Annotated in this window: 56 protein-coding genes (1 of these 56 running past the window's edge); 47 read left to right on the top strand and 9 right to left on the bottom strand. The window is 71.5% G+C overall.

The annotated features are described in order from the left end of the window. Positions 1-110 precede the first annotated feature (110 nt). Positions 111-1,301 carry a hypothetical protein gene (locus tag IPJ95_03030; protein MBK7922589.1) on the top strand — a complete coding sequence of 397 codons (1,191 nt, stop codon included), beginning with the start codon at positions 111-113 and terminating at the stop codon, positions 1,299-1,301. Positions 1,302-1,365: 64 nt separating this feature from the next. Here the strand turns inward: IPJ95_03030 and IPJ95_03025 are convergent, their stop codons facing one another. Then, a complete protein-coding gene (locus IPJ95_03025; protein MBK7922588.1) occupies positions 1,366-2,241 on the bottom strand; it encodes a sulfurtransferase in 876 nt (291 codons plus the stop codon). Between the two features lie 161 nt (positions 2,242-2,402). Here IPJ95_03025 and IPJ95_03020 point away from each other — a divergent pair, with 161 nt between their 5' ends. The 8 genes from IPJ95_03020 (at position 2,403) to IPJ95_02985 (ending at position 8,074) form a co-directional block, all read left to right on the top strand. Next, the gene (locus tag IPJ95_03020; GenBank protein MBK7922587.1) at positions 2,403-2,882 is read left to right on the top strand and encodes a DUF3365 domain-containing protein; all 480 of its coding nucleotides are present in this window, start codon (positions 2,403-2,405) and stop codon (positions 2,880-2,882) included. Positions 2,883-2,939: 57 nt separating this feature from the next. Then, the gene (locus IPJ95_03015) at positions 2,940-3,389 is read left to right on the top strand and encodes a thiol reductase thioredoxin (GenBank protein ID MBK7922586.1); all 450 of its coding nucleotides are present in this window, start codon (positions 2,940-2,942) and stop codon (positions 3,387-3,389) included. Next, on the top strand, positions 3,386-4,057 hold the full coding sequence (locus IPJ95_03010) for a hypothetical protein (GenBank protein ID MBK7922585.1): 672 nt from the start codon (positions 3,386-3,388) through the stop codon (positions 4,055-4,057). Before IPJ95_03015 ends, IPJ95_03010 begins: the two co-directional genes overlap by 4 nt. Before the next feature lie 99 nt (positions 4,058-4,156). Beyond that, entirely contained in the window at positions 4,157-4,630 is a 474-nt protein-coding gene (locus IPJ95_03005; protein MBK7922584.1) for a MarR family transcriptional regulator, read from the top strand. A 48-nt stretch (positions 4,631-4,678) separates the two neighbouring features. Beyond that, complete coding sequence (locus IPJ95_03000; protein MBK7922583.1) at positions 4,679-5,611, top strand: VOC family protein; 933 nt, start codon at positions 4,679-4,681, stop codon at positions 5,609-5,611. After that, on the top strand, positions 5,608-6,219 hold the full coding sequence (locus IPJ95_02995) for an alpha/beta hydrolase (protein MBK7922582.1): 612 nt from the start codon (positions 5,608-5,610) through the stop codon (positions 6,217-6,219). The genes IPJ95_03000 and IPJ95_02995 overlap by 4 nt, the downstream gene beginning before the upstream one ends. 374 nt (positions 6,220-6,593) lie before the next feature. Beyond that, complete coding sequence (locus tag IPJ95_02990) at positions 6,594-7,673, top strand: cupredoxin family copper-binding protein (GenBank protein MBK7922581.1); 1,080 nt, start codon at positions 6,594-6,596, stop codon at positions 7,671-7,673. Positions 7,674-7,684: 11 nt separating this feature from the next. Next, positions 7,685-8,074 (top strand): cupredoxin family copper-binding protein, encoded by a 390-nt coding sequence (locus tag IPJ95_02985; GenBank protein ID MBK7922580.1) that lies wholly within the window; start codon positions 7,685-7,687, stop codon positions 8,072-8,074. A 16-nt stretch (positions 8,075-8,090) separates the two neighbouring features. Here the strand turns inward: IPJ95_02985 and IPJ95_02980 are convergent, their stop codons facing one another. The 4 genes from IPJ95_02980 to IPJ95_02965 all read right to left on the bottom strand — a co-directional run bounded on the left by IPJ95_02980 (position 8,091) and on the right by IPJ95_02965 (position 10,280). Beyond that, positions 8,091-8,390, bottom strand: coding sequence for a hypothetical protein (locus IPJ95_02980; GenBank protein MBK7922579.1), 300 nt, complete (start codon positions 8,388-8,390; stop codon positions 8,091-8,093). Positions 8,391-8,529: 139 nt separating this feature from the next. Beyond that, complete coding sequence (locus IPJ95_02975; protein ID MBK7922578.1) at positions 8,530-8,931, bottom strand: hypothetical protein; 402 nt, start codon at positions 8,929-8,931, stop codon at positions 8,530-8,532. Next, entirely contained in the window at positions 8,928-9,302 is a 375-nt protein-coding gene (locus tag IPJ95_02970; GenBank protein ID MBK7922577.1) for a DUF983 domain-containing protein, read from the bottom strand. Before IPJ95_02970 ends, IPJ95_02975 begins: the two co-directional genes overlap by 4 nt. Beyond that, the gene (locus IPJ95_02965) at positions 9,303-10,280 is read right to left on the bottom strand and encodes a TIGR02453 family protein (GenBank protein MBK7922576.1); all 978 of its coding nucleotides are present in this window, start codon (positions 10,278-10,280) and stop codon (positions 9,303-9,305) included. Positions 10,281-10,332: 52 nt separating this feature from the next. Here IPJ95_02965 and IPJ95_02960 point away from each other — a divergent pair, with 52 nt between their 5' ends. From IPJ95_02960 to hslU, 20 genes are all read left to right on the top strand, one after another. Then, the gene (locus tag IPJ95_02960) at positions 10,333-11,991 is read left to right on the top strand and encodes a PAS domain S-box protein (protein MBK7922575.1); all 1,659 of its coding nucleotides are present in this window, start codon (positions 10,333-10,335) and stop codon (positions 11,989-11,991) included. Continuing rightward, a complete protein-coding gene (locus tag IPJ95_02955) occupies positions 11,988-13,367 on the top strand; it encodes a sigma-54-dependent Fis family transcriptional regulator (GenBank protein ID MBK7922574.1) in 1,380 nt (459 codons plus the stop codon). Before IPJ95_02960 ends, IPJ95_02955 begins: the two co-directional genes overlap by 4 nt. 188 nt (positions 13,368-13,555) lie before the next feature. Beyond that, positions 13,556-13,981, top strand: coding sequence for a prepilin-type N-terminal cleavage/methylation domain-containing protein (locus tag IPJ95_02950; protein MBK7922573.1), 426 nt, complete (start codon positions 13,556-13,558; stop codon positions 13,979-13,981). Between the two features lie 142 nt (positions 13,982-14,123). After that, complete coding sequence (locus IPJ95_02945) at positions 14,124-14,495, top strand: hypothetical protein (protein MBK7922572.1); 372 nt, start codon at positions 14,124-14,126, stop codon at positions 14,493-14,495. Further along, the gene (locus IPJ95_02940) at positions 14,486-15,292 is read left to right on the top strand and encodes a prepilin-type N-terminal cleavage/methylation domain-containing protein (protein ID MBK7922571.1); all 807 of its coding nucleotides are present in this window, start codon (positions 14,486-14,488) and stop codon (positions 15,290-15,292) included. Before IPJ95_02945 ends, IPJ95_02940 begins: the two co-directional genes overlap by 10 nt. Continuing rightward, positions 15,289-16,377, top strand: a complete 1,089-nt coding sequence (locus tag IPJ95_02935; GenBank protein MBK7922570.1) for a hypothetical protein — start codon at positions 15,289-15,291, stop codon at positions 16,375-16,377. The genes IPJ95_02940 and IPJ95_02935 overlap by 4 nt, the downstream gene beginning before the upstream one ends. A 226-nt stretch (positions 16,378-16,603) precedes the next feature. After that, positions 16,604-17,029, top strand: a complete 426-nt coding sequence (locus IPJ95_02930) for a prepilin-type N-terminal cleavage/methylation domain-containing protein (GenBank protein MBK7922569.1) — start codon at positions 16,604-16,606, stop codon at positions 17,027-17,029. A 382-nt stretch (positions 17,030-17,411) separates the two neighbouring features. Next, positions 17,412-18,455 carry a type IV pilus assembly protein PilM gene (gene pilM / locus IPJ95_02925; GenBank protein MBK7922568.1) on the top strand — a complete coding sequence of 348 codons (1,044 nt, stop codon included), beginning with the start codon at positions 17,412-17,414 and terminating at the stop codon, positions 18,453-18,455. 25 nt (positions 18,456-18,480) lie between these two features. Beyond that, positions 18,481-19,161, top strand: coding sequence for a PilN domain-containing protein (locus tag IPJ95_02920; GenBank protein MBK7922567.1), 681 nt, complete (start codon positions 18,481-18,483; stop codon positions 19,159-19,161). A gap of 3 nt (positions 19,162-19,164) precedes the next feature. Beyond that, complete coding sequence (gene pilO, locus IPJ95_02915) at positions 19,165-19,797, top strand: type 4a pilus biogenesis protein PilO (GenBank protein MBK7922566.1); 633 nt, start codon at positions 19,165-19,167, stop codon at positions 19,795-19,797. Beyond that, the gene (locus tag IPJ95_02910; protein ID MBK7922565.1) at positions 19,787-20,797 is read left to right on the top strand and encodes a hypothetical protein; all 1,011 of its coding nucleotides are present in this window, start codon (positions 19,787-19,789) and stop codon (positions 20,795-20,797) included. The genes pilO and IPJ95_02910 overlap by 11 nt, the downstream gene beginning before the upstream one ends. Next, positions 20,794-22,560, top strand: a complete 1,767-nt coding sequence (locus IPJ95_02905) for an AMIN domain-containing protein (GenBank protein ID MBK7922564.1) — start codon at positions 20,794-20,796, stop codon at positions 22,558-22,560. Before IPJ95_02910 ends, IPJ95_02905 begins: the two co-directional genes overlap by 4 nt. Positions 22,561-22,699: 139 nt before the next feature. Continuing rightward, positions 22,700-23,941, top strand: a complete 1,242-nt coding sequence (gene aroC, locus IPJ95_02900) for a chorismate synthase (protein ID MBK7922563.1) — start codon at positions 22,700-22,702, stop codon at positions 23,939-23,941. Beyond that, positions 23,938-24,456, top strand: coding sequence for a shikimate kinase (locus IPJ95_02895; protein MBK7922562.1), 519 nt, complete (start codon positions 23,938-23,940; stop codon positions 24,454-24,456). The genes aroC and IPJ95_02895 overlap by 4 nt, the downstream gene beginning before the upstream one ends. Before the next feature lie 123 nt (positions 24,457-24,579). Then, positions 24,580-27,036, top strand: coding sequence for a type I DNA topoisomerase (gene topA, locus IPJ95_02890; GenBank protein MBK7922561.1), 2,457 nt, complete (start codon positions 24,580-24,582; stop codon positions 27,034-27,036). Continuing rightward, positions 27,033-28,412: a methylenetetrahydrofolate--tRNA-(uracil(54)-C(5))-methyltransferase (FADH(2)-oxidizing) TrmFO gene (gene trmFO, locus IPJ95_02885; GenBank protein ID MBK7922560.1), complete on the top strand. Its 1,380-nt coding sequence runs from the start codon at positions 27,033-27,035 to the stop codon at positions 28,410-28,412. The genes topA and trmFO overlap by 4 nt, the downstream gene beginning before the upstream one ends. Then, positions 28,409-29,347, top strand: coding sequence for a tyrosine recombinase XerC (gene xerC / locus IPJ95_02880; protein ID MBK7922559.1), 939 nt, complete (start codon positions 28,409-28,411; stop codon positions 29,345-29,347). Before trmFO ends, xerC begins: the two co-directional genes overlap by 4 nt. A gap of 48 nt (positions 29,348-29,395) precedes the next feature. Beyond that, positions 29,396-29,929 (top strand): ATP-dependent protease subunit HslV, encoded by a 534-nt coding sequence (hslV, locus tag IPJ95_02875; GenBank protein MBK7922558.1) that lies wholly within the window; start codon positions 29,396-29,398, stop codon positions 29,927-29,929. Between the two features lie 17 nt (positions 29,930-29,946). Beyond that, a complete protein-coding gene (locus IPJ95_02870) occupies positions 29,947-30,534 on the top strand; it encodes a hypothetical protein (GenBank protein MBK7922557.1) in 588 nt (195 codons plus the stop codon). A 9-nt stretch (positions 30,535-30,543) separates the two neighbouring features. Then, positions 30,544-32,022, top strand: a complete 1,479-nt coding sequence (gene hslU / locus IPJ95_02865; protein MBK7922556.1) for an ATP-dependent protease ATPase subunit HslU — start codon at positions 30,544-30,546, stop codon at positions 32,020-32,022. 109 nt (positions 32,023-32,131) lie between these two features. On the opposite strand, the gene ggt is transcribed toward hslU, so the two are convergent. Then, on the bottom strand, positions 32,132-33,778 hold the full coding sequence (gene ggt / locus IPJ95_02860) for a gamma-glutamyltransferase (GenBank protein MBK7922555.1): 1,647 nt from the start codon (positions 33,776-33,778) through the stop codon (positions 32,132-32,134). Between the two features lie 85 nt (positions 33,779-33,863). Here ggt and IPJ95_02855 point away from each other — a divergent pair, with 85 nt between their 5' ends. Both IPJ95_02855 and IPJ95_02850 read left to right on the top strand, forming a co-directional pair. Beyond that, positions 33,864-35,354 carry a D-aminoacylase gene (locus IPJ95_02855; protein ID MBK7922554.1) on the top strand — a complete coding sequence of 497 codons (1,491 nt, stop codon included), beginning with the start codon at positions 33,864-33,866 and terminating at the stop codon, positions 35,352-35,354. Then, positions 35,351-36,379 carry a potassium channel protein gene (locus IPJ95_02850; GenBank protein ID MBK7922553.1) on the top strand — a complete coding sequence of 343 codons (1,029 nt, stop codon included), beginning with the start codon at positions 35,351-35,353 and terminating at the stop codon, positions 36,377-36,379. The genes IPJ95_02855 and IPJ95_02850 overlap by 4 nt, the downstream gene beginning before the upstream one ends. A 7-nt stretch (positions 36,380-36,386) precedes the next feature. Here the strand turns inward: IPJ95_02850 and IPJ95_02845 are convergent, their stop codons facing one another. Further along, complete coding sequence (locus IPJ95_02845; GenBank protein MBK7922552.1) at positions 36,387-36,794, bottom strand: YbaN family protein; 408 nt, start codon at positions 36,792-36,794, stop codon at positions 36,387-36,389. 139 nt (positions 36,795-36,933) lie between these two features. Here IPJ95_02845 and argF point away from each other — a divergent pair, with 139 nt between their 5' ends. From argF to IPJ95_02810, 7 genes are all read left to right on the top strand, one after another. Next, on the top strand, positions 36,934-37,845 hold the full coding sequence (gene argF / locus IPJ95_02840; GenBank protein MBK7922551.1) for an ornithine carbamoyltransferase: 912 nt from the start codon (positions 36,934-36,936) through the stop codon (positions 37,843-37,845). Next, positions 37,842-38,942: a glycine cleavage system aminomethyltransferase GcvT gene (gene gcvT, locus IPJ95_02835; protein ID MBK7922550.1), complete on the top strand. Its 1,101-nt coding sequence runs from the start codon at positions 37,842-37,844 to the stop codon at positions 38,940-38,942. The genes argF and gcvT overlap by 4 nt, the downstream gene beginning before the upstream one ends. Positions 38,943-38,964: 22 nt before the next feature. Then, positions 38,965-39,450 carry a MogA/MoaB family molybdenum cofactor biosynthesis protein gene (locus IPJ95_02830; GenBank protein ID MBK7922549.1) on the top strand — a complete coding sequence of 162 codons (486 nt, stop codon included), beginning with the start codon at positions 38,965-38,967 and terminating at the stop codon, positions 39,448-39,450. A gap of 3 nt (positions 39,451-39,453) precedes the next feature. Then, positions 39,454-40,971: a sigma-54-dependent Fis family transcriptional regulator gene (locus tag IPJ95_02825; GenBank protein ID MBK7922548.1), complete on the top strand. Its 1,518-nt coding sequence runs from the start codon at positions 39,454-39,456 to the stop codon at positions 40,969-40,971. 123 nt (positions 40,972-41,094) lie between these two features. Beyond that, entirely contained in the window at positions 41,095-42,774 is a 1,680-nt protein-coding gene (locus IPJ95_02820; protein ID MBK7922547.1) for a diguanylate cyclase, read from the top strand. Positions 42,775-42,803: 29 nt separating this feature from the next. Then, positions 42,804-43,553, top strand: coding sequence for a hypothetical protein (locus tag IPJ95_02815; GenBank protein MBK7922546.1), 750 nt, complete (start codon positions 42,804-42,806; stop codon positions 43,551-43,553). A 1,033-nt stretch (positions 43,554-44,586) separates the two neighbouring features. Next, positions 44,587-45,258: an HD-GYP domain-containing protein gene (locus tag IPJ95_02810; protein MBK7922545.1), complete on the top strand. Its 672-nt coding sequence runs from the start codon at positions 44,587-44,589 to the stop codon at positions 45,256-45,258. On the opposite strand, the gene IPJ95_02805 is transcribed toward IPJ95_02810, so the two are convergent. After that, complete coding sequence (locus IPJ95_02805; GenBank protein ID MBK7922544.1) at positions 45,255-48,575, bottom strand: AAA family ATPase; 3,321 nt, start codon at positions 48,573-48,575, stop codon at positions 45,255-45,257. The genes IPJ95_02810 and IPJ95_02805 overlap by 4 nt on opposite strands. A gap of 148 nt (positions 48,576-48,723) precedes the next feature. On the opposite strand from IPJ95_02805, the gene IPJ95_02800 reads away from it, so the two are divergent. Together IPJ95_02800 and IPJ95_02795 are read left to right on the top strand one after the other, a co-directional pair. Beyond that, on the top strand, positions 48,724-49,587 hold the full coding sequence (locus IPJ95_02800) for a hypothetical protein (protein MBK7922543.1): 864 nt from the start codon (positions 48,724-48,726) through the stop codon (positions 49,585-49,587). 138 nt (positions 49,588-49,725) lie between these two features. Next, positions 49,726-50,712 (top strand): hypothetical protein, encoded by a 987-nt coding sequence (locus tag IPJ95_02795; GenBank protein ID MBK7922542.1) that lies wholly within the window; start codon positions 49,726-49,728, stop codon positions 50,710-50,712. 78 nt (positions 50,713-50,790) lie between these two features. Here the strand turns inward: IPJ95_02795 and IPJ95_02790 are convergent, their stop codons facing one another. Next, positions 50,791-51,798, bottom strand: coding sequence for a MoxR family ATPase (locus IPJ95_02790; GenBank protein MBK7922541.1), 1,008 nt, complete (start codon positions 51,796-51,798; stop codon positions 50,791-50,793). Between the two features lie 209 nt (positions 51,799-52,007). Here IPJ95_02790 and IPJ95_02785 point away from each other — a divergent pair, with 209 nt between their 5' ends. From IPJ95_02785 to IPJ95_02755, 7 genes are all read left to right on the top strand, one after another. Then, entirely contained in the window at positions 52,008-52,274 is a 267-nt protein-coding gene (locus tag IPJ95_02785; protein MBK7922540.1) for an AtpZ/AtpI family protein, read from the top strand. After that, positions 52,271-52,615, top strand: a complete 345-nt coding sequence (locus IPJ95_02780; protein MBK7922539.1) for a hypothetical protein — start codon at positions 52,271-52,273, stop codon at positions 52,613-52,615. Before IPJ95_02785 ends, IPJ95_02780 begins: the two co-directional genes overlap by 4 nt. Then, a complete protein-coding gene (gene atpB, locus IPJ95_02775) occupies positions 52,612-53,463 on the top strand; it encodes a F0F1 ATP synthase subunit A (GenBank protein ID MBK7922538.1) in 852 nt (283 codons plus the stop codon). Before IPJ95_02780 ends, atpB begins: the two co-directional genes overlap by 4 nt. Before the next feature lie 241 nt (positions 53,464-53,704). Next, positions 53,705-53,971 carry an ATP synthase F0 subunit C gene (gene atpE, locus IPJ95_02770; GenBank protein MBK7922537.1) on the top strand — a complete coding sequence of 89 codons (267 nt, stop codon included), beginning with the start codon at positions 53,705-53,707 and terminating at the stop codon, positions 53,969-53,971. Positions 53,972-53,989: 18 nt separating this feature from the next. Continuing rightward, positions 53,990-54,535 carry a F0F1 ATP synthase subunit B gene (gene atpF / locus IPJ95_02765; protein ID MBK7922536.1) on the top strand — a complete coding sequence of 182 codons (546 nt, stop codon included), beginning with the start codon at positions 53,990-53,992 and terminating at the stop codon, positions 54,533-54,535. Next, positions 54,532-55,068: an ATP synthase F1 subunit delta gene (atpH, locus tag IPJ95_02760; protein ID MBK7922535.1), complete on the top strand. Its 537-nt coding sequence runs from the start codon at positions 54,532-54,534 to the stop codon at positions 55,066-55,068. Before atpF ends, atpH begins: the two co-directional genes overlap by 4 nt. Before the next feature lie 125 nt (positions 55,069-55,193). Further along, positions 55,194-56,230, top strand: the 5' portion of a protein-coding gene (locus tag IPJ95_02755) for a serine hydrolase (protein MBK7922534.1). The gene runs 484 nt beyond the window's last position; the window shows 1,037 of its 1,521 coding nt (coding positions 1-1,037); the start codon lies at positions 55,194-55,196; the stop codon falls past the right edge of the window.

The raw sequence follows: 56,230 nt of genomic DNA, 5'->3' as shown, positions 1-56,230 counted from the left end.
GTGGGCCGGTCCGTCCGCCAAGGGGCCGACCGGGGACTCAGCGGGGGTTCATGACCGTTTCATCCGACCGGATTAGACTTGCGGCACCACTCTCCGTCCGAGGAATCACCATGCCCGTGCGTCGTTGGGGGATCACCCTGACCGCCGTCCTGGCGTTCGCCACCCTGCTCCCGGGGCCCGCGTCCGCCATTCCCGCGTTTGCGCGACGGTACAAGGTCAGCTGCCAGACCTGCCATGACCCGTTTCCCAAGCTGAACGACTTCGGCGCCCAGTTTGCCGCCAATGGCTACCGCATGAGCCCCACCGAGGAGCCCATGGACACCATCGGGACCGGCGATGAGCTGCTGGCCCTCATGAAGGACGTCCCGCTGGCGGTCCGCCTCGAGATGTATGCCCAGGCCTACGCCAACGGCGACGTCGCGACCGACTTCCAGTACCCCTACGGGGTCAAGGTGCTCTCGGGAGGGGCGATCTCGAAGAAGATCTCCTACTACTTCTACACCTTCCTGGTGGAGCGGGGTGACATCGGCGGCGTCGAGGACGCCTTCCTGCACATCAACGACATCGGTGGCGTGCCGTTCGACCTGGCCGTGGGCCAGTTCCAGGTGTCCGATCCGCTGTTCAAGCGGGAACTGCGCCTCGAGTTCGAGGACTACGCCGTGTACCGCGCCCGCGTCGGCGACGTCCCCATCGACCTGACCTACGACCGCGGGCTCATGGGCCTGGCCGACCTCGCCGGCTTCACCGTCACCGCCGAGGTGCTCAACGGCAGCGGCATCGGCGGCGCCCAGGCCAACCGGCGCTACGACACCGACGCGAGCAAGAACTTCTTCCTGCACGTCACCCGCGACCTCGCCGCGCCGCTCCGCCTGGGCATCTTCGGGTACTACGGCCGCTCCACCGCCAACGGCACCACCAACAAGACCCGGATGGTCGGCGTGGATGGCACCGTGTCGCTCGGTCCCGTGGAGCTCAACGGGCAGTTTGTCCACCGCCGCGACGACGAGCCCACCTACACCGCGGGGGAGCCCGAAGTACGGGTGAACGGCGGCTTCGGTGAGCTGATCGTGCGGCCGGCCAACAGCCGGTTCTACGGCTTCGCGCTGTACAATCTCGTCACGGCCAACCGGCCGCTGATGGACGTGCGGCTCGGTGGCCCCGGTCCCGGCAAGCGCTATGAGAGCATCTCCGGCGGGATCGGCCACCTGGTCCAGCGGAACCTGCGGGTGAGCGGGGAGATGACCTACGACATGGAGCAGGAGCTGGCCCGCGTGACGGTCGGGATCGTCGCCGCCTTCTGAAGCCCTGCGGGAATCGTGGCACGGCGGGGCGAGGCGCGAGCCTCGCCCCGTCGCGTCTCCACCCTCAGCGTTCCACCGGCAGTTCGGCCACCCGACTCCATTCGAGGAACGAGCCGTCGTACATCCGCGGCCGGTAGCCGAGGGTCCGGGCCACGTAATAGAGGTGGCTCGCCTGCACCCCCGTCCGGCAGTACGTGATCACCTCGCGCCCCGGCGCGAGCCCGACGCGTCCGAGCAGCTTGGCCAGCACCGCCGGGTCCTTGAGGGACGGCGGATCCGCCCCGGCAAGCGCCCAGCGCCAGAAGAAGCTGCGGGCTCCCGGGATATGCCCGGCCCGCGGCACACCCTCTCCCCCCGTGCTCCCGCTCCATTCGGCCGGCGGGCGCGCGTCGAGCACCACGAGGGCGGAGTCACCCAGCCGCCGCGCCAGCTCGGGCGCCTCGATCAGCACCTCGGGCCGGGCCCGCGATGCCAGGTGGCCCGTGCGCCCGGGCGGGAGGTCGCGGGTCACCGGCTGGCCGGCCGCCTTCCAGGCGGCGAGGCCGCCGTCGAGCAGGCTCGCCTGGTCGCCCAGGCCGAGGTAGTCCAGGGTGAAGAAGAGCCGCGCCGCCGCGAGGGGCTCCCCATAGATCACGATCGGGGTCCCATCGCTGATGCCCACGGATGCCAGCACCGAGTCGAGGACCGCCACCTCCGGCAGCTCGTTGGGAACACCGGCGCGCTCCACCACGATGGCCCGGAGCGGCACGAACCGGGCGCCCGGGATGTGGCCGTCCTGGTAGGGTGCCGGGTCACGGTCCACCTGCACGATCACCAGCGCGGGGTCGGAGAGTCGGCCCGCCAGCGCGGCCACGGAGGTGACCAGGTCGGGCCGGGGGGCGGGCGCCTGGGCGGGAAGCCCGGTGGCGGCGCAGGCGAGCAACAACAGTGCACGGGACATGACTGGCCTCGGGTGGTTGACGAAGGCAATATATAACTATATAGTCATTGATACAACTTCCTGTCGAGGCTCCTGTGCGTCGCCACGCCTGCCTGATCCTGCTTCCCCTCCTGGCCGCCGTCCCTGTGGCGGCCCAGGCCCCACGTCCGCCCGCGGCCCCGATGGCCGAGGCGGTGCGCTTCATCGAGGAACTCGATGCCATGCGCTCGGGGCTCGCCGCCGGGATCGGCGCCGGGACGGTCCCGGACAGCGCGACCTTTGCCCAGGTGTGCCGGCCGGTCGGCGCCCGCGCGCGAACGGAGGGGGCCGCCCGCGGGTGGCAGGTGGCGCAGCTGGCCGGCCGCAACCGGAACCCCGCGAACGCCCTGGACGAGGAGGGGAAGTTCGCCACCCGCGTCTTCGAACGGCACCCCGGCGTGCTGAGCCTCTGGCTGGCATCGACCCGTGAGGGCCAGCCCGGGATCCGTTACTTCCGCCGGATCGTGGTGGAGCAGCCCTGCCTGGCCTGCCATGGTGATGCCGCCGCCCGACCCGCCTTCATCCAGCAGCGTTACCCGCAGGACCGGGCCTACGGCTTCGCGGTCGGGGACCTTCGCGGCGTGTACGCCGTGTTCATCCCCGACAGCGCGCCCGCTCGCTGATCTCACGCCACACGGGCATATTCCCGCCGCACCGCGGGACACCCAAGGAGCCCTTCCATGGACAGCACCCTCACCCCGGCCCAGGCAGCCACGATCACCTGCCCCGCCTGCCACCGCCGCAACCGGGTGGATCTCGCCCGCGTGGCCATGGCGCCGCAGTGTGGCGTGTGCCGCAGTCCCCTGCAGCTCGACCGCCCCGTGCGCGCCACCGAGGATGACCTCGAAGACACCCTCGCGAGCGCCACCGTCCCGGTTCTCGTCGACTTCTACGCCGACTGGTGCGGCCCCTGCCGGGCCAGCGCACCGGCCGTCGAGGCCCTCGCGGCGGCGCAGGCGGGCCGCACGCTGGTCGTGAAGGTGGACACCGACCGGAATCCCCGGGGCCGCCACCCGATACGGGGTCCGCGGCATCCCGACGTTCATCGCCTTCCGGGATGGAGCGAGGTGCGGCGCCACGTGGGCCAGGCCGGCGTGACGGAGCTGGGGCGGCTCCTCGGCGCGGGATGAAGCCGCACCACCTGACCGTCGGCCGGACGGCGCGGTACTTCCTGCTCGGTGACGCCCAGCGGCCCGCCGGGGAGCTGGTCCTCGGCCTCCATGGCCACGCCCAGCTCGCGGCGCGGTTCCTCCGCCTGCTCGCGCCGCTCGAGGATGGCCACACGCTCATCGCGGCGCCCGAGGCGCTGTCCCGGTTCTATCTGGAGACCCGGCTCAATGGCCAGCACGGCCCCGCGATCGGCGCCACCTGGCTCACCCGGGAGCACCGCGAGGCCGACCTCCAGGATCACTTCGCCTACCTCGATGGCCTGTTGCGGCGCCTGCTCGAAGGGCAACCGGTCCGGCCGCGCCTCACGCTGCTCGGCTTCAGCCAGGGCGCCGTGCTTGCCAGCCGCTGGATCGCCGCCGGAGGGCGCCGGGTGGACCGGGTGATCCTCTGGGGGGTCCCCCTGGCGCACGACCTCCCCCTCGACGCGTTCACCGCGGGGCTCGGCGGTGCCCCGGTGCAGCTCATCGCCGGGGACGCGGACCACTACGCGCCCGAAGGGACCCTCGAGGAGGATGCCGCCCGGCTGGCCGCGGCCGGGGCCTCGGTCACCGCCCGGCGCTTCGCCGGCGGGCACGTGCTCCCCGCGGCGGAACTGCTGGCCGCCATGGGACGGGCGCCCGCCCCATAGCCCCGGGGGAGTTGACGCCATTCAGATCGGCATTATATTCGACATCGTATTATATGATCATTCGCGAACGTCTGCTGGTCCACCCCCTGGAGTCTTCCCATGCCGCCGCGCGTCACCCTGCAGCGCCTCCATGCCCGCGACCCCGCCACCATGCTGGCGCTGCTCACGTTCATCAAGCTGCGGCGCGCGGGGAACACCATCAACGCCATCCTCGCGGCGCCGCTGGTCAAGGAGCACAACCTCACCGAGTCGCAGTTCGGGGTGCTCGAGGCGCTGTGGCACGTGGGCCCCATGGCCCAGGCCCGCTTGTGCGAGAAGCTGCTGGTGAGCGGCAGCAACCTTACCACCGTGATCGACAACCTCGAGAAGCGCGGGCTGGTGGTGCGCGGCCCCAATCCCGATGACCGCCGGGCCTACCTGGTCCGGCTCGCCCCGAAGGGCGAGGCGCTCATCGCCAAGGCCTTCCCCCCGCACGCCGCCCGCGTCACCCGGCTGCTCGGCGTGCTCACCCAGTCCGAGCAGCGGCAGCTCGGCACGCTCTGCCGGAAGCTGGGCCTCTCCCACAAGGAGTAGGGCCGTCACGTGGTCAGGTCGTTGGATGTCGCAGTACTGGAGGCAGGTATGAAGAAGGGCAGTCAGGGGTTGCACCACATCACCGCCATCGCGGGCGATCCACGGCGCAACCTCGCGTTCTACGCCGGCACCCTCGGGCTCCGGTTCGTCAAGCGGACCGTGAACTTCGATGATCCCGGCACCTATCACTTCTACTTCGGGGACCGCCTGGGACATCCCGGCACCCTGCTCACGTTCTTCCCCTGGGCCGGGGCGCGCCCCGGCCGCCCCGGCGCCGGGCAGGCCGTGATGGCGAGCTACGCGATTCCCCATGGCGCGACGGACTACTGGGCGGAGCGGCTGGCCGCCCTGGGCGTCGCCGGGCTGCACCGGCGCGAGCGCTTCGGTGCACCGGAGCTGCGGTTCACCGACCCGGATGGCATGGGCCTGGCCCTCGTCGAGCGGGACGCGCCGCGCGGCGAGCCCTGGCCGGGGAGCCCCGTCCCCGGGGCCACGCAGATCACCGGGCTGGCGGGGACCACCCTCCGGCTCCGGGGGGCTGACGCGACGGCCCTGCTGCTGACCGAGCTCCTCGGGTTCCGTGCGCTGGGGGAGGACGCAGGGGTGCTCCGTCTGGAGAGCCCCGATGGCTCCACCGCTGACCTGCTGCGCGATCCCGATGCCGGTGGCGGCACCATGGGCGCCGGGACCATCCACCATGTGGCCTGGCGTGCCGCCGACGAGGCCGACCAGGCGCGCCTGCGCGCCGAGATCCTGGGCCGCGCCCTGGGGGTCACCCCGGTCGTCGACCGGCAGTACTTCCGCTCGATCTACTTCCGCGAGCCCGGCGGCGTGCTCTTCGAGGTGGCCACCGACGGCCCCGGGTTCCTGGTGGACGAGGCGGAGGCCACCCTCGGCGCCACCCTGCGGCTCCCGCCGGAGTACGAGTCGCAGCGCGAGGCGATCGCCGCGGCCCTCCCCGCGCTGGAGGTGCCGGCGTGACCACCCACGACTTCCAGCACCGCTACCTGCCGGGCCGCAGCGGCCGCACGTTGCTCCTGCTGCATGGCACCGGCGGCGACGAGGACAGCCTGCTCCCGCTGGGGCGTGCCCTCGACCCCGAGGCGGGGCTGCTCGCGCCGCGGGGCCGGGTGCTCGAGGGGCGGATGCCGCGCTTCTTCCGGCGGCTGGCCGAGGGGGTCTTCGACCTCGAGGACCTGCACCGGCGCACCACCGAGCTCGCCGGGTTCATCCGCGCGGCGGCGCGGGAGTACGGCTTCGCGCCGGAGCGCCTGACGGCCGTGGGCTTCTCCAACGGCGCGAACATCGCCGCGAGTCTGCTGCTGGCGGACCCGGCGGTGCTCCCCGCCGCCGTGCTGCTCCGGGCGATGGTGCCCTTCGAACCCGCGGCGGTGCCGCAACTCGAGGGGCACCGGATCTGGATCGGTGCCGGCCGCGCCGACCCGATCGTGCCACCGGAGCACGGCGAACGGCTCGCCGCGCTGTTTCGCCGGGGTGGGGCGGACGTCACGCTCGACTGGCGGGACGCGGGCCACAACCTGGTGCCGGAGGAAATTGCCGCGGCGGCGCAGTGGTTGGGGCCGGCCTAGCCGTACCGAAACGCTGCGGCCCGCGCGACCCGCTGCAGACCCGCCCGCCCGGACCTGGTAGCATCGGTCTGGGCGGGCGGCCTCGTTCCGCGCCCTCAACACACGGTAAGCCAAGGAGTTGTGGAGACCGACAGGGGTGGGGATCGGGGCATGTCGCGCCGGATGTCACTGGAACGGTCGTTGCCCGCCATGTGTCTGCGAGCGTGCCCCCGGCTTCTCCAAGCGCATTGGGGGTGGTGCGATTCCCATTTGCCCGTATGTTGACCGCCGGTCGCGGTCCAGGCCACCCGTGGGGAGGCACCACGCGCTTCCCTCCCTGACTATCCCACCCGCCGTCCGCGGGAGCCAACGTTCTGACTACCCAAGGAGCATCCATGCGATGGCGCGTGTTCGGCTGCCTGCTGGCGCTCGGCCTGGCCGGCCCGCTCGCGGGGCAGGGTGGGCTCGATCGCACGCCCAACCTCTCGGGCGACTGGGTGGTGCCCCCGGGCACGGTGCAGTTCAACTTCCTGCACCGCTTTGTCCGCGGTCCGGGGCCGGTGCGGAAGGTCAGCAACGTCCCGACCTTCCTGCTGGCCACCTCGGTGGCGCGCGGGACGCTGGTGGGCGTCAGCTACTCCACCAACAGCGCCCTCGCAGCGTCGTACCCGAATGAGTGGGAGTTCTTCCTGCGGGCCCAGCCGCTCACCCAGGCGCGCGGGTTCCCGGTGGACGTGGGCGCCCAGGTGGGCTGGAACGTTGCCGCCGATGGCGCGGACGGCGAGCTCAGCCTGGCCCGGCGGGCCGGTCCGTTCCGGCTGCTCGCGGTGGGGCGGGTGCTCGCCGATCCGGACGCGAGCGGCGCGCAGTTCGCCTACGGGGGCGGGGCCGCGCTGCGCCTGACGAGGCACCTGGCGCTGGTGGGGGACCTCGCCACGCTCGCCGACCGGGACGCGGCCCGGGGCGAGAAGGCGGCGTGGAGCGCGGGCTTCACCGTGGCCATCCCGAACACGCCGCACACCCTCTCGCTCCACGCCACCAACACCAGCACCGGCACCCTGCAGGGAGCCTCCCGCGGCGCCGCACGGGTGCGCTACGGCTTCGAGTTCACCATTCCCATCACCCTGGCGCGCTACTTCCGGCGCGCGCCGGTCCCGCCGGCCCCCGCGCCGGTGGCGGCGGGGGCAGAGCCCGCGGGCGAGGTGCCTTCGGGGCCCGTGACCGGCGCCCTCCTCCGGACCACCATGACCGGGCTCCGCTTTGCCGAGGGCCTGCTCGAGATTGCCCGCGGCACCACGGTGGAGTGGCGGAACGACGATGCGGTGATCCACACCGTCACCGCCGACGCTGGCGGCTTCGACTCGGCATCCCTCGCGAGCGGCCAGGCCTGGCGCTTCACGTTCACCCGTCCCGGCACCTACGCCTACCACTGCACGACCCATCCCTTCATGCAGGGGAAGGTCGTGGTGAAGTGAGGAGACACGCGATGCTCTGGAGACTCGGCGGCGGGCTGGTCGGGCTGGGCGCGGTGGCGCTCTCGCTGGCCTGCTACAGCGAACGCGGGGCCACGGGCCCCTCCGGCGGCGCCTGCCGGGTGGCGCTCGACCCCGGCCAGTTCGGCTCGGTGCTCGTGGCCATCGAGGGATTCGCCTTCCGGCAGACGCCGGTGCACGTGGGCGCCGGCGGGAAGATCACCTGGGTCAATTGCGAAACGGACGGCACGCCCCACACCGCCACCGCGGACGGCGGCGCCTGGGACTCGGGCCAGCTCGACCCGGAAGGCACCTATACCGCGACCTTCGCGGCCGCGGGGACCTATGACTACCACTGCGACCTGCATCCCGGCATGACCGCCCAGGTGATCGTCGACCCCTAGGCGGGGGCGCGGGCGCCTAGCGCCGCGGGCCCAGCGTCTCGACCGTGTCCTGCAGCATCTGGTCGGCGGTCTTGAGCACCCGGAGCTGGGCCGAGAACGCCCGCTGGGCGATCATCATGCTGGTCATGGCGGCGCTGAGGTCCAGGGCGGCACCGGAGGTGGCCGCGGGCACCGGCGCGTCGGGAGCCGGCTCCCCTTCGGGGGTCAGCTCGCCCAGGCCGGCGGTGGCGATGGTCTGCGCCGCGCGGTCCACCTGGCGGCTGTACATCTTCAGCGCGTTGAGCGCCGACGAGATGGCGGTACCAGAGACGGACATGGGGGATCTCCGTGCTGCTGGCGGGCGGCGGGTCTGGGGGCCATCCGTGGGCCCGGGGCCGCTAGTACAGGGTATCGGTTGAGCCCCTCCAGAACTTGAGCCACCATTACCCTACCGCCTTACCGCCTTACCGCTACCGCTACCCCTCCCACCCGGTGTCCTTCTTGAACTGCTCCAGGCGCCGCCGGTCGCGCTTGGTGGGGCGCTCGTTCGTTTCCGGCACGAACAGCACGTGGGCCGCCTTGAGCTGGAAGGCCACCCGCTCCCGGGCCGCGATGCTCTCCGGGGTCTCCTCGTACAGCAGCACCGCCTCCTTGGCGGGGCCCCGCCGCTCCGACACCCCCTTCACCACCAGCACATGCTCGTACGGCGCCAGCCGGAGCTCGACGCGGTCCCCCGGCTGCACCAGCTTGGCGCGCTTCACCCGCTCGCCATTGACGTGCACCTTGCCGCCATCGATGGCTTCGGCGGCGAGCGCGCGGGTCTTGTAGAACCGCGCCGCCCACAGCCACTTGTCCAGCCGCACCCGCGGGTCGGTCATGGCGCGTCTCCGGTGTCGGTCGGCGGCCGGAAGGCAAGGTCAAAGGCCAGGAAGACCGTCTTGCTGAACGGATAACAGAGGAAGGGCATGGCGAGCATGAGCGCCCCGCCGCCCCAGGTGAGCGCGTCCCAGGGGGGCGCGGGCCAGGTGGCCCACACGGCGGCCAGGAACAGCGCCGCCCAGATGAGCTCGGCGGCCATGATGTTGAACATGTAGGCCCCCACCACGTAGCCCTGCTCCCCCCGCTCGGTGCGCAGCCCGCAGCGGGGGCAGCGCTCCACCATGCGGAGCCAGCCGCGGAACAGCGGATGCCCGCCGCACGCGGGGCAGCGGAGCCGGAGCGCCCGCCCGAACCCGGCCAGCAGCGTCACTCAGTACCGCCGGGTGCGGGAGGCGTAGCCCAGTGCCCCGTTGAGCCAGCGGATGAAGGGCGTCAGGGCGGCGAAGTCACGGGCCAGCGTGCCGGGCAGGCGGGGGGAGCGGGCCGTCGACTCGGTGAGCGCCCGTCCCACCGTGAACGACTGGTGCCGCAGCCAGCGCGCCGCCGGATGGTCGGGCTTCACGCCGCGTGGCAGGCGGGTGAGCATCGCCTCGGTGTCGAGCACGCCGAACCGGCGGCGGAAGGCGGGCGCGAGGACGATTGCCTCGAAGCCCTCCTGGTCATCGCTGAGCGCCTCGCGCAGCCGCGCGAGCGCGGGGCGGGGCGGCATCCAGATGCCGGCCCCCAGGAAGAACTCCCCCGGGGCAAAGTGAAAGTAGAAGCCCGCCCCGCCCCCCTGCGCTTCGCTGCCCACGCCCTTGCCGGCATCGGCGTGGTAGAACCAGCAGGCGGCGTGGGTCTTGTACGGCGACTTGTCCCGGGAAAACCGGACGTCGCGGTGGATCCGGAACACCGACCGCTTCGGGTCGCCGGTGATCTCGGGGGCCACCTGCGCCAGGTGCACGTCCACCTCCTCGACCAGGGCCCGCATCGGGTCGCGGACCTCGGTCTCGTAGACGGCGCGATGCGCCTCGAACCAGGGCCGCGTGTTGTGCCGCGCGAGCTGCCGCAGAAAGGTGAGGGCGGCGGGCCGGAAGCCGGTGAACCGGGCGGTGAGGGCGGGGGCGGGTCGCATGAGCAGCGCTTCCTTCTCCGGGCGGGAGAGTTGCTTGAGCGCCCACTCGCGGCGGAGCGCCGCGGGGCGGTCGCGGGCCGCCTCCTGGTACACCAGGCGCACCGGGCGCCGCGCGCGGGTGTAGGCCGCGCCCCGCCCGGCGTTGTGCGCCGCGAGCCGCCGCGCGGGGTCGCGGGCGATCCCGGTGTAGAGCGAGCGGTCCGCGCAGCGCACCAGGTAGACGGTCCACGTCATGCGGCAAGGTAGCAGGTGCCGCGGGGCTGCTGCTACCTTTCCCCGCTACCCCATGACCCCACCCTCGCTCCTCACCGCGCAGCGCGCCCTGCCCAACCCGCGCACCCTCCTCTGGTGGGTGCTGGGCGGGCGGCTGGTGGCCGTCAGCGTCCTGCTGGTCCTGGCGCTGGGCAGCTGGGCAGAGCAGCCCGGCATGACCGGGCTCGCCGCCGGCACCGCCGCCTACGCCGTGGTGCTCGCCCTCTACGCCACCTGGGTGCTGCGGCGTCCCGCCGCCGCCGCGGGCGACGTCTTCCATGGCCTGCAGGCCTCCGCCGACGTCGTGGTCATCACCGCGCTGGTGCACGGCGCCGGGCCCGCGAGCGGCGTCCCCTCGCTCTATATCCTGGTGCTCGCGGTCTACGCGCTGCTCATGTCGTTCAGCGGCGGGCTGGTGGTGGCCTTCGCAATCGTCCTGGGCTACTTCGTGGCCAGCATGCTCCCCGAGCCGGGCCGCCCCGGGTTCGCGTTCTGGGCCCAGGTGGGCGTCTTCGTCACCGCCTACGTGCTGGTGGGCGCCCTCGCCGGCCGGCTGCGCGCCGCCGGGGAGGAGCGGGAGTCGCTGGCGAGCGAGCTCCGCCGGGTGCGGCTCGAGGCCGACGACATCCTGCGCAACATCCGCTCCGGTGTCATGACCGTCGACGACGCCGGCCGCCTCGCGTTCATCAACCCGATGGCCGAGCGGCTGCTGCAGATCGACGGCGAGAGCGTGATCGGCCTGCCGGTGCTCGACAAGCTCAAGCTCCGCTCCCCCGAGCTCTGGGCCGCGATCGTCGCCGCCATCCGGCACGGGCGCAAGGTGAGCCGGGGCGAGGGCACGGTGCTGCACGAGGACGGCCGGATCTTCCCGATCGGCCTCTCCACCACCACCTTCGAGCGCGACAGCGACGGCCGCCCCTCCGTCACCGCCATCTTCACCGACATCTCCGACCTCAAGAAGCTCAACGAGCTCAACCTCCGCGCCGAGCGGCTGGAGGCGGTCGCGGCACTCTCCGCCTCGCTGGCGCACGAGATCCGCAACCCGCTCGCCTCGATCCGCTCCAGCGTGGAGCAGCTGGCCCGGTCCGCCCACGGCGACGAGGATGACCGCTACCTGGCCCAGCTGATCGTGCGGGAAAGCGACCGGCTCTCCCGTCTGCTCTCGGAGTTCCTGGACTTTGCCCGGGTGCGCGCCACCGAGTTCGTGCCGGTGGACCTGCAGGCGGTGGTCACCGCCGCCGCCCGGCTGGTGCGTGAGCACCCCGACTGCCGCCCCGACGTCGAGATCCGGGTGCAGGGCGCCCGCACCGTGCTCGACGGTGACGAGGACCTGCTGCACCGGGTGGTGGCCAACCTGGTCCTCAACGCCGTCCAGGCGGCCCGCGGTCCCACCGTCATCCACGTCACCACCCGCCCCGCCAAGCTGGCGGAGCTGCCCGGCGGCTGCAGCATCGAGCAGCCGGTCTGCCTCGAGGTCCGCGACGACGGCCCCGGGATCCCGGAGGAACTCCGCGACCGGCTGTTCGAGCCCTTCGTCACCGGGCGGGTGGGCGGCACCGGGCTGGGCCTGGCGATCGTGCAGCGGGCCGTCGAGGCCCACCGCGGCATGGTGCTGGTGGACACGGCCCCGGGGCAGGGCACTACCTTTACCATCTTCTTTCCCGCCCGACGCTCCACGGAGGAAGCGGCATGAGTCAGAAGCCCTCGGTGCTGGTCATCGACGACGAGTCCGGCATCCTGGACACCCTGCGGATCCTGCTCAAGAAGGAAGGCTTCGAGGTCACCACGGCCCAGGGGGGGAAGGCGGGCCTGGAGGCGATCAAGGCCGGGACCCACGACATCGTCCTCACCGACGTGCGGATGCCCCAGGTCACCGGGCTCGACATCCTGGCCGCCGCCCGGGAGCAGGACGCCATGACGCCGGTCATCCTCATGACCGCGCAGGCCTCGCTGCAGACCGCCATCGCCGCCGTGAACGCCGGCGCCTACTACTACATCCAGAAGCCGTTCGCCAACGACGAGCTGGTGGCCATCCTGCGCCGCGCCTGCGAGTACCGCGCGGTGCGGGTGGAGAACAAGCACCTCAAGCAGGAGATCAAGCGCCGCGACAAGGCCGGCGTGGGGCGCCCCATCGGCAAGTCGCGCCGCTTCCTCGACGTGCTCAAGCTGGCCGAGCAGGTCTCGCCCACCGACTCGACCGTGCTCATCCAGGGCGAGAGCGGCACCGGCAAGGAAGTCATCGCCAAGTTCATCCACAACATGTCCAACCGCACCGAGGGCCCCTTCCTCAGCATCAACTGCGGCGCGCTGCCGGAGAACCTGCTGGAGAGCGAGCTGTTCGGGCACGTGAAGGGGTCGTTCACCGGCGCGGTGCGCGACAAGCAGGGCCTCTTCGCCGCCGCCCGGGGCGGGAGCTTCTTCCTCGACGAGGTGGGCGAGATGCCCCCCGCGCTCCAGGTGAAGCTGCTCCGGGTGCTGCAGGAGCGGGAGGCGATCCCCGTCGGCGCCACCGAGGCCATCCCGGTGGATGTGCGCATCATCGCGGCCACCAACCGCGACCTCGAGGAGGAGGCCCGCCGCGGCCGCTTCCGCTCCGACCTGTTCTACCGCCTCAACGTGATCACCATCCACCTCCCGCCCCTGCGCGACCGGCGCGAGGACATCCTGCTCCTGGTCGAGTCGTTCCTGCAGCGGCTGTCCAGCGACAACAACGCCGAGCCCAAGGCGCTCGCCGCCGAGGCGCTCGACGCGGTGATGGTGTATGACTGGCCGGGCAACGTCCGGGAGCTGGAGAACGCGCTGGAACACGCCTGGGTGCTCACCCGGGGCGACACCATCGACAACGCCGCCCTGCCGGAACGGATCACCCGGCGCAAGAAGGAGCCGCTGGTGGCGGAGCGCTCCTACCCCAACCCGACCCTCGAGGTGATCGAGCGGGCGTACATCATGTACGTGCTCCAGGCGGAGGGGGGGAACAAGACCCGGGCGGCCGAGGTGCTGGGCATCGACCCCTCCACCCTGTACCGCAAACTGTCGCGATATGAGGAACAACAGGCCCCCCCGGTCTGAAGCGGGCCCGGCAAAGTCTGGCAGATTGCGGCCCTGCCCGGGGGGTGTTTCACTTGGACGCTGCGCGGAAGTCGTTGCCACAAAACGAGATGGATAAAATGAACGGCGTGGTATGTGGGTTGCTCTCCCCTGAGTCGACCTTATTCACCAGCGAGCCCACCAGGGCCGCCGCACCCGTGGGAGATACCATGAATCGCAAGGGCTTCACCCTGATCGAACTTCTCATCGTGGTGGTGATCATCGGCATCCTGGCCGCCATCGCGATCCCGAAGTTCGCCAACACCAAGCAGAAGGCGATCGTCGCCTCCATGAAGTCGGACCTGCGCAATCTGGTCACCGCGCAGGAAGCCTTCTTCTCGGACAACAACGACTACGCCGGCGCCACCACCGCGGCCGCGCAGACCAACGGCACCGGCGGCGCGGGCAAGGTGACCTTCACCCCGTCGACCGGCAACGTGCTGGCCCTGACGTACGTCGACGCCGCCGGCTGGAAGGCCACGATGACCAACCCGGCCGTGACCGGCAGCCCCGCGACCTGCGGCATCTTCACCGGCCCGGCCGCGAATGCGCCGAACGCCGCGGTGACCCAGGAAGGCTCGCCCGCCTGCTGGTAAGCGGCGACCCGTCGTAACCTCGCGCGGGGCGGTCCTCAGGGGCCGCCCCGCGCGATCTTTTTGTGCCGTATCGCGTCAGGAAGGCACCACACCACTGCGCCTGTGACCCTATGATGGCCCGTCCTCTTCCCGGCGGCCGCGCATGGGCACCCCCACAGGTCTGACCACCATCGAAGTGCTGCTCGCCCTGGTGCTCTTTGCCATCGGCGCCCTGGGCGCGGCGGGCGGGCTGGCCAGCGGGCTGCGCGCCACCGCCATGGGCGGCCACCAGGCGGAGGCGGCCCGGACGGCCGCCTCCGCCCTCGCGGAGCTCGTGGTGGCGGCGCGGCAGGGCATGACCCCGTGTGCCGCGCTCCCGACCCCCAGCCGGGCCGGTCCCGGCGGGGAGCAGGCCACCATTCTCCTGGCGCCGGTGGGTGGGGGCGGCGGGGTGACCGTGCAGCTGCTGCTCAGCTACCGGGGCCCGGCTGGCCCGCGCACCGACACCCTCCGGAGTTTCCTCCGGTGCCGGTGAGGCGCGGCGTCACCCTGGCCGAGCTGCTCGTGGCGCTCGTGTTGTTCGGGCTCGTGGGCGCGCTGCTGGCCCGGACCGGGCTCGCGGCGGAACGGGTGGCACGGAGCCACGAGGAACGCGCACGGCTCCATGCTGGCTTCGACGCCGCCGCCGGGTTCCTGCACGCCGAACTCGCGGATCTCGGCCCGGGGGACCTGCTGCAGGCGGCGCCCGAGTCGCTCCGCTACCGCGCCACCCGTGGCCTCGCCGCGGCCTGCCAGGTGCGAGCGGACGAGGTACGCCTGCTGCGCGCGAGCCTGCGGGCCGACCGGATGCCCCAGCCCGGCCGCGACAGCGTCTGGCTGCCCCTCGCCCCGGACGACCCGCGGGCGGCCGACACGGCCGCCCTGGTCCTGCCCATCACGTCGGTCACGAACAGCACCTGCGGCGGAGCCGCGGCCCTGGCCCTGGGCACGGTCATCGATACGCTGGCCCACCCGCTGCATGCCCTGCCCCCCGGGATCGGACTGCGCCTCTTCGAGGTGATGCAGGCCCGACTCTACGCCTCACTGGGCAGCGGCTGGCTTGGCGCGCGGTCGGTCAGCGCCGGGGAGGTGGTCCAGCCGCTCGCCGGCCCGTTCACCCTGCCGGCATCGCGATTCGCGGGCTGGGACTCGAGCGGCGCCCCGACGCTTGCCGCGCCCCTCGTCCGCTCGCTTGGCGCCATCCTCGCCGGTGCGCGGGGCCAGTGGCCGGCGAGCGCGGCGCCCGTGGCCGAGAGCACCGCCGTGCGGATTGCGCTGGCCAACCTGCCATGAGGCGCCGCGGTGCCGCCCTTCCGGTGGCGCTCCTCCTGCTGGCCCTGCTCGGTGCGCTGGCAGGGCTGGTGCTCGTGGCCAGCCGGGTGCGGGTGCTCGCCGGCGCGCGCGCGCTGGACCATGCCCGGCTCGAGGCGGCCGCGCGGGGCGCGATCGAATGGCACCTGTTCCAGTGGGCTCAGGTGCACCCCGATACGCTCGCGGTCGGGGCCACGGCACCCCTCGCGCCCCCGGCGTGGGCGGGGGTACCGCTCGCCGACACCCTCACCCGCACCGGCCAGGCGGGGTTCCTGCTGGCCGCTACCGCGGAACGCCGCGCCGCCGACGGCGGCATCCTGGCCCGGAGCAGTGCCGGCCAGCTGGTGCGCCTGGCGGGGGCGGCCAGCCCGGACACCGCGGCGCTGGTGGCGTTCGGGCCGGTGACGCTGCTCGATTCGGTCCGGGTGTCGGGCATTGACTCCCTGCCGGCGACGTCGTGGGCCCCGGCCTGTCCGCCGCCGGCTCCGCCCCAGCCCGGGGTCCGGAGCCGCCTGGCCACCGCCGACTGCCCGGGGGGAGGATGCGTCGCCGGGGCGCCGCCGCTGCTGCAGGACTCCGCGGTCGCCCCGGCGGCCACCTACCCGCTGGGCCCCCACACGGTGGCCACGCTGCGGGCGTCCGCGGACCATCGCCTGCCAGCCGGGCTGCTTTCCCCGGCGCCGGCGACGGCCGGCGCCGGCTGCGACCGCTCACAGCTCACGAACTGGGGTGACCCCATGCCGTCCGCGGGGCCATGCGGGGGGTGGTTCCCGGTGGTGGAGGTTGCGGACGGCGGGGTGGTGGTGGGTGGCGTCGGCCAGGGGATCCTGCTCGGGGCGGGGCGACTGACCCTGGGTGGTGGGCTGCGCTTCGTGGGCCTGGTGCTCGCCCTGGGGCCGCTCGAGTTGCGGGACAGCGTGCGGGTGGCCGGGCAGGTGATCGGGCTGGACAGCGTGCGGGTTGGCGACGGTGTGTCGCTCATGTGGTCGGCTTGTGCCGCGATGATGTCGGGCACGAATTCGGCGCGTCCAATCGCAGGGTCGGGCCGCTGGTTTCTCGGTCACTAGTGCCGGATTCAAGTGCTGATGGCTGAAAGAGTTTACCGCAAAATCCGGCAGCGCCCGCCGGGCATCCTGCGGTGCCTGACCGCGGCAAAACGGCGTAAGTTGTTGCAGTAGAATCACTTGATGTTTGCTGGCTGGCCGTGGCATATGGGTTGCCTTCGAAGCCCCCCGACGTGAGCGCGAACCGCGGCCGCCCCGGCACCCACAGGACCATTCTTCTGGAGGCAGTATGAATCGCAAGGGCTTTACCCTGATCGAGCTTCTGATCGTGGTGGTGATCATCGGCATCCTGGCCGCGATCGCGATCCCGAAGTTCGCCAACACCAAGCAGAAGGCGATCGTCGCTTCCATGAAGTCGGACCTGCGGAACCTGGTGACCGCGCAGGAAGCCTTCTTCTCGGACAACAACGACTACGCCGGCGCCACCACCGCGGCCGCGCAGACCAACGGCACCGGCGGCGCGGGCAAGGTGACCTTCACTCCGTCGACCGGTAACGTGCTGGCGCTGACCTACGTCAACGCCGCCGGCTGGAAGGCCACGATGACCAACCCGGCCGTGACCGGCAGCCCCGCGACCTGCGGCATCTACACCGGCCCGGCCGCGAATGCGCCGAACGCCGCGGTGACCCAGGAAGGCTCGCCCGGCTGCTGGTAAGCCTCGCAGGATGACAAGACGGCGGGCGATCCACACGGGTCGCCCGCCGTCGTGTTTTCGCCAGGCGCGTCCTGGCGCGGGGCATTCACCGGCCTGGTCGTGGTAATTAAAGCTTTGATTGGCAATGCTTTATGGCCTCATGCCTCAAGCGTCACTGAGGTGGGGCCGATACTCGTTGGTTGGGGCGGTACAAGGTGTGCTTTACCGTGGGATGTGGCTTGCCATACTTCAAGCGTTCTGTGATGAATGGTGAGATAAGTCGCAATCTTCCAATGGCTTGTTTAGCCGCACCTCAAGCAGATTGGGAGCTTGACAAAAAGCCGGACGGCTTGTAGCGTAGCCTTCCACTCCCCAGTTCCAGAACCAGCACGGTTGGGTCTACATGGGCCTCTTCAGCCGTAGCAAGACAACTGTTGCCTTGGACATCGGGTCCGGGCTCATCAAGCTGGTCGCCGTCACCCACGGCGCCGGCGACCCGGTGCTGTCCAAGGTGGCCTACACGAGTGTCGTCGACGACGCGATCGTGGAAGGCGAGATCATGGACCCCGGGATCGTGGCGGACGCGATCAAGGGGCTCCTGGCGTCGGCCGGGGTGAAGACCAAGCAGGTGGTCATCGCCGTGGGCGGCCGGGACGTGATCATCAAGAAGATCCAGATGGACCGGATGAAGGAGGCGGACGCCCGCGAGGTGATCCGCTGGGAGGCCGAGCAGCACGTGCCCTTCGACATGGAGAACGTGGAGCTCGACTTCCAGATCCTGGACCCCGAGGGCGAGGGGCTCCAGATGACGGTCCTGCTGGTGGCGGCCAAGCGCGAGCTGGTCGAGAACAAGGTGGCGCTGCTGGCGGAGGCCGGCCTCACGGCGAGCATCATCGACGTGGACGCCTTCGCGCTGCACAACGCCTTCGAGATCAACTACCCGGACGAGATGCGGGGCGTCGTCGGGCTGGTGAACATCGGCCACGAGATGACCAACATCAACATCCTGGAGGACGGCATCCCCGTCCTCACCCGCGACCTGCCGGTGGGCACCCGGCGGTTCCGCGAGGATATCCAGCGGGAGCGGGGGCTGTCGGCCGAGGAGGCCGACCAGCTGCTGCAGGGCTTCGAGCGGAACGAGATCCTGGATCCGTTCCTCGAGACCCGGGGCGAGGAGCTCGCGGTCGGCATCGAGCGCGCGGCGGCGTTCCTCCAGTCGGCCAGCCGGTCGGCGGGCGGGATCAGCCGGCTGTGGCTCACCGGCGGTGGCGGGCGCATCCCGGGCCTCAACAAGGTGCTGGCCGACCGGCTGCGGCTGCCGGTGGAGCTCGCCAACCCGCTGGCCCGCCTGAGCGTCGCCGAGGGCGTCTTCTCCACGATGAACATGGACGAAGTCTCCCCGCTGCTCATGCTCCCCATCGGCCTCGCGCTGCGCAGCGCCGCCTGAGCCCGACGCCCGGAGACCGAAACCCATGATGATCACGGTCAATCTCCGACCCGGCCAGAAGCGCAAGGCCGCTGGTGGCGGACCGAAACAGTACCTCGACCGCCTCAAGGCGTTCGGGAGCAAGGTCAAGGACCCGTTCCTGGTCGGCTCCATCGCCGCGTGCATCGCGGTGGCGGCCTTCCTCGGCTGGTCGTTCCTCTCGACCAGCGCCAAGTACAACGCCCTCGCGCCCCGGCTGGAGCAGGCGCGCGACGAGCAGAAGCGCTTCGACAACCTGCTCAAGCAGAAGCGGCGGGCCGAGAACATCCGGGACTCGCTGCTGTCCCAGATCGCGACCATCCGCGGGGTGGACGGCGACCGCTACGTCTGGTCTCACGTGCTCGATGAAGTGGCCAAGGCGCTGCCGCCCTACACCTGGCTGACGACCATGGCCACGCAGGCGGCCCCGGTGGTGGCCGACACCGCCGACACGGTGGCCCCGCCGATGCGCTTCCGCCTCGAGGGCCGGACCATGGACCTGCAGGCCTACACCCGCTTCCTGCGCCAGCTCGAGGCGTCGCCGTGGCTCACGGACGTCACGCCCATGGAAGCGAAGACCATCGTGGAAAAGGAACGGCCGGTGACCCAGTTCACCATCACGGCCTCGTTCCAGCGGGCGGATTCGGCGTACATCCGCACGGTGCCCCTCAGCCAGTCGGTGAGGTAAGCCATGGCCGCCCTCTCCCAGGAAAAGCAGGTCCCGATCCTGCTCGTCCTCATCGCGGTCGTGGTGGGCTACCTCGGCTACACCGGCACCGTCCTCGACAGCCTCGGGCTGCGCGGGGTGCAGCAGACCAAGGACAGCATCGTCGCGCGGCAGAAGACCATCGACTCCCTCACCGCGCTCACCGACAGCGCCAAGAAGCTGCTCGCCTCGGGCAGCGTCGAGGACCTGCGGCGGCGGCTGGACGGCTACCGCACCAGCCTCGAGCTGATGCGCCGGCTGGTGCCGGACCGCAACGAGGTGGCCAACCTCATGGACGAGATCTCCACCCGCGCCAAGATCCGCGGGGTGCAGGTGGCGCAGTTCCAGCCGCTGCCGGTGGAGCCCGGGCCCGCGCCGTTCGAGACCTTCAAGTACCAGTATTCCGTGATCGGCCGCTACGACCAGCTGGGCGAGTTCCTGTCCGACGTGGCGAGCCTGCAGCGCATCATCGTGCCGGTGGACCTCACGCTGGGCACCGCCGACCTGGCGCGGGCCCGGGCCCTGGGCGACAGCTCGGGCGCGCTGCTCGAGGCGCGGTTCCAGATCCGCACGTTCGTGAAGACCGGGACTCCGGAGGGACCGTCCAGTGGCACCTAACCCGCTCACCCGGGCCGTGCTGGCGGGCCTCCTCGTCGGGCTGGCCGCCTGCGGCGGCAAGAAGGACGCGGCCCCCGAGGCGGTCGATCTCGCGGCCATCCGGGCCAAGCGCGACAGCGTGCGCCGCGCCGCGACGCAGGACTCCGTCGTGCGGGCGCGCTTCAAGACCTGCTCCGACTCCGTGAACGCCGCGCTGGCCAAGGCCGCCCGCGGCAAGAAGCCGGCGCCGGCGCCCGCAGGCATGCTGCCGCCCGAGGTGCTCAAGGCCTGCGGCAACCCGCCGGCCGCCCCCGCGGTGGCGGCCAAGCCGGATTCGGCCAAGCCGGCCGCGACGCCGCAGACCGCCAGGGCCGACACCGGGAAGAAGCCCACGACCACGGCGCAGGCCGCCCGGCCGGATACCACCAAGGTCGAGGCGCCGGCCAAGCCGACCACGACCGCGGCGGCCCGCCGCCGCACCACCCCGGCCGCGGCGCCCGCGCCGCAGACCCCGGTGAAGCCGACGCTCACGCCCCAGCAGCTGCAGGTGCTGCGGCAGGACTCCATCCGCCAGGCGCGGGAGCGGGCCAAGGCCGACAGCCTGCGCCAGCTGGCCGAGCGGCAGCGGCAGGACTCGATCACCAAGGCGCAGCGCGACAGCGTCCGGGCCGATTCCATCCGGATCGCGCGCGAGACCGAAGTGCTGCGGGAGACCTTCACCTACGCCGGTGGCGCCCGGGACCCCTTCGCCTCGCTCATCACCGAGGACAAGGTGGGCCCGGAGTTCAACGACCTGCTGCTGGTCGGGGTGTACCTCGACCTGCGCCGGGCGAGCAACAGCGTGGCGGTGCTGCGGGACAAGACCAACCAGAAGCGGTACAAACTGCGGGTCGGTGACCGGCTCGGCCGCCTCAAGGTGGCGCAGATCCGTCAGGCGGACGTGGTATTCACGGTAGAAGACATCGGATTCGAGCGGCAGGAAACGCTGTCGCTGCGCAAGAGGGAGGAGCAGACCCCATGACGTTCAAGTCCCTGTTCGCCGTGGGGGCCGCGTGCCTCCTTGCGGCGGCCCCGCTCGCCGCCGACGACAAGGTCGCCGGGTCGGAAGTCACGGCGGTCAGCGTGATCCCGACGCCGGGCCACGCCGAGCTCGTCATCGCCATCAGTGGCGCGGTCCAGGTCAAGGACTTCGTGCTGCGCGAGCCCGACCGGCTGGTGGTCGACATCGTCGGCGCCCGGCTCAAGAACGGCACCGCCTACGACGGCATCCAGCGCGGCGGCATCAAGGACGTGCGCTACAGCCAGTTCCGCCCCGACGTGGTCCGGGTGGCGATCTACCTCGATCGCAGCCGCGACTACCGGCTGGAGCAGGCGGGCGACGCCATCCGGGTGAGCTTCGGCGCGGACCAGGGCTTCCTGGCCTGGTCGAGCACCGCCCCGGCCGACCTCGAGCCGCCGGTCGCGCCGGCCACGGCGCGGGCGCCCGAGGTCACGCCGCCGGCCGAGCCGATGCCGGCCAGCGTGGCCGCGCCGGCCCCGCGCATCACCGTGACCTGGGACCGCGCCAGCATCGCCGACGTGGTGGCGGGCTTCGCCGCCTTCTCGGGCCGCACCATCGTGCTGGGCAAGGCCGTGACCGGTGAGGTCACCGCCGAGATCAAGAACCAGCCCTGGACCGAGGCGTTCGCCGCGGTGCTGGCCACCCAGGGGCTGCAGGCCATCGAGCTGGCCGGCGGCATCATCCGGGTGGACACCCCGCAGGCGCTGGCCTCGCTCGACTCGACCGAGCCGCTCACCACGCGGATGATCCCGGTCAACTACGCCAGCGCCGGCCAGGTGCTGCCGAGCGTCAAGTCGATCCTGACCAAGCGCGGGTCGGTGGTGTCGGACACCACCACCAACTCGCTGATCGTCACCGAGACCAAGAGCCGCATGATCGAGGTGCAGGACTTCATCAAGAACCTCGACATCCGCACGCCGCAGGTCTCGATCCAGTCGAAGATCATCTTCGTCAACCGGACCAACATCGAGGCGCTGGGCCTGCAGTACGACTTCGGGGCGGCCAACGCCGGCGACGGCCCGATCTTCAACCGGCTCAACCCGCGCATCGACCCGGGCAGCGGCGATCCCTTCGAGTCCGACGTGATCTCCTTCGGCGGCGACGGCGTGGGCGCCATCGCCAACGCCGAGGCGGTCATCACCCAGCCGGCGCTGAACCTGATCCTGCAGACCTCGGCCGGCGGGTTCATGTTCACCACCTTCCTGCAGGCGCTGCAGAGCGTGGACCTGGCCGACGTGCAGGCGGAGCCGACCATCACCACCCTCGACAACCGCGAAGCCATCATCAAGGTGGGCGAGGACATCCCGGTCCGGATCATCGACTTCGGCGCCCAGGGCGGCACCGGGTCGAGCCAGCCCAAGGCCACGGTGCAGTTCAAGGAGACGGGTATCCAGCTCAAGGTCACCCCGCACGTGACCAACAACCGCCAGGTGCTCATGCAGATCGAGGCGGAGCGCTCCGCCATCCGGCTGCTCTCCCAGGCCGACCTGGGCTTCACCATCCAGAAGCAGAACGCCAAGAACCAGCTGCTGGTGGCCGACGGCGAGACCGCGGTGATCGGCGGCCTGACGGTGACCTCGATCAGCAAGACCCGCAACGGCATCCCGCTGCTGGTGGACCTGCCGGTGGTGGGCAAGCTGTTCGGCTTCAGCAACACCCAGGAACAGCGCCAGGACCTCATCATCCTGGTCACCCCGCGCATCGTCGACGACGGCGCGCAGTAAGGCGCGGCGGGCCGGACAGGCACACGCGAGCCCGACCGCCGGTCGGGCTTCGCTATTATAGGGAGAGGGCTCGCGCGGTCCGCCACCGGTGGCGGACCCCGGGGCCCGCCACACCGACCCCGCAGGTGGCCGAGATTCCATGGCGTTACGCTTCCTGACCGCAGGCGAGTCGCACGGCAAGGCCCTGGTCACCATCGTGGAGGGGCTGCCGGCCGGGCTGCCGGTGACGGCGGCGCAGGTGGACCACGACCTGGCCCGCCGGATGAGCGGCTACGGGCGGGGCGCCCGGATGAAGATCGAGAAGGACCGCATCGAGTGGCTCGCCGGCGTGCGCGCGGGCGAGACCCTGGGCTCCCCCGTGGCGATGGTGGTCCACAACCGCGACTGGGCCAACTGGGAAGCGATCATGGCCGCGGAGGGCACGCCGGGCGAGGAGCGCCGGCGCCGCCTCAACCGCCCCCGGCCCGGCCACGCCGACCTGGTCGGGGTGATGAAGTACGACCGCGGCGACGCCCGCGACATCCTGGAGCGCGCCAGCGCGCGCGAGACCACCGCGCGGGTGGCCGCTGGGGCGCTGGCGCGGCGGCTGCTCGACGAGTTCGGGGTGGACGTGGGCAGCCACGTGGTGTCGCTCGGCGGCATCGCCGCCCGCGCGCCGGCCGAGCTCCCCTGGCCCCTCAACGCCGCCGCCGACCGCTCTGAGGTACGGGTGCTCGACCCGGCCCAGGACGCCGAGATCATCGCCCGGATCGACCGCGCCCGGAAGGACGGCGACACCCTGGGCGGCGAGTGCGAGGTGGTGGCGCGCGGCCTCCCCGCGGGGCTCGGCAGCCACGTGCACTGGGACCGCAAGCTCGACGGCCGCCTGGCCGGGATCCTGATGTCCATCCCGGCGGTGAAGGCGGTGGAGATCGGCATGGGCTTCGAGGCGGCGCGCCGCCCCGGTTCCGAGGTGCACGATCCCATCGAGGCGGTGGCCACGCCGGGCCGGCCCGCGCCCGCCCCCGCGCTGCGCGGCGGCTACCGGCGCCGGGGCAACAACGCGGGCGGGCTCGAGGGGGGTATCACCACGGGGGAGCCGCTCGTCATCCGGGTAGGGATGAAGCCGATCGCCACGCTGATGTCGCCGCTGCCCACGATCGATCTGCGCACCGGCCTGCCCGCCAAGGCGCAGGCGGAGCGCTCCGACGTGACCGCGGTGCCGGCCATGGGCGTGATCGCCGAGGCGCTGACCGCCTGGGTGCTGGCCGACGCGATGCTGGAGAAATTCGGCGGCGACTCGCTCCGCGAGCTGCGCCGCAACTACGAGGGGTACCTGGAGCAGCTGGCCGGCCGCTGGACAGGGCTGGGCGGGCCGGTGCCCGAGACGGAGGACGCGTGAAGCGTCACGTGGTGCTGGTGGGACTTCCCGGGGTGGGCAAGACGACCGTCGGCAAGCTGGTGGCCGAGCGCCTGGGCGCGCCCTTCGTGGACACCGACGCGGTGATCGTGCGCAAGATGCAGATGCCGGTCTCCCGCATCTTCGCGGAGCATGGCGAGCAGCGGTTCCGGCAGATGGAGCGCGAGGCGGGACAGCAGGCGCTGGCCGGCCCGCCGGCCGTGATCGCGCCGGGGGGCGGCTGGGTGGCGCAGCCGGGCGCGCTCGAGGCGGCGGCCGAGGTGGCGTTCCTGGTGTACCTCCGGACCATGGCGCTCACGGCGGCGAAGCGCGCGGGTGGCGGCGATGTCCGGCCGCTCCTGGTGGGCGAGGACCCGGTGGAGCGGATGCGGCAGCTGCTGCGGGAGCGGGAGCCGTTCTACCTGAAGGCGGCGTGTGAGGTGAAGGCCGACGTCAAGTCGGCCACGGCGCTGGCGGACGAGATCGCGCAGCTGGCGCGCGAACGCGCCGGGTGGTGATCGTAAGCGGTTGCGGCGGCGTGACTTTGCAGGCGGTGCCTTGCCAAGGGACCATGCAGCGCGTTTTCTTGTCACGCCGCGGCGATCCCGCCGCGCTCAACTCAGGCAGGTAAGTTCCCGCGCATGGCTACTCCCAAGAAACCCAAGGCACCCGCGCCCGCCGCCCCGGCCAAGCCGGCCAAGGCCGCCAAGACCGCGAAGTCCGCCAAGACCGCGAAGCCGGCCACCAAGGCCGCCGCGCCGGCCAAGGCTACCGGGGCCGACAAGCCGGCCCCGAAGAAGCGCGCGGCGCGGGCCGCGGCGGTCGAGGTCGAGGCGGGCACCGGCGCCGCGCTGGTGGTGGTGGAGTCGCCCACCAAGGCCAAGAGCATCGGGAAGTACCTGGGCCGCGGCTACGACGTGAAGGCCACCATCGGCCACATCCGCGACCTCCCCACCCGCAAGCTCGGTGTCGACGTCGAGAACGACTTCCAGCCCGAGTACGTCACCATCAAGGGGAAGACCCAGACCCTCGCCGACCTCAAGAAGGCGGCGAAGAAGGCGCGGGCCATCTACCTCGCCACCGACCCGGACCGCGAGGGCGAGGCGATCGCGTGGCACGTGGCCGACCAGATGGAGACCAGCGCGCCGATCCACCGGGTGCGCTTCGAGGAGATCACCAAGGAGGCGGTGAAGGCGGCGATGGGCCGCCCCGAGGCCATCCGCAGCGACCTGGTGAACGCGCAGCAGGCCCGACGCATCCTGGACCGGCTGGTGGGCTACAAGACGAGCCCGATCCTCTGGCAGAGCATCAAGACCGGGCTCTCCGCCGGCCGGGTGCAGACGGTGGCGCTCCGGCTCATCGTGGAGCGCGAGCGCGCCATCCGCGCCTTCAAGCCCGAGGAGTACTGGACCATCGCGGCGGACTGCGCCAAGGGCGGGCAGGCGTTCACCGCGGAGCTCAAGAAGATCGACGGGCACAACCCCGAGCTCGGCACCGAGGCGTCCGCCGCGGCGGTGGTGGCCGACCTCCAGCAGCTGTCCTTCGTGGTCACCAAGGTGGAGCGGCGCAACCGGAAGAAGCGGCCCGGCGCCCCCTTCACCACCAGCACGCTGCAGCAGGAGGCGGCCAAGAAGCTCGGCTTCTCCGCCCGCCGCACCATGCGTGCCGCGCAGGACCTCTACGAGGGCATGGAGGTCGGCGAGGACGCCCCGGTGGGCCTCATCACCTACATGCGGACCGACTCGGTGCGCGTCTCCGACACGGCGCTCGAGAACGTGCGCGGCTTCATCGGGCAGCAGTACCCCGCGGCCTACCTGCCCGAGACGCCCAACCAGTACACCTCCAAGGCCGCCCGGGTGCAGGACGCCCACGAGGCGATCCGCCCCACCGACGTGCGGCGCCGGCCGGAGGCGATGGAGAAGTACCTGGAGCCGGACCAGTTCCGGCTCTACCAGCTCATCTGGCAGCGCTTCGTGGCCTCGCAGATGAACCCGGCCATCTACGACATGACCGTGGTGGACTTCGACCTGGGCCGGTACCTGCTCCGGGCCACCGGCTCGGTGATGATCTTCGACGGCTATCATATCCTCTACACCGAGGGCCGCGAGGCGGAGGAAGGGAAGAGCGTCGAGGACCTGGCGCCGATCCCGCCGCTCGAGGCCGGCGACCGGGTGGAGGTGCGGCAGATCGTCCCGAGCCAGCACTTCACCGAGCCGCCGCCGCGCTTCTCCGAGGCGAGCCTGGTCAAGGAGCTGGAGCGCCTGGGCATCGGGCGGCCGTCCACCTACGCCTCCATCATCAGCACGCTCACCGCGCGGGAGTACGTGAAGCTGGAGCAGCGCCGCTTCACCCCGACCGAGCTGGGCGAGATGGTGGAGCAGATCATGGTGAGCCAGTTCCCCACCATCTTCAACGTCGAGTACACCTCGCAGATGGAGGACGAGCTCGACCGGGTGGAGGATGGCAAGCTGCGCTGGCAGCAGGCGCTGGCCGACTTCTACGGCCCCTTCTCCAAGGCGCTGGGCGCGGTGAACCTGGGCGCGATCGTGGCGGAGGCCCACGGGCTCAAGCCCGAGGAGCTCGAGAAGGAAGTCTGCCCCAAGTGCGGCGCCAAGGTGGAACTGCGCACCGGGCGGTTCGGGCCGTATTTCGCCTGCGTCAACTACAAGCAGACCTGCGACTACGTGAAGTCGCTCAAGAAGGCCCGGGCGCCCGACCGGCCCACCGACGAGACGTGCCACCTCTGCAGCGCGCCCATGGTCATCAAGACCGGACGCTTCGGCGAGTTCCTGGCCTGCACCCGGTATCCCGAGTGCAAGGGCACCCGCTCGGTGCCGCTCGGCATGAAGTGCCCCAAGTGCGACGTCGGCGACCTGGCCGAGCGGCGCACCAAGCGGGGCAAGTCGTTCTGGGGCTGCGTCCGCTACCCCGCCTGCGACTTCTCCACCTGGAACCGGCCGGTGGCCGAGACCTGCCCGAGCTGCGGCTGGGTGGGCATGGAGAAGAAGACCAGCAAGGCGGAGGGCGAGACCCGCACCTGCCTCAAGTGCCAGCACCGGGTGGTGGTGCTGGAGGCCGAGGAAGCCGGCGCGACGTGAGCACGGCGGTGACCGTCGTCGGCGGCGGGCTCGCGGGCTGTGAGGCCGCCTGGGCCCTCGCCGAGCGCGGGTGCCGGGTCACCCTCCGTGAGATGCGCCCCGTGGTCCGCACGCCGGCGCACCAGACCGACCGGCTGGGCGAGCTGGTCTGCAGCAACTCCTTCAAGTCCATCGACGTCAGCAACGCCCACGGGCTGCTCAAGGCCGAGCTGCGCCGGCTGGGCAGCGTGCTGCTGCCGCTCGCCGACCAGGCCGCGGTGCCGGCCGGGGCGGCGCTCGCCGTGGATCGCGACGTCTTCGCGCGGCTGGCCCACGAGCAGGTGCTGGCCCACCCCCGGATCACGCTCGAGCGTGGCGAGGTGACGGAGCTCCCCTCGCCGGGCGTGGTGGCCACGGGGCCGCTCACGTCGGAAGGGCTCGCTGCCGCGATCGTCCGTCGTCTCACCCCGGCCGGGCCGCCGGGCCGCCGAGCCGCCGAGCCGCTCAGCCCCGCCGAGCCGCCGCGGCTCGCCTTCTACGACGCGATCGCGCCTATCGTGAGCCACGAGTCGCTCGACCGGTCGCGGATCTACGCCCTCTCCCGCTACGGCAAGGGCGAGGGCGACGACTACCTCAACTGTCCCATGTCGCGCGAGGAGTACGACCGGTTCATCGCGGCGCTCACCGCGGCCGACCAGTTCACCGCCCACGCCTTCGACGAGGTGCCGTATTTCGAGGGGTGCCTCCCGGTGGAGGAGATGGCGCGCCGCGGGCCGGAGACGCTCCGCTTCGGGCCGATGAAGCCGGTGGGGCTGCCCGACCCGCGCACCGGCCGCGAGCCCTGGGCGGTGGTGCAGCTGCGCCGGGAGGACCGCGCCGGGCAGATGTGGAACCTGGTGGGGTTCCAGACCCGGCTCCGGATCCCCGAGCAGCAGCGGGTGTTCCGCACCATCCCCGGGCTCGAGGCGGCGGAGTTCCTCCGCTTCGGCAGCATCCATCGGAACACCTACCTCAATACGCCCGGCTGCCTCGGGCCCGCGCTCACGGCGCCGGGCGACGACGCGCTCTTCTTTGCCGGCCAGCTCACGGGCGTGGAGGGCTACACCGAGTCGCTGGGGACGGGCCTCCTCGCCGGGATCAACCTGGCGCGCCGGCTCGCCGGCCAGGCGCCGTCCCTCCCGCCCGCCACGACGATGCTCGGCGGACTCTACCGCTATCTTCGGGACGCCGACCCGGCGCACTTCCAGCCGATGAACGCCAACTTCGGGCTGCTGGAGCCGCTCGATGACGCGACCGCCCGGCGGCTTGGCGGCAGGAACCGCAAGGACCAGAAGAAGGAGGCCCTGGTGCAGCGTGCGCAGCAGGCCTTTGACCACTGGCTGGCCACCCTCACGTGAGCCCGAACCGCCGAGTCGCCGAGCCGCCGAGCCGTCCCGAGGTCGCCGCCTTCCTGGAGCACCTCGAGAAGGAGCGCCAGGTCTCCGAGCATACCCTGCGCGCCTACAGCCGCGACCTCGCGGCCTTCGTGGCCTTCCTCGACCGGCACAGCGGTGGCGACTGGGACTTCAGCCGGGTGGACCGGCTCGGCATCCGCGGCTTCCTGGGCGAGCTCCAGCGCCGGGGCCTGGCCAAGCGGTCGCTGGCGCGGGCCCTCTCCGCCGTCCGGTCGCTGTACCGGTTCCTGCAGGCCCATCATGGCCTCGAGAAGACTCCGGTCCGCGCCGCGAAGGCGCCGCGCCTCGGGCGCACGCTTCCCAAGTACCTGGACCGGGAGCGCACCCAGCGGGTCTTCGAGGCGGCGGAGCACCGCGCCAGCGGTGAGGAACCGGCGGGGCTGCGCGACCTGGCGATCCTCGAGCTGTTCTACTCGAGCGGGCTGCGGCTCTCGGAGCTGGTGGGACTCAACCTGCTCGACCTCGACCTGCTGAGCGACCAGGTGAAGGTGCGCGGCAAGGGGCGCAAGGAGCGCCTGGTGCCGGTGGGGAGCCGCGCCAGCCGCGCGCTGCGGCACTACCTCGAGGAGCGTGAGGCGCTGGCCCGGCTCCCCGGCGCCGACCGGCAGGCGGTGTTCCTCGGCCGCCGCGGGAAGCGGCTCACCCCGCGCACCGTACAGCGCCTGGTGCACCGGGCCTTCGAGGTGATCGGCGGCGACGGGCTCAAGACGCACTCGCTGCGGCATACCTTCGCCACCCACCTGCTCGACGCCGGCGCGGACCTGCGCGCCGTGCAGGAGCTGCTGGGGCACGCCAGCCTGAGCACCACCCAGATCTACACCCACACCAGCGTCGAGCGACTCAAGAAGGTCTACCAGCAGGCGCACCCGCGGGCCTAGGCGCACACAGCCGTGCGCGTCCGGGCCCGCGGCGGCGCGGGAGCAACGATGAGCGGATATCACGGCACCACGATCCTCGCGGTGCGCAAGAACGGCCGCGTGGCCCTGGGCGGCGACGGCCAGGTGAGCATCGGCGACACGGTGGTGAAGGCCACCGCCACCAAGGTCCGCGCCCTCAAGGGCGGCAAGGTGCTGGCGGGCTTCGCCGGTTCGGTGGCCGACGCCATCACCCTCTACGAGAAGTTCGAGGAGAAGCTCGACCGCTACCCCGGCAACCTGCCGCGCGCCTCGGTGGAGCTGGCCAAGGACTGGCGCAGCGACCGGGTGCTGCGCCGGCTGGAGGCGCTGCTCGTGGTCTCCGACCCCGAGCACACGTTCCTGCTCTCCGGCGGCGGCGAGCTGATCGAGCCCGACGACGGCATCCTCGCGGTGGGCTCCGGCGGCAACTACGCGCTGGCCGCCGCCCGGGCGCTGCTCCCCGACGAGCGCCTCTCGGCCCGGGACATCGTGCAGCGCGCGCTCGAGATCGCCGCCGACATCTGCGTGTTCACCAACCGCAACCTCACCATCCTGGAACTGTGAGCGGGGCGGGGGCGCGCATGCTGCTGATCCTGGGCACGGTCGCGCTGGGCTTCGGCGCGCTGGTGTCGCTCTACACCGCGCACGGCTGGGGCGAGATGGCCGGCATCCAGCCCGGCGGCGACAAGAGCGGGCTCGGGGGGCTGGCCTTCCTGCTCTTCTTCCAGGCGCTGCGCTGGCTGGCGCTGGCGGTGGCCCTCGGCGCGGCGGTGTGGGCCGGCGGGTTCGCCGCGGTCACCCCCGCGCGCGGCCATCAGGCCCTGCTCGTGCTCGGGCTCCACGCGGCGCTCGGCCTTGCCAGCTACGCGGCATTCAACTGGATCGCTAACGGGATCACCCGGGACCAGATGGGCCCCCAGCGGCTGGCCTGGGTCTTCGCGGTGGTCCTGCCGCTGCCCGCCTTCCTGGCCGCCGCGTGGGGGTTGTGGCAGGGCTGGCTGCTGCGGCACCCCTGGCTGGCCGTGGTCCTCGCCGTGGGCGTGCTGCTCCTGCACCTGCTGCCGTTCCGCAGCATGATGCTCGACATGCGGCGGAGCGCCGAGCGGCAAAGGGCCCGCCGGGCCGCGGAGGCCGCCCCCGCCCCCACCCCTGACTCCGCGTCCGACTAGCTTCCTGCCATGACCGAGCCGACCCAGGACCCGATCCCCGCCGGGAGCGCCGCGCCCGCGCCGCCCCCCTGGCTCGAGGAGCTGCCGCCGCGCCAGATCGTGGCGGAGCTGGAGCGCTACATCGTCGGGCAGGATGCCGCCAAGCGGGCGGTGGCCATCGCCATCCGCAACCGCTGGCGCCGGTCGCAGACCCCCGACGAGATCCGGGACGAGATCACCCCGTACAACATCATCCTGATCGGCCCCACCGGGGTCGGAAAGACCGAAGTGGCCCGGCGGCTGGCGCGGCTGGCGGGGGCGCCGTTCATCAAGGTGGAGGCCTCGAAGTTCACCGAGGTGGGCTACGTGGGGCGCGACGCCGAGTCGATGGTGCGCGACCTTGTGGACGCGGCCATCAGCATGGTCCGCACCGAGCGCGAGGACGAGGTCTATCCCCAGGCGGAGACCCGCGCCGAGGAGCGCCTGCTCGACATCCTGCTGCCACCGCCCGCCCCGCCGCCGCCCCCGGCGCCGGGGGCCGAGAAGCGGCCGGGGATCTTCGTGGTGAGCCCCGGCGGCCAGGCGCGCCCGGAGCCCCCCGCCGGGAGCGAGGAAGAGCGCCGCGCCCGCTCGCGCGAGAAGCTCCGGCAGATGCTCAAGGACGGCAAGCTCGATGACCGCGAGGTCGAGATCGAGGTGACGCCGCAGAATTACCCGATGCTCGACCTCATGCAGCCCCCCCAGGGCATGGAGGGGGAGCAGGTCAACTTCTTCGAGATGTTCCAGGAGATGCTGCCGCGGCGGAAGAAGCGCCGCACCCTGCGGGTGCCGGAGGCGCGGCGGCTGCTGATCGACGAGGAGCTCAAGAAGCTGGTGGACATGGACGACGTGGTGAACGAGGCGCTGGATCGCTCCGAGAATCACGGCATCATCTTCATCGACGAGATCGACAAGATTGCCGGGGAGCGCGGCACCGCCACCGGCCCCGACGTCTCGCGCGAGGGGGTGCAGCGCGACCTGCTGCCCATCGTCGAGGGCTGCACCGTCCAGACCCGCTACGGCTACGTCCGCACCGACCACATCCTCTTCCTCGCGGCCGGTGCGTTCCACGTGTCCAAGCCGTCGGACCTGATCCCCGAGCTGCAGGGCCGCTTCCCCATCCGCGTGGAGCTGACCAGCCTCACCGAGGCCGACTTCGTGCGGGTGATGACGGAGCCGGAGAGCGCGCTGACCAAGCAGTACCAGGCGCTGGTGGCGGCCGAGGGCGCGAAGCTGGAGTTCACCCAGGACGGGATCGAGGAGATCGCCCGGGTGGCGTGGCTGGCCAACGACCGGATGGAGAACATCGGCGCCCGCCGGCTTCACACCGTCATGGCCACGCTGATGGACGAGCTGCTCTTCGAGCTGCCGAACTACCCCGAGAAGGTGGTGGTCTTCGATCGCGCCGCGGTGCGGAAACGGCTCGAGAAGATCATCGACGACGACGACCTGCGGCGGTACATCCTCTAGGCGGCTCGGCGGCCCGGGGGCGGCCTCGATCGACTGCCCGACCGCCCTACCGCCCTACCGCTCTACCGCCTTACCGCCCTACCGCCCTACCGCCCTACCGCCCCACCGCCTACCACCCCAGCGCGCCGCCGTCCTTGCGCCGGTCGGAGCCCGCCACCCAGCCGGTGCCGTCCCGGCGGATGAGCTGGGCGCCTCCCGCGGCGTCGGGGTGCAGCGTCTCCACCTGGTGGCCCAGCGCCGCCAGCGCCTCGCGCACCCCGGGCGGCATCCCTTCCTCCAGCGCCACGCGAAGCCCATCGTAGTGCCGGAACCGGGGGGCGTCGGCCGCCTGCTGCGGGTTCATGCCGAACAGCACCAGGTCGAGCAGCACCTGCACGTGGCCCTGCGGCTGCATCGCGCCACCCATCACCCCGAAGCTCATCCAGGGCTCCTCGCTCGCCGGCGTGCGGCGGGTGACGAACGCGGGGATCAGCGTGTGCCGCGGCCGCTTCCCCGGCGCCACCGTGTTGGGCAGCCCCGGCTCGAGCGAAAAGCCCGCGCCCCGGTCCTGCAGCGCGAAGCCGGTCCCCGGCACCACGATCCCCGAGCCGAACTCCTCGTACAGGCTGTTGATGAAGCTGACCATGTTTCCCGCGCTGTCCGCGGTGGTCAGGTAGATGGTCTCGCTGGCGGTGGCGGGGCTGCCCGGTTCAATGCGCGCCATGGCGCGGGTGGTGTCGAGCAGCCGGCGGCGGCCGGCCAGGTACTCGTCGTCGAGCAGCGCCGGGGCGCCCACCGTCATGGCGCGTTCGTCGCCCACGTACCGCGCCAGGTCGGCGAAGGCGAGCTTCTTGGCCTCGATCAGGCGGTGCAGGTAGGGTGCGCTGTTGTGGCCCAGCGCGGCCAGGTCGTACGGTTCGAGCAGCCGCAGCATCATGAGCGCCGCGATCCCCTGGTTGGGGGGCGGCAGCTCCCACAGCCGGTAGCCGCGGTACGGCGCCGAGATCGGCTCCACCCACTCCACCTCGTGGGCGCGCAGGTCGGCCAGCGTCAGGAATCCGCCCAGCTGCCCCAGCCGCTCCACCACCCGCGCGCCGAGGGAACCTCCGTAGAGCGCGGCCGGCCCCTCCGCCGCTACCTGTCGGAGCGTGGCGGCCAGGTCGGGATTGCGGAACCACTCCCCCGCCGCCGGGGCCCGGACCCCATCCACCAGGAAAGTGTGTCGCGCGCCCGCGTCCCGGCGGAGGACCGCGACGTTGCCGGCCCACTGCCGCGCAATGATCGGCGTGACCGCGAAGCCGCTGTCGGCGATCCGGATGGCGGGCTGCAGCAGCTCGCCCAGTGACCGGGTGCCGTAGCGGCGCACCAGCGCATCCCAGCCCGCCAGGGCGCCCGGCACCGTCACCGGCTCGGGGCCGCGATCCGGCACCGCCGTGTGCCCCCGCGCCAGGATCGCCTCCCGGGTCATCCCCGCGCCCGCGCGCCCGCTCGAGCGCAGCGCCACCAGCCGCCGCTCCCCGGCCGACCAGACCAGCGCGAACATGTCCCCGCCGATCCCGGTCATGTGCGGCTCCACCACCGCGAGCACCGCCGCCGCGGCCACCGCGGCATCCACCGCGTTGCCGCCCTGGGCCAGGACCTCGCGGCCCGCGGCGCTGGCCAGCAGCTGGCTGGTGGCCACCATGCCGCGTGGGGCGTGGACCGGGTCGCGGGACTGGGCGGCAAGGGGCATCGCAGTGACCAGGGCGAGGGCGGCAATGGGGAGGGAGTTCTTCATGATGGGAGAATGCCGGCCGCCCGAGACTCCCGCAAGGGAGCGGCGGGACGTACTCTTGGGCATGCGATCCCTGCTCGCTGGACTCATGCTGCTCGGCGCCGCCGCGCCCCCGCTCGCCGCGCAGGACCTCCTGGTCCGCCACGCCGACGTCTACGACGGCACCGGCGCCGCCCCGCGCCGGGCCGACGTCCGGGTGCGCGCCGGCCGCATCGCCGCGGTTGGCGACCTCACCCCGGCCCCGGGCGAGGCCGTGCTCGATGCCACCGGGCTGGCCCTCGCGCCCGGCTTCATCGACACTCACAGCCACGCCGACGAGGATCTCGGCGAGCACCCCGATGCGCTGGGCGCGGTGAGCCAGGGCATCACGACCATCGTGGGCGGGCAGGATGGATCCTCGCCCTTCCCGCTCTCCCGCTTCCTGGCCGAGCGGGAGCGCCAGCCCGCCGCGGTGAACCTGGCCATGTACGTGGGCCACGGCACGCTGCGCGACATCGTCCTGGGCCGCGACTTCAGCCGGGTCTCCACTGCCGAGGAGGTGGGCCGGATGAAGCTCCTGCTCCGCGGCGAGCTGGCCGCCGGCGCCCTCGGCCTGTCGAGTGGCCTCGAGTACGACCCCGGCATCTTCAGCGCCCCGTCGGAGCTCATCGACCTGGCGCGCGTCACCGCCGCGGCGGGCGGCCGCTACATCAGCCACGTCCGCAGCGAGGACCGGCACTTCTGGGCGGCCATCGAGGAGATCATCAATATCGGCCGGGAGGCGCGGCTGCCGGTGCAGGTCTCCCACACCAAGCTCGCCATGCGCTCCCTGTGGGGCGGGGCCGACTCGCTGGTCCGCCGGCTCGACGCCGCGCGCCGCGAGGGCATCGACATCACCGGCGACATCTATCCCTACACCTACTGGCACTCCACGCTCACGGTGCTGTTCCCCGATCGCGACTACCGGGACCGCGCCGCCGCCGAGTTCGCCGTCACCGAGGTGTCCACGCCGGAGGGGCTGCTGCTCGGCGTCTATCGCCCCACCCCGGAGTTCTCGGGGCGGACCCTCGCCGACGTGGCCCGCGAGCTGGGGCTCGATCCCGCCGCGGCGCTGATGGAGCTCATCCGCCGCGCCGAGGTGGCGCGGGCCGAGGGGGTGGAAGGGGTGGAGAGCGTCATCGGCACCAGCATGATCGAGCCTGACATCGAGCGGCTCATGCAGTGGCCGCACATGAACTTCTGCACCGACGGGTCGCTCGCCGGCCGGCATCCCCGCGGCTTCGGCAGCTACCCGCGGATCCTCGGCCGCTACGTGCGCGAGCGGGGCGTGCTCGGCCTCGCCGACGCCGTCCACAAGGCCACCGGGCTCGCCGCCGACCACGTGGGCCTGACCACCCGCGGCCGGATCGCGCCGGGCCAGGCCGCCGACCTGGTGCTCTTCGATCCCGCCACCGTGCTCGACCACGCCACCCCGTCGGCGCCGCAGGCGGTGAGCGTCGGGATCCGGCGGGTGTGGGTGAACGGCCAGGTGGTCTTCGCGGACGGGGCCGTCACCGCGGCGCGCCCGGGCCGGGTGCTGCGGCGGGAACCGGCGCGGTGACCCGCGACCGCCTCCTGCCGGAGGAGCTGCGCCGCCGGCTGGGCCGGGTGGGCTTTGCCATCGTGGTGGTGCTGGTGGGGGGGACCGTCGGCTACATGCTGCTCGAGGGCTGGACCTTCCTCGAGGGCATCTACATGACCGTGACCACCATCGCCACGGTCGGCTTCGGCGAGGTCCGCCCGCTGAGCAACACCGGGCGGTGGTTCACCATCATCCTCATCGTCTCGGGCACCGGCGTCATGGCGTTCCTGCTCGGGACCATCGTCGAGTACGTGGTGAGCGGCGAGCTCACCGGAGCGCTCAGGAGGCGTCGGGTGCAAGAGGCCATCGACCAGCTGCGCAATCACTACATCATCTGCGGCCACGGCCGGGTGGGGCAGGAGGTGGTGCACGACCTCGAGGAGGCCGGCGTCCCGGTGGTGATCCTCGACCGCACCCCGCCCGCCGAGGACATGGCCCGCGACCACCAGTGCCTGGTGGGCGATGCCTCCGACGACCAGGTGCTGGTGCGGGCCGGCGTGGCGCGGGCCCGCGGGCTCGTGGCCGCCACCGGCGACGACAACGCCAACATCGTCATCACCCTCACCGCCCGCGCCCTCAATCCCGCCCTGGTGATCGTGGCCCGCGCCAGCCACGGCGGCGCCGAGGCCAAGCTCATGCGCGCCGGCGCGAGCCACGTGATCTCGCCCTACCGGATCGGCGGGCGGCGGATGGCCACCCAGCTGCTCCACCCGCGGGTCACCGACTTCCTGGACCGGGTGATGCACTCGCGCGAAGTGGAGTTCTGGATCGAGGAGACCCGGGTGGAGCCCGCCAGCCGGCTGGCGGGCCGGCCCCTCGGCGAGGCGGGCATCGCGGCGGCCACCGGCGTGAACCTCCTGGCCCTCGCCCGCCAGGGGGATGGCGTCCTGCTGACCAATCCGGGAGAAGGGACCCGGCTCGAGGCGGGGGACGTGCTGATCGGCTTCGGCACGCGGGAACAGCTGGCGCGGCTGGCGCGCATCGCCACCGGCGCCACCGCCTAGGCGGCGCTCAGCGGGTGGGCATCCGCAGCAGCAGGGCGATCCACCCCACCCCCAGGCCGCTCAGCGCCACCTGGCCGGCGGGGTGGGGCATGAAGAAGATCACCGACACCCCGATGCTCACCGCGATGAACCCGATGGCCATGACCTTGTGCCGGACCGCCATGGCGCGGTGATCGCGCCAGTTGATGATCATCGGGCCGAAGCTGCGGGTGTTGAGCAGCCAGTTGTAGAACCGCGCTGAGGCGCGCACGTAGCAGGCGGCGGCCAGCAGCAGGAAGGGCGTGGTCGGCAGCAGCGGCAGGAAGGCGCCGAGCACCGCCAGCCCCACGCTCACGTGGCCGGCCGCCAGCAGCCAGAACCGCGCGATCCCGGATCGCGCCAGCCGCACTTCGTGGGTGTAATCCTTCCGGTCCACGGCCATGCTCCCATCCCGTTCTGCTGTCCGCCCACCCCGCCCCGCCCCCACTATCGGCAGCGCCGCACCCTTGCCCCCGGCGCCGGGGCCCCGCTAGACTGCGACTGCCAAAATGGCCGACTCGCGGCACGAGAGATCCATGAGCAAGCGCGACTTCCTGGCGATCCCCGACTTCACCCGGGCCGAACTCGAGACCCTGTTCGACCTGGCGCTGGCCATGAAGCGTGGAGCCTACACCGCCCGCCCGCTGGCCGGGAAGACCCTGGCCATGATCTTCGGCAAGACCTCCACCCGCACCCGCGTCTCGTTCGAAGTCGGGACCTGGCAGCTCGGCGGGCAGGCGCTCTTCCTGTCGTCCCGCGAGATCCAGCTGGGCCGCGGCGAGCCGATCCGTGACACCGCCCGGGTGCTCTCCGGCTACGTCGACGGCATCATGATCCGGACCTACGCCCACACCGAGGTGGAGGAGCTCGCGCGCTTCGCCTCCGTCCCGGTGATCAACGGCCTCACCGACCTGCTGCATCCCTGCCAGATCCTCGCCGACGTGCTCACCATGCGCGAGGCCTTCGGGGGCTGGGAAGGGAAGGTGGTGGCGTGGGTCGGCGACGGCAACAACATGGCCAACACCTGGCTGCAGGCCGCGGCGCTGCTGGGCTTCGAGCTGCGCATCGCCTGCCCCGAGGGGTACGAACCGAGCCGGGCCATCTTCGAGCAGGCCGCCGCCCGCACCCAGGTGAGCATCACCGAGCTGCCCGAGGAGGCGGTGGCGGGGGCCCACGTGGTCACCACCGACGTGTGGGCCTCGATGGGCCACGAGACCGAGGCCGAGACCCGCCGCGCCGCCTTCACCGGCTATGGCGTGGACGAGAAGCTGATGACCCTCGCCCGTCCCGAGGCGATCTTCCTGCATTGCCTCCCCGCCCACCGCGGCGAGGAGGTCAGCGACGCGGTGCTCGAGGGACCCCAGTCGCGGGTCTGGCTCGAGGCCGAGAACCGGCTGCACATCCAGAAGGCCCTCCTGGCCACGCTCATGGGATCCCACTCGACATGACCACGCTCCTCCGCACCCCGCTCTGCGACGTCCACAAGGCCCTCGGCGCGAAGATGGTGCCCTTCGCGGGCTGGGAGATGCCGGTGCAGTACGCCGGCGGCATCCTGGCGGAACACCGCGCCGTCCGCGAGGACGCGGGGATCTTCGACGTCTGCCACATGGGCGAGTTCGAGGTGACCGGCCCCGACCGCAACGCCTTCGTCAACCGGGTCACCACCAACGACGTCGCCGCGCTCGTCCCCGGCCAGGTGCAGTACTCCGCCTTCCTGAACGAGGCGGGCGGCGTCGTCGACGACTGCACCGTCTACCGCTTCGAGGACAAGGTGATGCTGGTCGTCAACGCGGCCAACATCGACAAGGACTGGGAGCACGTGGTGGCGCAGAAGAAGGGCGCCAACGTGCGGATCCGGAATGTCTCCGACGCCGTCGGCCTGCTCGCGCTGCAGGGCCCCCGCGCGGAGGCCCTGCTGCAGCCGCACACCGAGACCATCCTCCCCGACATCGGCTACTACCGCTTTGCCACCGGGCGGGTGGCGGGCGCCGGCTGCTTCATCTCGCGCACCGGCTACACCGGCGAGGACGGCTTCGAGCTCTACTGCCGCGCCCAGGACGCCGCGACCATCTGGCACGCCCTCACCGGTCCCGGCAAGGCCACCCCCATCGGCCTCGGCGCCCGCGATACCCTGCGGCTCGAGGTGGGCTACGCCCTCTACGGGAACGACATCGACGACGAGACCACCCCGCTCGAGGCGGGCCTCGGCTGGATCACGAAGATCGACAAGGGCGCCCCCTTCATGGGCGAGGCCGCGCTCAAGCGGCAGAAGCTCGCGGGCGTGGCGCGCCGGCTGGTCGGCTTCCGGATGGTGGGGAAGGGCATCCCGCGCCACGGCATGCCCACCCTGGTCGACGGCGTGGCCTGCGACGTGGTGCGCAGCGGCACCATGAGCCCGACCCTCGGCTACGCGATCGGGACCACCTACCTGCCGGCCAGCCACGCGGCGGTGGGCAGCCGGTTCCACGTCGACATCCGGGGCGAGGCGCTCGAGGCCGAGGTGGTCAAGCGGCCCTTCTACACCAAGGGGTCGGTCCGCCGCTAGGTCGGCCCCCGCGCCCGCCGCCATGCCTATCCGCCTCGCGATCCTGACCATCTCCGACGCCGGGAGCCGCGGCGAGCGCGCCGACGGCTCCGGCGACACGATCGTGGCGTGGGCCCGCGATCGGGGGTACGAGGTGGTGGAGCGCGCGCTGGTCCCGGACGAGGTCGCGGGGATCCGGGCGGCGGTGGTGCGCTGGGCCGATGAGGACCGGGCCGACCTGGTGCTCACCACCGGCGGCACCGGGCTCACCGTGCGCGACGTCACCCCCGAGGCCACCCGCGCGACGCTGGACAAGGAGGCGCCCGGCATCGCCGAGGCGCTCCGGATGTCGGTCTACCCCCGCTTCCACCGGGCCGCGCTCTCGCGCGGCGTGGCCGGGGTGCGGGGGCGGACGCTGATCGTGAACCTGCCGGGGAGTCCGGGCGGGGTGCGGGATGGGCTGGCCGTGCTGGACGACCTGGTCGTTCACGCGGTGGACCTGGTCCGCGGAACCCGCACCGGGCACTGACTCATGGCTTCCCAGATCCTGCTGACGATGGACGACCTCGAGACCGCGGTGCGCGTGAACGCCGCGCTCGAGGCCGCCGGGCACGCCACCGCGATGGTCTCCTCCCTCGACGACGCCCGCCAGGTCCTGCGCCGCGTGGCGCCGGAGCTGGTGGTGCTGACCGGGGCCGTCTACGAGGCGATGGCCCGCCAGCTGGCCGCCCTGGCCCGCGATGCGGAGATCTCCACCCTCGCCCTCCTCGAGGCCACCGACCAGCACGCCACCGACCGCGACACCCGGGCGGTGGACGTGACCGAGATCGCGGTCAAGCCGGTGAATCCCGCCGAGGTGGTGCACCTCGCCGAACGGCTGATCGCCCGGCGGGCGCTGCAGCAGCGGACCGGCATCATCGGCGAGAGCGCGCCGATCCAGGAGCTGCTGGTCAAGGTGGAGCAGATGGCCCCGGTCTCGAGCACGGTGCTCGTCCAGGGCGAGTCGGGCACCGGCAAGGAGCTGGTGGCCAAGGCCATCCACGACCTCTCGCCGCGGCGCGGCCGGCCCTTCATCGCGGTCAACTGCGCCGCGCTCCCCGAGACCCTGCTCGAGAGCGAGCTCTTCGGGCACGAGAAGGGGGCCTTCACCGGCGCCGCCGAGCGGCGCCTGGGGCGGTTCGAGCTGGCCGACACCGGGACCATCTTCCTCGACGAGATCGGCGAGATCCCCGCCAGCGTGCAGGTGAAGCTGCTGCGGGTGCTCGAGACCCGGACCTTCTTCCGGCTGGGCGGCGTGGCGCCGATCAAGGTCGACGTGCGGGTGGTGGCCGCCACCAACCGGAGCCTCCGGGACTCGGTGGGCCTGGGCGAGTTCCGGGACGACCTCTACTACCGGCTCAACGTCCTGACCCTCTACCTGCCGCCGCTCCGGGAGCGCCGCGGGGACATCCCCCTCCTGGTGCGACGTTTCGTTCGGGAACTCTCCCAGACTCACGACCGGCCCTTCCGGGGGATGACCCAGGAGGCGATGCAGCGGCTGGTCGAGGCACCCTGGCCGGGCAATGTGCGGCAGTTACGTAACCTCATCGAGTCGATGGTGGTTCTCGCTCCGGGACGGGAGGTCCGAGCCTCGGACATTCCCGCAGATGTGTTGGAGGGGGCCGACAGGTTTCTCCCCGTCCGGGTGGGGATGTCGGGGCTCGGGCAGGGGGGCGCCGGAGGCCAGGAACTGGAGTTCATCCTCAGGAATATCATGGACTTACGGTTCCAGCTGGAGGAGCTCCGGCGCCGCCTCGACGACCGCCCCCAGCGGGTGCAGGTCATCGAGCTCGGGGAGAGCCAGCCGGTGGCCGACGTTTTGCCAGCCAATGAGCCGGAGGAGCGTGGATCCGTGGTGTACCGGCCGGGGATGACCATGGCCGAGGTGGAAAAGGAGGCCATCGCCGCGGCCCTCATCCAGCACCGGGGCAACCGCCGCAAGGCGGCCGAGGTCCTGGGCATCGGGGAGCGGACCCTCTACCGCAAGATCAGAGCTTACAAACTAGACTAGGTGAGACCACCTAAGTCGTGACAAGCGTTGTATTTCCCGGTCTAGGCATCCTTGACACGCCCGGAGCCGGGTCACATATTGGCAGCGAGACCCAGTACCCCCAACGACCCAGGGTCTTCTCCAGTGATCTTTTCGATCGATCCAGGTGCATGCGTCGCATGCCTGGCGTGTGTCCGTGTCTGCCCGACAGGAGCCGTCGAGGTGCAGGAGCCCCTCGTTCGTATCGAGGAAGGCTCGTGCATTCGCTGCGGCCTCTGCGTGCCGGCCTGCCCGCACGACGCGATCGAAGTCACCGGGGAGCTGGGGCGGGCGATGGCGGTGGCGGCGCGGGGCGGCGGGGTGCTGATCCTCTCCCCCGAGGCGGCGGCGCACTTCTATCCCGCCACGCCGGAGCAGGTGGTGAACGCCTGCTACGCGGCCGGGTTCCGGATGGTGAACCGCGGCGTGGTCGGCGATGAGCTGGTGGCGCAGGAGTATCTCAAGCTGTGGCAGGACTCGAGCTGGGGCACGCTGATCCGCTCCACCGACCCGGTGGTGGTCGACACCATCCGGCGGGAGTTCCCGGAGCTGGTGCCGTACCTGGCCCCGGTGACCATCCCGGCGGTGGCCGAAGCGCGGTACCTGCGGGCGCAGCTGGGGGAGCGGCTGGAGATCGTCTTCGCGGCGGTGTGTCCGCCGGCGGGGCGTCCGGAGCTGGACGCGGCGATCACCTTCAAGGACCTGGACCAGCTGCTCAAGCTGCGCGGGGTGAACCCGCAGTCGCAGCCGGACTACTTCGTGCGGGTGCCGAGTGAGCGGCGGCGGCACCTCTCCACGGCGGGCGGGCTGCCCATCGCCCTGCTCGAGGAGGTGCCGCACACCAGCAAGCGCTTCCGGAAGGTGCGGGGGCTCTCGGAGCTGCGGGCGCTGGCCCGCGCGGTGTCGGTGGACCGGATGGACCTGGGCTTCGTGGACGTGCTGTCGCACGAGGGGTGGCTCGACCACCCGCTCTCGGGCCCGCGGGAGGAGCTGTTCTGGCGCCGCTCGCTGGTGGCGAGCACGGAGCCGCCCCGGAGCCGCTCGGCGGTGGTGGACCAGTCGGTGGTGGCGAGCTACGGGGCCACCTTCCAGATCGAGCCGCGGCTGCAGCAGGCCGACCCGACGCGGGTCGAGGAGCTGCTCGAGGCCATCGGGCCCGGTCCCAACGGCAAGGCCTGGGACTGCCGGGCCTGCGGCTTCGCCAGCTGCGAGCTGTTTGCGCACGCGGCCGCCATGGGGCGGGCCAGCCTGCGGCAGTGCCCGCCGCACCAGGCGCGGCGGGTGGAGGAGGCCGAGCGCGACAGCGCGGTCGACGCGCTCACCGGGCTCTCCGCCTACCGGGTGCTGCACGACCGGCTGACGTACGAGATCGAGCGCAGCAAGCGGAGCCTCGAGGGGTTCGCGCTGCTGTTCATCGACCTGGACTACTTCAAGCAGGTGAACGACCAGTTCGGGCACGAGGCGGGGAACCAGGTGCTCAAGGCGGTGGCGGCCGAGATCCGGCACGCCATCCGCGCTTCAGACTTGGCGGCGCGGTACGGGGGCGACGAGTTCGTGGTGATCCTCACCCGGACCGACCTCGAGGGCGCCAACCGCGTGGCCGAGGCCATCCGCGCCGGCATCGAGGGCGTGGGGCGCCGGCTGGGGTACCCGGTGGGGCACGTGACGGCGAGTATCGGGGTGGCCGAGTACGACGTGGGCCGCCCGCATGAAGGTGACCTCCTGGTGCAGGCCGACCGGGCGCTCTATCAGGCAAAGTCCCTGGGGCGGAACGCCGTCGCATGACGGCCCCCGCCCATGAGGAGTAGACCGACGTGACCGGACCTTCCCCCCTGCGGCAGCCCGATCAGCCCCCGCGCGACGCGCGCGCCGGGGGCACGTTCGAGAACGCCCCCGATCCCTGGGGCGTCCGCCGGGCGGAGAACCTGCTCACCAGCCTCGAGGGCGTGCTCTCCGCCCGCGTGGTCACCACGCCCCTCGGCGAGGTGAGCGAGGTGCACATCCTCGCCAACGCCGGGCTGCAGCCCAAGCAGCTGGTGCGGAACATCGAGTCCGCCCTGCTGGCGCAGCTGGGCCTCAAGGTGGATCACCGCAAGATCAGCATCGCCCAGACCGCCGAGGTGCGCCCCATCGAGGTGGTGGAGAAGGGCGTGGCCCGCGACCGCGCCATGAAGCGCGCGGCGCTGTTCGAGTCGCTCTTCGTGGCGCCGGGCAAGCGGCCCCACCGGGTGAGCCTGACCGTGTCGCTCTCGTTCGGCGGCACCACCGGCAGCGCGGAGGAGGAATCCTCCGACACCCCGCGCAGCAAGGTGGAGGCGGCCGCCCGCGCGGCGGTGCACGTCCTCGACCAGCTGCTTTCCGACCACTCGGTGGCGCTCGAGGGCGCCAAGATGGTCGATGCCTTCGACCGGCAGTTCGTCCTGGTGGCGGTGCAGGGGCTGGGCGGCCGCGAGGCCGTGCTCCTGATCGGCACCGCGGAAATCAAGGAAAGCGCGGAGCGGGCGGCGGTGTTTGCCGTCCTCGACGCCACCAATCGCTGGGCCGAGGCCCGGCGACCGACATAACGAAAGGGAAAAACGGCGGCAGCCCTGGTCTCGGTGTTGGTTGCAGTAGCGGAGGCTAGCGGAACAATTGATGAGCGGAGCGTCGGCCATGCCATAGCGAGGCTTGGCTCCTTCCGAGGGTTCTTTTGGTACTCGACAAGGAGACGCTCATGCACGCTGTATATGCTCTGGTCGCGGCGTTTGTCGCGCGGGCCGCGGTGAAGGTTTTCACTGCGTCTGAAGGACTAACCTGGAACTAGTCCAGGTTGCCTGGTCAGGGCTGCCGCCATGTTCTAGTTAGGAATCGCCCAATGAGGCTTAGGGTCAACCTGATCGTCGCACTTGTCGCTCTAGCAGCAGTCCTACTGCTGCTCGAAGCTTGGCGTGTGCCCGCGGGTTATCCTGGGATGTGGGCGATCGTGAGCTTTGCCATTTCTGCAGTCCTGCTCGAAACTACTGGCGACGATCTTCGGTTGGAGACTAAGGGGTCCACTTCGTTCGTAATCCACCTGGCGGCAGGGGCGGTTTTCGGTCCGTTTTGGGGCGCGCTGGTCGCCGGGCTTGCACCGTGCTAAGCGAAGTTCATCAAAGGAAGCCGCTCATCAAGGCGGTATTCAACACTTCGCAGAGGATGATTGCTGTTGCGGGCGGTGTGCTCGTTGTCTATTTCCTTGGTGCCCCAGTACCGCTGATTGATTTTCGTTCAGGCGCTCCGTCGATCGGAGCCCAGTTGCAACTTGGCCTTCTCTACTTCACCCTCTTTGCCAGCACCTATTTCGCCGTCAACACGACGCTCGTCAGCATGGTGGTCGCAATTAGTTCCGGGCGTCGATTCAGCGAAGTCTGGACGCTGACTTGTCGTGGGGTCATCGGCTACGACCTCGGCGCGAGCTTTCTTGCTCTGGTTGTTGGATACTTGTATGTCCAAGCGGATGAGCGCACTGGAATGGGGGCGCTCGGGCTAGTCGGGGCGTTGGTGCCGATTCTGGTGATCCGGCATATCTACGGGCTCTATCGAAAGCTCCAAAACTCCGGCCGAGAACTGCTAGATCTGATGGTCAAGGCCATCGAAGCGCGAGACCCGTACACCTCAGGTCACTCGGTGCGCGTGGCCACCCTGGCCAAGGCCATCGCCCAGGAAGCCAAGATGTCCGCGGAGGAGGTGGAGCAGGTCTACACCGCCGCCGTGATGCACGACGTGGGCAAGATCCACGAGGAGTTCGCCCCGCTGCTGCGGAAGGATTCCAAGCTCACGCCCGAGGAGACCGCCCTGCTGCAGACCCACCCGGTCAAGAGCGCCGACCTGGTGGGGATCATCTCGTCGTTCCGGGGCACGGTGCAGGACGCGGTGCGGAGCCACCACGAGCGCTGGGACGGCGGCGGCTACCCCGATGGCCTGGCCGGCGAGTCCATCCCGCTGGGGGCCCGGATCATCATGATCTCGGACACCACCGACGCCATGACCACCGACCGCCCCTACCGCAAGCGGCTGCCCATCGACGCGGTGGTGGCGGAGCTGCAGAAGTACCGGGGCACCCAGTTCGACCCGCGGCTGGTCGACCTGGTGGTCAACTCGGTCACCGTCCGCCGGGTCATGGCCGAGGTGTCGGCTGCCTCCAGTCGACCCGCCGACCCCACGATCGACAGCGGCTCCAAGCGCGTACAGGCGGCGCCCGGCGGCCTGCTCCGCGGCCGACCCAGTTGGCCGAGGATTCGGGCGTTCTAGCGAAGCGCTTCTAGCCTTCCAAGCTGTATAGTTACAGGCTCCGGGAGCCGAGCTAAGGCAAGCGAAAGCTGCTCTCGCTGGTCCGCAGAATTGAATCCGAGTTCCTCTCGGCAAAGCGCTAAAGACCCAAACACCTCAGCTTGGTCCAGTAGTTCGAGTTCCCCTCCGTTGTAGGCCACATCTTCCAAACGCGAGAGAGTTTCGCGGACCCCGAGGGACGCCCGCAGGCGGTATGTCCAGCGCGCGGACCTGCCCACCTCACCCGAAGATAGTGGACGAACCCCAATGTCCTCCGCTACTTCAGAAGCGAGGGCGTCGGCCTCCGACCTTGCCCCTGTCAGTAGACAAAGATCGGCCGTGAACAGCCCTTGGCGCTGGCGGACCCAACTGATCTCGTGGTTCTGCCAGGTATGCCTCAACCCTTGGACCTGCTGAGTGGCCTCACGTGTCAATCCGAGCATCGCAAGCGCCCATGCCCTCCAGAGCGAGGCTAGCTCAAGCTGCCAGGCGCCCCGATGTGCTTGTCCAAGTGCTACGCCACGGGTGCTCCAGTCAAGCGCGAGCTTGTATTGCCCAAGCCTACCGTAGGACATCGCTAGGTTTTGGCAGGTGACGCATGCAGAGAGATGGTCGCCGAGTTTGCCGTATAGTCTATTGCTCTCCTTCATGCATACAATCGCGGTATGGTACTCCCCCTTCCCAACTGCTAGCGCCCCAAGCGTGTTGCTGAGTGCAGCGATGGCGCTCGACTCAACCCCTCTGGATTGCGCCTCCGAACTTAAGGTAGTGAGGATCTCTTGTAGGTCCGGAAACTGGCTCAGTACGCGCTTTCTGTACGCAACGATAGCGAGGAGTCGTGCCGCTGCCACTCTGAGCTCGAATAGCCTCTGGCCAGATGAGTAGTCAGAAGTGATGGCGAGGATTTCTGTCAGCGTATTCTGGCGCTGAACTGAGAACGCCAAGGAGTAGGCTGCTGATAGTAACGGAACCCTCTCAGTGTCGTCGGTCGACTCTACAAGGGAGTCGAGGACGTGACCGACTAGGTCCTCTGCTAGGCGGCTCTCAGCGCAGAGACGCGCTCTCCCCGCAAGCTGAAGGGCTCGCTCCATTCCGCTGAGGTGGTCAGAGCTACCTGAGGGCAGACTCTGCAGCGACTCCTCCCACCGCCCCTGCTCCTGCAGCGCTTGCACCAGCGCCAGCTGCGCCGGCACCCGGTGCCGTGCACTGAGCGACGGCAGCGCGCTGCCGAGTGCCAGCTCCGCCTCCACCGGCGCCCCTTTGGCCAGGGTCTCCTGGGCCCCGCGCAGCAGGTAGGGCTCGGCCTCTGCCGCCCGCCCCGCCCGGTAGCAGTGCCACGCCAGCATCAGCCCCGGCACCGGCTCCCCGCGCCCCTCCGCCGCCAGCAGCCGGTCGGCGATCCGCCCATGGACCGCCCGCCGCACCGGTGAGGGCACCTCGAGATAGGTGTACCGTCGCAGCAGCTCGTTCCGGAACTCGACCCCCTTCCCGCCGTCCCGCAGGATCCGCGTGCTGGTGAGCTCCGCCATCCCCCGGAGAGTGTCGGCCAGGGAGAGGTCCACGATATCGTACATCGACAGGTCGTTGAGCCGGTCGCCCAGGATCGCCGCCAGGTGGAGCGCCGAGCGGGCGGTCGGCGAGAGGTCGCGCAGCACCCGGGCAAAGAGCTGCTCGTACGCCGTCGTATGGTCGGGGGCCCGCGCGGGGTCCTCGGTCATCGCCCCCACGGCGAGGGCCAGGCACTGCTCCCCGTGCTGCCGCCAGTCGTCGAACAGGAGCTCCGCCAGCATCGGAACGCCGGCCGCCGCCTGCAGCAGCGCCACCCGCGCCGCCGCCGGCAGCTCCCGCCCGGCGCCCGCCGCCAGGGCGTCGATCACCACCCCCATCTCCTCCGGGGTGAGCGGCTCCAGCCGCACCGGGACCAGCGCCAGCGGCTCCATCACCTCGAGCAGCCGCCGCGCGCTCGGCGCCCCCTGCAGCTCGCTCTCCCGCGCCGCGAGCAGCAGGGTCACCCGCTGCTCCTGGGTGCGGCGCATCAGCAGGTGCAGCACCGCGATGCTGGCGTCGTCGGCCAGGTGCACGTCATCCACCACCAGCACCAGGGGGTGCTCCTCCGCCACGGCGGTGATCAGCTCGTGCACCGCCTCGGTGAACCGCAGCCGGGCGCTCTCCCCCGCGGTGTCGCGGGGCGGCGGCAGGTTGCGGTAGCGCAGCGCCACCGTGGGGATCATCCGGGCCAGCTCCGCCAGCCACTCCGGGCTGGTCCCGCCCGCCCCCGGCCGCTCCAGCAGCACCCGCACCAGGCCTCCCACCGCAGCGTAGGGGATCTGCTGCTCCATCTCGTAGCACTGCACCCGGGCCGACACCGCTCCCTCGAGCCCGGTGGCCATGGTGAGCCGCTCCAGCAGGGTGGTCTTGCCCAGCCCGGAGTCGCCGAGCACCAGGCCGTGCCGGCCGGCGCCGTCGCGGGTGGACTCCCAGCGTTCGTACAGCACCCGGTACTGGTGCGTCCGCCCCACGAACGCATGGTCCCGCCACTGCTCGGTGGCCACCGGCGGCAGCTGCACCGAGCCGGCGGGGGTGTACCCGCGTTGCCGCAGCCGCAGCGCCATCCCCTCGACCAGCGGCGAGGGCGCGGCGTCGAGCTCCTCCGCCAGCTGGTCCCGCCACGTCCGGAAGATCCGCAGCGCCGAGACCCGGTCCCCGGCAAAGGCCCGCGCCTCCATCTTGGCGCGCACCGCGTCCTCGGCCAGCGGGTCGAGGGCCAGCAGCCGGTCGGCGTGCGGCTCGATGGCCGCGAAGTCGCCGGTGCGGCGGCAGCGATCGAGCAGCACCACCAGTGCATCGCGGATGGGCGGGAGCCAGCGCGCCCGCATGCCGTCGCGCCAGAACATGAACTCCGGCGCCCGGGTGATCTCGAACCCCTCCAGGAACCCGGCCACCTCGAGCGGCGGCCGCTGGTCGTCCCCCAGGACGTCCCCCCGCGCCAGGCGGTCCAGGTCCACCTCGAGGTCGGGGGCGAGCAGCCGGATGGTGTCGCGGGTGGTCTCGAAGGTCCGTGGCCCGAACCGCGCCCGGAGGACTGAAAGCGCCGTGGCCAGGCTGTGACGGCCCTCCGCCGGCCGGGCGTCGGGCCAGAGCAGGTCCACCAGCCGGTCCCGGCGATGGGGCTCCCGCGGCTCCGCGGCCAGGAACGAGAGCAGCGCGAGGTGCTTCCGGACCCGGAAGCGCACCGCCTCCCCCCCGGGGCCGCGGAGCTCCGGGGAGCCAAGACAACGGAAGAAGAAGCGTGCAGGCATGGATGGTCGGTATGCCGCGGGTATCAACCGATCGTCAACCGCCCCCCCGGCCGGCCGGGCGGGCGTCCCGTCCTATTCTTCCGCCCCCGTGCCGGGCCGCAAGGGGAGGCGGCTAGATTGCGGGCGCCCTCACACCGGAGCGTCATGGATGTCGCGGCCAGCCCCGTGGGTCCTCCCCACCCTCCTCCTCGCCGGCCTCGGCGCCTGCACCAACATCACCGGCACCGTTGGCGGCGCCGGACCCACCAGCAGCCAGTCGCTGGAGCTGCGGCTGGCCGTGGACGACGAGGTCCAGTCCGCCGCCAGCGCCCTGACCCTCGCCACCCCGGGCGTCCCCCCCGCCTTCGGCACCCCGGCCGGCTGCCCCGCCGCCTCGTCCACCGCCGACGGCGACGGTGACGGCATCCCCAACGATGCCACCTATACCTTCCTCAACCCGCCCTGCAGCGTCACCGGCCTGGGCGGCGGCGACTACGGCGTGACCGGCGCCCTGCGGGTCCAGGACCCCAGCGGCGGCAACGCGACCGCCTACGACCTGACCCTGACCGACCTGGCCTGGACCTACACCGATACCGCCGGCACGCTGAGCTACACCGCCACCCGCAACGGCACCCGGAGCCGGCTGGGCTCGAGCAGTGCCGCCAGCCTGGCGGTGGACATCGAGATCGTCCGGGAACGGCCCAACCGGGTGGCCGCCACGGTCACCCTGGCCACCACCACCAGCTTCACCGCCAGCAACGCCGGCACCGTCCAGGTGGGCCAGCCGCTCCCCGACGGCAGCCTCACCATCGCCGGCTCGCTGGATTGGGAGCGGAGCACCGAGCAGTGGTCGCTGGCGGTGGCCACCCCGCAGCCCCTCAATTACGACGCCGACTGCACCGATACTCCCCAGCGGATCAAGGCCGGGAAGGTGACCCTGACCGGCACCGTCCGCGGCCAGGCCGGGGTGCTCACCCTCACCTGGACCGCCTGCGGCGCCCCCCCCAGCCGGAGCTGGACCCCCGGGGCCTGAATCCCGCTCAGGATCATGCGCTGGGTCACATCGGGGCTGTGGCGCCGCTGACGGCGCCGACCCGATCCCGGGGTCTATCTTGTGGTCTGGCAGGCAGTTTCGGGCCGCGAACGGTTTCCACGTTGAGGAGGAGCAGCCATGAAGGGCATGCACGGGCTTCGGCGTTTTGCCATGGGTCTGGCCACCGTCACGGCGGTCGCCGCCTGCGGCGACAGCAGCGGTCCCAAGGGGAATGACACGATCGATCCCGCCCAGGCGGCGGTGGTGGGGCAGGAGGCGGCCGGCCAGATCGCCGATATCGCCAGCGACCTGACCACCCTCAACGCCTCCAGCGGCGGCCTGGGCAGCGGGCTCTTTGCCCCCGGCGCCCCGGGCAACCGGGTGGCCCGCATCATCGGGCGCAGCCTGCCCAGCCAGTACCAGGCCCAGTTCGCCGCCTTTGCCGCCCCCGACGCCGAGTGCCTGCCGGTGGTCTCCGGCGACACTACCGATTCCGACCTCGACGGCATCATCAACAACGTCACGCTGACCTTCGGCCCCGGCGACTGCGCCTACCAGGACTCCCTGGGCAACGGCTTCGCCGTGACCGGCGCCTTCAGGCTGCAGGACACCGACGGCGGCTCCACCCTGTGGGGCTTCGCGGTGGACTACGCCAACTTCCGGGTGCTCTTCTACAGCGACTCGACCAGCGCCGGCTATGAGTTCGACGGCGGCTACGACGCCACGGTCACCGCGGCCAACGCCACCGCCAACCAGAACTTCATCGCCCGCTGGCGGGTGAACGGCAACCCGGTGCTCCGCGCCGACTACGCCTGGGGCGTGACCTTCCTGCCCGACACCGGCAGCCTCGACCCCGGCCAGGGCGAGCTGCAGAGCGGCACCTTCGACATCACCGGCGACTACAGCTGGTCCGGCAACTTCGGCCAGGCCGACGGCGACTGGAGCTTCACGGTCTCCACCCCGACGCCGCTGCACTACAACGAGTCCTGCGACACCGATCCCGAGCTCGACGGCGGGCAGGTGCGCGCCGCGATCAACGGGCGCAACAACATCGGCTTCACCGTGGACTACGGCCCGGGCTGCGGCCAGGAGACGGTGAACACCTTCGATACCAACGCCACCTGAGCGGCGTCCGGTCCTGATGGCCGAACGGCCCGGGCATCCGCCCGGGCCGTTCGTTGTTTCCCCACTCCGCGCCGCCGCTCAGGCGGTCCAGCCGCTCCCGGCCACCAGCTCCCGCACCACGTCGTCGTTGGTCCGCCCCGCCGCCTCGGCGGCGAAGTTGGTCACCACCCGGTGCCGCAGCACCGGGAGCGCCACCGCCCGCACGTCGTCCAGGTCGGCCATGGGGCGCCCGGCGATCGCCGCGCGGGCCTTGGCGCCCAGCACCAGGTACTGCGAGGCGCGGGGCCCCGCCCCCCACTCCACGTACTCCCTGACCAGGGCCGGCGCCTCCCCGTCGGCGGGGCGGGTGAGCCGGGTGAGCGCCACCGCCGCCCGCACCAGCTGCTTCGAGACCGGGATCCGCCGCACCAGCTCCTGCGCCGCCCGCACCTGGGTCGCGTCGAGCACCGGCTCCAGCCGCGCCACCCGGGCGCCGGTGGTCTGCTCCACGATGGCCTCCTCCTCGCTCCGGGTGGGGTAGCCCACCCGCAGCTCGAGCATGAAGCGGTCGAGCTGGGCCTCGGGGAGCGGGTAGGTGCCTTCCTGCTCGATCGGGTTCTGGGTGGCCAGCACGAAGAACGGCTCGGGGAGGTGGTAGGTCTGCCCACCCGCGGTGACCTCGTGCTCCTGCATGGCCTGCAGCAGAGCGGCCTGGGTCTTGGGCGGGGTCCGGTTGATCTCGTCGGCCAGCACCACGTTGGCGAAGATCGGCCCCTGCACGAACCGGAACACCCGCTTGCCGGTGCTCAGGTCCTCCTCGATGATCTCGGTGCCGGTGATGTCGGAGGGCATCAGGTCCGGGGTGAACTGCACCCGGTTGAACGACAGGTGCAGCGCCTCGGCCACCGTGGAGACCATCAGCGTCTTGGCCAGCCCCGGGACCCCGATGAGCAGCGCGTGTCCCCCGGCCAGAATGGCCGTCAGGATGCCGTCCACGGCCTCCTGCTGACCCACGATCCGGCGCGCCACCTGGCCCCGGAGGTGCTCCACCGCGCGGGCCAGGTGGGCCAGCTGCTCGACGTCCGATTGGGGCTGGGTGGCGGTCATGGGGTCCGGGTTGGGACGAGAGGCGGGAAACCGGGAGCGCTCCCGAGTACGGGCAAGAGGTTAGCGGGTTTCGCCGGGAGCGGCAAATGCGTCGAACGTTCCGGCCCGGGACGAGGCGGTAGGGCGGTAGGGCGGTAGGGCGGGACCTCTGGTCTGCCGAGCCGCCGAGTTTGCGAAATATTTCACAAGCGGGTACTTTTCCCCGGCTTATGGGGCCGAAAAAGCCGGTCGGCCAGGAGCTGGGCCAGGCGTGGAAGTACGACACCCTCGGCTACACCTTCGCCTTCAGCGTCATCTTGTGGGCTGGGGCGGGCTACCTGCTCGACCGGGTGCTGGGCACGATGCCCTTCCTCACGATCCTCGGGACGCTCGTGGGCGCGGGGCTGGCCTTCCTGTGGGTGTTCCTCAAGGTGCGGCAGGACGAGGACGGGTTCCGGGCCCGGCACCGTCCTCCCACGGAGCCACCGGCTCCGTGAAGGTGCTGGCCGCCGGGCTGCTGCTCACCGCCCTGGTCACGGCCGCGCTCGTGACCTGGCTGGGCCGCGCAGCGCTGCTGCCGGCCGCGGTGATGGGCGGGGTGGCGATCGCCATCGAGCTGGTGGCGGTGCGGGCGCTCCGCCGCGGCTTCGCCGCCGCGGGGACGGCCGAGTTCTTCAAGGGATTCGGCATCGGGATGATGCTCCGCCTCGGCGGGGTGGTGCTGTTCGCGGTGCTCGCGGCGTGGGACCGGGAGCGGTTCCTCCCGCTGGCGGCCGGGCTGGGTTACGTCGGGGTCCTCATTCCCCTGCTCTTTCTCGAGGTCAGGTTCATCCGATGATGCTCCAGGAAGCGGTCAACGTCGGCGAGATGGTGCTGCACCACACGGCGGACGCGTGCGTGATCGACGCCTACCCGCTGTTCGAGTGGCACATCCCGGGCTGCCACCTGCAGTACCCGGTGTCGGCGTCGCTGTCGCCCACCAAGCACCTGATCTTCATGCTGCTGGCGGCGGTGCTGGTCTTCGTCTCGATGTGGGTGGCCGCGCGCGGCGTGGCCCGCACCCGGGCGGGCGAGGCGCCCAAGGGCTTCGCCGGCGCGATGGAAGGCCTGGTGCTCTGGGTCCGCAACGACATCGCCATCGCCAACATCGGGCACGACGGCGCGAAGTTCGCCCCGCTCATCATCACGCTGTTCTTCTTCATCCTCTACTGCAACCTGCTCGGCCTGCTCCCCTGGGGCAGCGCGGCCACCGGCAACCTCTCGGTGACCGGCGGGCTGGCCATCATCGTGTTCCTGACGGTGGAGATCGCCGGCTTCCTCAAGGTGGGCCCCAAGGCCTACATGGCGACGATCTTCCCCCACTTTCCCGGCATGCACGGCCCGGGCGCGGTGGCGCTGTCCATCTTCATGGCGCCCATCGAGCTGCTCGGCAAGATCGTCAAGCCCTTCGCGCTCGCGGTCCGGCTCTTCGGCAACATGACCGCCGGCCACTTCGTGATCCTGTCGCTGTTCGGCATCGTGTTCCTGTTCGGCCACCTGGGCATGTGGAGCTACGGCATCGGCCTCGCCACCGCGGGGCTGGTGGTGGGCATCATGCTGCTGGAGCTGATCGTGGCGCTGCTGCAGGCGTACGTGTTCGCGCTGCTCAGCTCGGTGTTCATCGGGCTGATGCAGCACGAGCACTAAGGGCGGTAGGGCGGTACAGCGGTACAGTGGTATGGCAGTGGGAGCCCGAGGGCGGCATCCGGCCGCGGGGTCCCGGTAGCCCGGCCGAATGGCGGGGCGATATCCGCTGCCCTTCGGGGCGCTGGCGGATCGCGGTGCGGACCCGGGCCGGGAGACCTGGGCACCCGCCGGTGGATGCAGCGGCGCCATCCGGGCGCCCACCCACGCAATCTCCCACGGATTCACTCAGGGGAATGACATGCTGACCATGCTCGCTCTGCTCCAGGAAGTCGCGCCGGCCGCTGGCGCCGGTTATGGCCTGCTCGGCGCCGGCCTCGCCATCGGTCTCGCCGTGATCGGCGCCGGCCTGGGCCTGGGCCGGATCGGCGGCCAGGTGGCCGAGTCGATCGCCCGCCAGCCCGAGGCGGCCGGCGACATCCGCGGCGCGGGCCTGCTGATCGCGGTGCTGCTCGAGGGCGCGACGATCATCGCCCTGGTGTTCGCGCTGCTCTTCAAGCTCATCAAGTAACCCGAAAGCGCGGGCTCCATGATCACCATGCTGCTGACGCTGGTCTCGGAGGGCGGGGAGGGCGGCGCGCCGTCACCCTTCGCCGTCAACTCCGGGCTCGTCATCTGGACCTGGGTGGTCTTCGTCGTCCTCCTGTTCCTGCTGAAGAAGTTCGCCTTCCCGGCGATCCTCAAGGCCACGGAGGAGCGGGAGCGCACCATCGCCCGCCAGCTGGACGAGGCCGCGAAGGCCAACACGGAAGCGAAGGCGCTGCTCGACGAGAACCGGCGGCTGCTCGCCGAGTCCCGGACCCAGGCGCAGGCCATGATGGCCGAGGCCAAGTCCGCGGCCGAGAAGGAGCGGGCGACGGCGATCGACAAGACCCGGCACGAGCAGGAGGAACTGCTCGAGCGGGCCCGCCGCGACATCGCGGCCGAGCGGGACAAGGCGCTGACGGACCTCCGCCGCGAGGCGGTGGACCTCTCGCTGGCGGCGGCGGGCCGGCTCATCGGCCAGAAGCTCGACGGCGCGTCCGACCGGTCGCTGGTCGAGGGCTACCTCGCCAGCCTGGAGAAGGCCACGTGAGGCACGAGACCATCGCCCGCAACTACGCCGAGGTGCTGTTCGACCTGGGCGAGAAGAGCGGGCGCACGGCGCTGTACGCCGACCTGCTCGACGCCGTGGCGGGCGGGATCGCCGCCGCGCCGACGGTGCAGGCGGTGCTGATGTCGCCGCGGGTCACCAAGCCGCAGAAGACCGCGATCCTCGCCGGGGCGCTGCCGGACGCGCCCCGCGACTTCGTGCTCTTCCTCGGCGCGGTGGTCCGCCGCGGCCGCCAGGGGTTGTTCCAGGAGATGGCGCAGGCCTACCTCGACCTGGTGGACCTCAAGCTCAACCGCGTCCGGGCGGCGGTCACCGTGGCGCGGCCGGCCGATGAGGCGCTGCGGAAGACCATCGCCGCGCGGCTCACCGAGGTGGTGGGCAAGCAGGTGCTGCCCCGGTTCACCGAGGACCCGTCGATCCTGGGCGGGGTCGTGGTCCGGGTCGGCGACCGGGTGTTCGACGGCTCGGTCAAGCGCCGGATGACGTTGCTCCGGCGGGCGCTGCTGGCCCGCTAGGCGCGACAGCATCGCGGTATCCACGGGCCCATCCTTCACGGGTGGGCCCGTGGCGCATGGCCCACCCTGCTTGACACAGGCGCCGCCGGCGGGCACATCTAGGCGCCTCTCCCACGGAACCCGCCATGCCACGTCGTGTCACCCCGCTGCTGCTCCTTGCCCTGGGCATGGCCGGCGGCCTCCGCGCCCAGGCGCCCGCCGCCGACCCCTGGGCCGCCGACCTCGACGCCTACATCCGCCACGGCACCGCCGACTGGGCCATTCCCGGGCTGGCGGTGGCGGTGGTGCGCAACGACTCGGTGGTGTTCCTCCGCGGCTACGGCGTCCGCGAGCTGGGGCAGCCGGGGGCGGTGGGGCCCCACACCCTCTACGGCATCATGTCCACCACCAAGGCCATGACCGCCGTGGCGCTGGCGCAGCTGGTGGACGACGGCACCCTGGCCTGGGACGATCCGGTCACCCGCTGGGTGCCGGAGTTCCAGATGCCGGAGCCGTACGTGACCTCCTCGCTCCGCGTCATCGACCTGCTCACCCACAACGCCGGCCTCGGCAACGCCGACCTGCTCTGGTCCCGCGGCGATGTGCCCCGGGGCGAGATCTTCCGCCGGCTCCGCCTGCTCGCGCCCGCCTACCCGCTCCGGGGCGGCTTCGTCTACCAGAACCTGATGTACGGGTTGGCGGGCGAGGTGATCGCCCGGGCCTCGGGGATGCGCTACGAGGAGTTCCTCCGCCGCCGCCTCTTCAACCCGCTCGGGATGACCCGGAGCTACGCCAGCCTGGCCGCCATGCGGGCCACGGCCGATCCCGACCGCTCGGCGCCGCACTACCGCATCCGCGACACCATCCGGGTGATCGGCGAGGATGACGTGGACGTGGTGGGGAGCGCCGGCGCGGTGTGGTCCACCGCCGCGGACATGGCGACCTGGGTCCGCTTTCTCCTGGCGGGGGGGCGCACCGCCGGCGGGCGGCAGCTGCTGAGCGAGCGGAGCTTCGCGACCCTCCTCGCGCCGCACGCGATCATCCCGCCGGAGCAGTACTACCCCACCGCCGCGCTTACCCGGCCGCACTGGCGCACCTACGGCCTCGGCTGGTTCGAGCAGGACTACCGGGGCGAGTTCGTCGCGTTCCACACGGGGAGCCTCGCGGGGCGCACCGCGCTGGT

Source organism: Gemmatimonadota bacterium (assembly GCA_016713785.1).
Classification (GTDB): Bacteria; Gemmatimonadota; Gemmatimonadetes; order Gemmatimonadales; family GWC2-71-9; genus JADJOM01.
Note: the sequence above shows the minus strand (reverse complement) of the source record. Positions and strands in the feature narration are given on the sequence as shown.

Coding starts and splice junctions, on each gene's coding strand:
- IPJ95_03030 (MBK7922589.1), top strand. CDS start 111: ATGCCCGTGCGTCGTTGGGGGATCACCCTGACCGCCGTCCTGGCGTTC.
- IPJ95_03025 (MBK7922588.1), bottom strand. CDS start 2,241: ATGTCCCGTGCACTGTTGTTGCTCGCCTGCGCCGCCACCGGGCTTCCC.
- IPJ95_03020 (MBK7922587.1), top strand. CDS start 2,403: ATGGCCGAGGCGGTGCGCTTCATCGAGGAACTCGATGCCATGCGCTCG.
- IPJ95_03015 (MBK7922586.1), top strand. CDS start 2,940: ATGGACAGCACCCTCACCCCGGCCCAGGCAGCCACGATCACCTGCCCC.
- IPJ95_03010 (MBK7922585.1), top strand. CDS start 3,386: ATGAAGCCGCACCACCTGACCGTCGGCCGGACGGCGCGGTACTTCCTG.
- IPJ95_03005 (MBK7922584.1), top strand. CDS start 4,157: ATGCCGCCGCGCGTCACCCTGCAGCGCCTCCATGCCCGCGACCCCGCC.
- IPJ95_03000 (MBK7922583.1), top strand. CDS start 4,679: ATGAAGAAGGGCAGTCAGGGGTTGCACCACATCACCGCCATCGCGGGC.
- IPJ95_02990 (MBK7922581.1), top strand. CDS start 6,594: ATGCGATGGCGCGTGTTCGGCTGCCTGCTGGCGCTCGGCCTGGCCGGC.
- IPJ95_02985 (MBK7922580.1), top strand. CDS start 7,685: ATGCTCTGGAGACTCGGCGGCGGGCTGGTCGGGCTGGGCGCGGTGGCG.
- IPJ95_02980 (MBK7922579.1), bottom strand. CDS start 8,390: ATGTCCGTCTCTGGTACCGCCATCTCGTCGGCGCTCAACGCGCTGAAG.
- IPJ95_02975 (MBK7922578.1), bottom strand. CDS start 8,931: ATGACCGACCCGCGGGTGCGGCTGGACAAGTGGCTGTGGGCGGCGCGG.
- IPJ95_02965 (MBK7922576.1), bottom strand. CDS start 10,280: ATGACGTGGACCGTCTACCTGGTGCGCTGCGCGGACCGCTCGCTCTAC.
- IPJ95_02960 (MBK7922575.1), top strand. CDS start 10,333: ATGACCCCACCCTCGCTCCTCACCGCGCAGCGCGCCCTGCCCAACCCG.
- IPJ95_02955 (MBK7922574.1), top strand. CDS start 11,988: ATGAGTCAGAAGCCCTCGGTGCTGGTCATCGACGACGAGTCCGGCATC.
- IPJ95_02950 (MBK7922573.1), top strand. CDS start 13,556: ATGAATCGCAAGGGCTTCACCCTGATCGAACTTCTCATCGTGGTGGTG.
- IPJ95_02945 (MBK7922572.1), top strand. CDS start 14,124: ATGGGCACCCCCACAGGTCTGACCACCATCGAAGTGCTGCTCGCCCTG.
- IPJ95_02935 (MBK7922570.1), top strand. CDS start 15,289: ATGAGGCGCCGCGGTGCCGCCCTTCCGGTGGCGCTCCTCCTGCTGGCC.
- IPJ95_02930 (MBK7922569.1), top strand. CDS start 16,604: ATGAATCGCAAGGGCTTTACCCTGATCGAGCTTCTGATCGTGGTGGTG.
- pilM (MBK7922568.1), top strand. CDS start 17,412: ATGGGCCTCTTCAGCCGTAGCAAGACAACTGTTGCCTTGGACATCGGG.
- IPJ95_02920 (MBK7922567.1), top strand. CDS start 18,481: ATGATGATCACGGTCAATCTCCGACCCGGCCAGAAGCGCAAGGCCGCT.
- pilO (MBK7922566.1), top strand. CDS start 19,165: ATGGCCGCCCTCTCCCAGGAAAAGCAGGTCCCGATCCTGCTCGTCCTC.
- IPJ95_02905 (MBK7922564.1), top strand. CDS start 20,794: ATGACGTTCAAGTCCCTGTTCGCCGTGGGGGCCGCGTGCCTCCTTGCG.
- aroC (MBK7922563.1), top strand. CDS start 22,700: ATGGCGTTACGCTTCCTGACCGCAGGCGAGTCGCACGGCAAGGCCCTG.
- topA (MBK7922561.1), top strand. CDS start 24,580: ATGGCTACTCCCAAGAAACCCAAGGCACCCGCGCCCGCCGCCCCGGCC.
- hslV (MBK7922558.1), top strand. CDS start 29,396: ATGAGCGGATATCACGGCACCACGATCCTCGCGGTGCGCAAGAACGGC.
- IPJ95_02870 (MBK7922557.1), top strand. CDS start 29,947: ATGCTGCTGATCCTGGGCACGGTCGCGCTGGGCTTCGGCGCGCTGGTG.
- hslU (MBK7922556.1), top strand. CDS start 30,544: ATGACCGAGCCGACCCAGGACCCGATCCCCGCCGGGAGCGCCGCGCCC.
- ggt (MBK7922555.1), bottom strand. CDS start 33,778: ATGAAGAACTCCCTCCCCATTGCCGCCCTCGCCCTGGTCACTGCGATG.
- IPJ95_02855 (MBK7922554.1), top strand. CDS start 33,864: ATGCTGCTCGGCGCCGCCGCGCCCCCGCTCGCCGCGCAGGACCTCCTG.
- argF (MBK7922551.1), top strand. CDS start 36,934: ATGAGCAAGCGCGACTTCCTGGCGATCCCCGACTTCACCCGGGCCGAA.
- gcvT (MBK7922550.1), top strand. CDS start 37,842: ATGACCACGCTCCTCCGCACCCCGCTCTGCGACGTCCACAAGGCCCTC.
- IPJ95_02830 (MBK7922549.1), top strand. CDS start 38,965: ATGCCTATCCGCCTCGCGATCCTGACCATCTCCGACGCCGGGAGCCGC.
- IPJ95_02825 (MBK7922548.1), top strand. CDS start 39,454: ATGGCTTCCCAGATCCTGCTGACGATGGACGACCTCGAGACCGCGGTG.
- IPJ95_02810 (MBK7922545.1), top strand. CDS start 44,587: ATGGTCAAGGCCATCGAAGCGCGAGACCCGTACACCTCAGGTCACTCG.
- IPJ95_02805 (MBK7922544.1), bottom strand. CDS start 48,575: ATGCCTGCACGCTTCTTCTTCCGTTGTCTTGGCTCCCCGGAGCTCCGC.
- IPJ95_02800 (MBK7922543.1), top strand. CDS start 48,724: ATGTCGCGGCCAGCCCCGTGGGTCCTCCCCACCCTCCTCCTCGCCGGC.
- IPJ95_02795 (MBK7922542.1), top strand. CDS start 49,726: ATGAAGGGCATGCACGGGCTTCGGCGTTTTGCCATGGGTCTGGCCACC.
- IPJ95_02790 (MBK7922541.1), bottom strand. CDS start 51,798: ATGACCGCCACCCAGCCCCAATCGGACGTCGAGCAGCTGGCCCACCTG.
- IPJ95_02785 (MBK7922540.1), top strand. CDS start 52,008: ATGGGGCCGAAAAAGCCGGTCGGCCAGGAGCTGGGCCAGGCGTGGAAG.
- atpB (MBK7922538.1), top strand. CDS start 52,612: ATGATGCTCCAGGAAGCGGTCAACGTCGGCGAGATGGTGCTGCACCAC.
- atpF (MBK7922536.1), top strand. CDS start 53,990: ATGATCACCATGCTGCTGACGCTGGTCTCGGAGGGCGGGGAGGGCGGC.